This window comes from Streptomyces sp. BV286, assembly GCF_019090165.1.
GTDB lineage: Bacteria > Actinomycetota > Actinomycetes > Streptomycetales > Streptomycetaceae > Streptomyces.
Window position 1 is genome coordinate 113924 of record NZ_JAHRIB010000212.1, and the last position, 57057, is coordinate 170980.

52 protein-coding genes and 1 pseudogene (2 of these 53 only partly in view) are annotated in these 57057 nt (G+C 71.2%); 25 read left to right on the forward strand and 28 right to left on the reverse strand.

Translation table 11 applies throughout. The annotated features are described in order from the left end of the window. On the forward strand, positions 1-707 hold the 3' portion of the coding sequence (locus KUF83_RS41090) for a glycoside hydrolase family 6 protein (RefSeq protein WP_254645148.1). It extends 238 nt beyond the left edge of the window; only the last 707 of its 945 coding nucleotides appear in the window; the start codon falls outside the window, past its left edge; its stop codon occupies positions 705-707. 45 nt (positions 708-752) lie between these two features. On the opposite strand, the gene KUF83_RS41095 is transcribed toward KUF83_RS41090, so the two are convergent. Next, entirely contained in the window at positions 753-1619 is an 867-nt protein-coding gene (locus KUF83_RS41095) for a sugar phosphate isomerase/epimerase (RefSeq protein ID WP_217460228.1), read from the reverse strand. Continuing rightward, positions 1616-2641, reverse strand: a complete 1026-nt coding sequence (locus tag KUF83_RS41100) for a Gfo/Idh/MocA family protein (protein ID WP_217460229.1) — start codon at positions 2639-2641, stop codon at positions 1616-1618. Before KUF83_RS41100 ends, KUF83_RS41095 begins: the two co-directional genes overlap by 4 nt. A gap of 269 nt (positions 2642-2910) precedes the next feature. Here KUF83_RS41100 and KUF83_RS41105 point away from each other — a divergent pair, with 269 nt between their 5' ends. Further along, positions 2911-3912, forward strand: coding sequence for a LacI family DNA-binding transcriptional regulator (locus KUF83_RS41105; RefSeq protein ID WP_217460351.1), 1002 nt, complete (start codon positions 2911-2913; stop codon positions 3910-3912). 175 nt (positions 3913-4087) lie between these two features. Here KUF83_RS41105 and KUF83_RS41110 read toward each other — a convergent pair whose 3' ends face one another. From KUF83_RS41110 to KUF83_RS41120, 3 genes are all read right to left on the reverse strand, one after another. Further along, positions 4088-4765, reverse strand: a complete 678-nt coding sequence (locus KUF83_RS41110) for a gamma carbonic anhydrase family protein (RefSeq protein ID WP_217460230.1) — start codon at positions 4763-4765, stop codon at positions 4088-4090. Positions 4766-4774: 9 nt separating this feature from the next. Continuing rightward, a complete protein-coding gene (locus KUF83_RS41115; RefSeq protein WP_217460231.1) occupies positions 4775-5257 on the reverse strand; it encodes a RidA family protein in 483 nt (160 codons plus the stop codon). A gap of 101 nt (positions 5258-5358) precedes the next feature. Beyond that, a complete protein-coding gene (locus KUF83_RS41120) occupies positions 5359-5850 on the reverse strand; it encodes a MazG nucleotide pyrophosphohydrolase domain-containing protein (RefSeq protein WP_217460232.1) in 492 nt (163 codons plus the stop codon). Positions 5851-6003: 153 nt separating this feature from the next. Here KUF83_RS41120 and KUF83_RS41125 point away from each other — a divergent pair, with 153 nt between their 5' ends. The 4 genes from KUF83_RS41125 to KUF83_RS41140 all read left to right on the forward strand — a co-directional run bounded on the left by KUF83_RS41125 (position 6004) and on the right by KUF83_RS41140 (position 11278). Next, positions 6004-7164, forward strand: a complete 1161-nt coding sequence (locus tag KUF83_RS41125) for a peptidoglycan recognition family protein (protein ID WP_217460233.1) — start codon at positions 6004-6006, stop codon at positions 7162-7164. Positions 7165-7351: 187 nt separating this feature from the next. Then, on the forward strand, positions 7352-7804 hold the full coding sequence (locus KUF83_RS41130; protein ID WP_217460234.1) for a hypothetical protein: 453 nt from the start codon (positions 7352-7354) through the stop codon (positions 7802-7804). Between the two features lie 76 nt (positions 7805-7880). Then, on the forward strand, positions 7881-8612 hold the full coding sequence (locus KUF83_RS41135; RefSeq protein WP_217460235.1) for a hypothetical protein: 732 nt from the start codon (positions 7881-7883) through the stop codon (positions 8610-8612). Positions 8613-9220: 608 nt separating this feature from the next. After that, on the forward strand, positions 9221-11278 hold the full coding sequence (locus tag KUF83_RS41140) for an FUSC family protein (protein WP_217460236.1): 2058 nt from the start codon (positions 9221-9223) through the stop codon (positions 11276-11278). Positions 11279-11300: 22 nt separating this feature from the next. Here KUF83_RS41140 and KUF83_RS41145 read toward each other — a convergent pair whose 3' ends face one another. After that, a complete protein-coding gene (locus KUF83_RS41145; RefSeq protein ID WP_217460237.1) occupies positions 11301-12251 on the reverse strand; it encodes an endonuclease/exonuclease/phosphatase family protein in 951 nt (316 codons plus the stop codon). A 254-nt stretch (positions 12252-12505) separates the two neighbouring features. Between KUF83_RS41145 and KUF83_RS41150 the strand changes: the two genes are divergently transcribed. The 3 genes from KUF83_RS41150 (at position 12506) to KUF83_RS41160 (ending at position 15085) form a co-directional block, all read left to right on the forward strand. Then, on the forward strand, positions 12506-13864 hold the full coding sequence (locus KUF83_RS41150; RefSeq protein ID WP_217460238.1) for an amidohydrolase: 1359 nt from the start codon (positions 12506-12508) through the stop codon (positions 13862-13864). A gap of 182 nt (positions 13865-14046) precedes the next feature. Then, the gene (locus KUF83_RS41155) at positions 14047-14742 is read left to right on the forward strand and encodes a DUF899 domain-containing protein (RefSeq protein ID WP_217460239.1); all 696 of its coding nucleotides are present in this window, start codon (positions 14047-14049) and stop codon (positions 14740-14742) included. Positions 14743-14917: 175 nt separating this feature from the next. After that, a complete protein-coding gene (locus KUF83_RS41160) occupies positions 14918-15085 on the forward strand; it encodes a hypothetical protein (protein WP_217460360.1) in 168 nt (55 codons plus the stop codon). A 22-nt stretch (positions 15086-15107) separates the two neighbouring features. Here KUF83_RS41160 and KUF83_RS41165 read toward each other — a convergent pair whose 3' ends face one another. The 3 genes from KUF83_RS41165 to KUF83_RS41175 form a co-directional block, all read right to left on the reverse strand. Beyond that, a complete protein-coding gene (locus tag KUF83_RS41165; RefSeq protein WP_217460352.1) occupies positions 15108-16970 on the reverse strand; it encodes an ABC transporter ATP-binding protein in 1863 nt (620 codons plus the stop codon). A 469-nt stretch (positions 16971-17439) separates the two neighbouring features. Continuing rightward, positions 17440-17892, reverse strand: a complete 453-nt coding sequence (locus tag KUF83_RS41170; RefSeq protein ID WP_217460240.1) for a hypothetical protein — start codon at positions 17890-17892, stop codon at positions 17440-17442. A gap of 83 nt (positions 17893-17975) precedes the next feature. Then, complete coding sequence (locus tag KUF83_RS41175; protein WP_217460241.1) at positions 17976-18575, reverse strand: ATP-binding protein; 600 nt, start codon at positions 18573-18575, stop codon at positions 17976-17978. Positions 18576-18753: 178 nt separating this feature from the next. Here KUF83_RS41175 and KUF83_RS41180 point away from each other — a divergent pair, with 178 nt between their 5' ends. Further along, a complete protein-coding gene (locus KUF83_RS41180) occupies positions 18754-19614 on the forward strand; it encodes a helix-turn-helix transcriptional regulator (RefSeq protein ID WP_217460242.1) in 861 nt (286 codons plus the stop codon). Continuing rightward, on the forward strand, positions 19615-19878 hold the full coding sequence (locus KUF83_RS41185) for a DUF397 domain-containing protein (RefSeq protein WP_217460243.1): 264 nt from the start codon (positions 19615-19617) through the stop codon (positions 19876-19878). A 580-nt stretch (positions 19879-20458) separates the two neighbouring features. Here the strand turns inward: KUF83_RS41185 and KUF83_RS41190 are convergent. Further along, positions 20459-21868: a PLP-dependent aminotransferase family protein gene (locus tag KUF83_RS41190; protein ID WP_217460244.1), complete on the reverse strand. Its 1410-nt coding sequence runs from the start codon at positions 21866-21868 to the stop codon at positions 20459-20461. Positions 21869-21909: 41 nt separating this feature from the next. Between KUF83_RS41190 and KUF83_RS41195 the strand changes: the two genes are divergently transcribed. Then, the gene (locus KUF83_RS41195) at positions 21910-22524 is read left to right on the forward strand and encodes a carboxymuconolactone decarboxylase family protein (protein ID WP_374106254.1); all 615 of its coding nucleotides are present in this window, start codon (positions 21910-21912) and stop codon (positions 22522-22524) included. Between the two features lie 33 nt (positions 22525-22557). Here KUF83_RS41195 and KUF83_RS41200 read toward each other — a convergent pair whose 3' ends face one another. The 3 genes and pseudogenes from KUF83_RS41200 to KUF83_RS41210 all read right to left on the reverse strand — a co-directional run. After that, positions 22558-24045 carry a glutamate synthase subunit beta gene (locus tag KUF83_RS41200; protein WP_217460246.1) on the reverse strand — a complete coding sequence of 496 codons (1488 nt, stop codon included), beginning with the start codon at positions 24043-24045 and terminating at the stop codon, positions 22558-22560. A gap of 269 nt (positions 24046-24314) precedes the next feature. Then, positions 24315-24794, reverse strand: coding sequence for a DUF1772 domain-containing protein (locus KUF83_RS41205; protein WP_217460247.1), 480 nt, complete (start codon positions 24792-24794; stop codon positions 24315-24317). A gap of 262 nt (positions 24795-25056) precedes the next feature. Beyond that, positions 25057-25737: pseudogene (locus KUF83_RS41210) on the reverse strand (DUF2293 domain-containing protein); the annotation flags it as partial. Positions 25738-25913: 176 nt separating this feature from the next. On the opposite strand from KUF83_RS41210, the gene KUF83_RS41215 reads away from it, so the two are divergent. Together KUF83_RS41215 and KUF83_RS41220 are read left to right on the forward strand one after the other, a co-directional pair. Continuing rightward, complete coding sequence (locus KUF83_RS41215) at positions 25914-26555, forward strand: uridine kinase (protein ID WP_217460249.1); 642 nt, start codon at positions 25914-25916, stop codon at positions 26553-26555. Between the two features lie 262 nt (positions 26556-26817). Beyond that, the gene (locus KUF83_RS41220; RefSeq protein ID WP_217460250.1) at positions 26818-27249 is read left to right on the forward strand and encodes a CBS domain-containing protein; all 432 of its coding nucleotides are present in this window, start codon (positions 26818-26820) and stop codon (positions 27247-27249) included. A gap of 63 nt (positions 27250-27312) precedes the next feature. Here the strand turns inward: KUF83_RS41220 and KUF83_RS41225 are convergent, their stop codons facing one another. Continuing rightward, positions 27313-28440 carry a magnesium and cobalt transport protein CorA gene (locus KUF83_RS41225; protein WP_217460251.1) on the reverse strand — a complete coding sequence of 376 codons (1128 nt, stop codon included), beginning with the start codon at positions 28438-28440 and terminating at the stop codon, positions 27313-27315. A 233-nt stretch (positions 28441-28673) separates the two neighbouring features. Here KUF83_RS41225 and KUF83_RS41230 point away from each other — a divergent pair, with 233 nt between their 5' ends. Next, on the forward strand, positions 28674-29468 hold the full coding sequence (locus KUF83_RS41230; RefSeq protein ID WP_217460252.1) for a methyltransferase domain-containing protein: 795 nt from the start codon (positions 28674-28676) through the stop codon (positions 29466-29468). A gap of 12 nt (positions 29469-29480) precedes the next feature. Here the strand turns inward: KUF83_RS41230 and KUF83_RS41235 are convergent, their stop codons facing one another. Continuing rightward, positions 29481-30401, reverse strand: coding sequence for a sugar kinase (locus KUF83_RS41235; RefSeq protein WP_308403403.1), 921 nt, complete (start codon positions 30399-30401; stop codon positions 29481-29483). Continuing rightward, a complete protein-coding gene (locus KUF83_RS41240) occupies positions 30398-31303 on the reverse strand; it encodes a pseudouridine-5'-phosphate glycosidase (RefSeq protein WP_217460253.1) in 906 nt (301 codons plus the stop codon). Before KUF83_RS41240 ends, KUF83_RS41235 begins: the two co-directional genes overlap by 4 nt. A gap of 99 nt (positions 31304-31402) precedes the next feature. Between KUF83_RS41240 and KUF83_RS41245 the strand changes: the two genes are divergently transcribed. Beyond that, a complete protein-coding gene (locus KUF83_RS41245; RefSeq protein WP_217460254.1) occupies positions 31403-31831 on the forward strand; it encodes a VOC family protein in 429 nt (142 codons plus the stop codon). 121 nt (positions 31832-31952) lie between these two features. On the opposite strand, the gene fdhA is transcribed toward KUF83_RS41245, so the two are convergent. The 4 genes from fdhA to KUF83_RS41265 all read right to left on the reverse strand — a co-directional run bounded on the left by fdhA (position 31953) and on the right by KUF83_RS41265 (position 36287). Next, positions 31953-33179 (reverse strand): formaldehyde dehydrogenase, glutathione-independent, encoded by a 1227-nt coding sequence (fdhA, locus tag KUF83_RS41250; protein WP_217460255.1) that lies wholly within the window; start codon positions 33177-33179, stop codon positions 31953-31955. Positions 33180-33296: 117 nt separating this feature from the next. Beyond that, complete coding sequence (locus KUF83_RS41255; protein ID WP_217460256.1) at positions 33297-34568, reverse strand: MFS transporter; 1272 nt, start codon at positions 34566-34568, stop codon at positions 33297-33299. Positions 34569-34766: 198 nt separating this feature from the next. Beyond that, complete coding sequence (locus KUF83_RS41260) at positions 34767-35321, reverse strand: methylated-DNA--[protein]-cysteine S-methyltransferase (RefSeq protein WP_217460257.1); 555 nt, start codon at positions 35319-35321, stop codon at positions 34767-34769. Between the two features lie 90 nt (positions 35322-35411). Continuing rightward, positions 35412-36287, reverse strand: coding sequence for a glycerophosphodiester phosphodiesterase family protein (locus KUF83_RS41265; RefSeq protein ID WP_217460258.1), 876 nt, complete (start codon positions 36285-36287; stop codon positions 35412-35414). 277 nt (positions 36288-36564) lie between these two features. Here KUF83_RS41265 and KUF83_RS41270 point away from each other — a divergent pair, with 277 nt between their 5' ends. The 7 genes from KUF83_RS41270 to KUF83_RS41300 all read left to right on the forward strand — a co-directional run bounded on the left by KUF83_RS41270 (position 36565) and on the right by KUF83_RS41300 (position 45414). Beyond that, entirely contained in the window at positions 36565-37422 is an 858-nt protein-coding gene (locus tag KUF83_RS41270; protein ID WP_217460259.1) for an MHYT domain-containing protein, read from the forward strand. Between the two features lie 40 nt (positions 37423-37462). Continuing rightward, on the forward strand, positions 37463-39601 hold the full coding sequence (gene uvrB, locus KUF83_RS41275; RefSeq protein ID WP_217460260.1) for an excinuclease ABC subunit UvrB: 2139 nt from the start codon (positions 37463-37465) through the stop codon (positions 39599-39601). A 141-nt stretch (positions 39602-39742) separates the two neighbouring features. Then, positions 39743-40321 carry a TerD family protein gene (locus KUF83_RS41280; RefSeq protein WP_151478427.1) on the forward strand — a complete coding sequence of 193 codons (579 nt, stop codon included), beginning with the start codon at positions 39743-39745 and terminating at the stop codon, positions 40319-40321. A 47-nt stretch (positions 40322-40368) separates the two neighbouring features. Beyond that, positions 40369-42402, forward strand: coding sequence for a TerD family protein (locus KUF83_RS41285; RefSeq protein ID WP_217460261.1), 2034 nt, complete (start codon positions 40369-40371; stop codon positions 42400-42402). 286 nt (positions 42403-42688) lie between these two features. Then, the gene (locus KUF83_RS41290) at positions 42689-43702 is read left to right on the forward strand and encodes a TerC/Alx family metal homeostasis membrane protein (RefSeq protein WP_217460262.1); all 1014 of its coding nucleotides are present in this window, start codon (positions 42689-42691) and stop codon (positions 43700-43702) included. A gap of 126 nt (positions 43703-43828) precedes the next feature. Continuing rightward, on the forward strand, positions 43829-44119 hold the full coding sequence (locus tag KUF83_RS41295; RefSeq protein WP_217460263.1) for a hypothetical protein: 291 nt from the start codon (positions 43829-43831) through the stop codon (positions 44117-44119). A gap of 194 nt (positions 44120-44313) precedes the next feature. Further along, positions 44314-45414 carry a calcium:proton antiporter gene (locus KUF83_RS41300; protein ID WP_217460264.1) on the forward strand — a complete coding sequence of 367 codons (1101 nt, stop codon included), beginning with the start codon at positions 44314-44316 and terminating at the stop codon, positions 45412-45414. A 72-nt stretch (positions 45415-45486) separates the two neighbouring features. On the opposite strand, the gene KUF83_RS41305 is transcribed toward KUF83_RS41300, so the two are convergent. Both KUF83_RS41305 and KUF83_RS41310 read right to left on the reverse strand, forming a co-directional pair. Next, positions 45487-46791 carry an MFS transporter gene (locus KUF83_RS41305; RefSeq protein WP_254645124.1) on the reverse strand — a complete coding sequence of 435 codons (1305 nt, stop codon included), beginning with the start codon at positions 46789-46791 and terminating at the stop codon, positions 45487-45489. Between the two features lie 60 nt (positions 46792-46851). Beyond that, positions 46852-47898, reverse strand: coding sequence for a S66 peptidase family protein (locus KUF83_RS41310; RefSeq protein WP_217460265.1), 1047 nt, complete (start codon positions 47896-47898; stop codon positions 46852-46854). Between the two features lie 103 nt (positions 47899-48001). On the opposite strand from KUF83_RS41310, the gene aroQ reads away from it, so the two are divergent. Beyond that, positions 48002-48475, forward strand: a complete 474-nt coding sequence (gene aroQ, locus KUF83_RS41315; RefSeq protein ID WP_217460266.1) for a type II 3-dehydroquinate dehydratase — start codon at positions 48002-48004, stop codon at positions 48473-48475. A 389-nt stretch (positions 48476-48864) separates the two neighbouring features. Here aroQ and KUF83_RS41320 read toward each other — a convergent pair whose 3' ends face one another. Both KUF83_RS41320 and KUF83_RS41325 read right to left on the reverse strand, forming a co-directional pair. Further along, positions 48865-49521 (reverse strand): MBL fold metallo-hydrolase, encoded by a 657-nt coding sequence (locus KUF83_RS41320; protein WP_217460267.1) that lies wholly within the window; start codon positions 49519-49521, stop codon positions 48865-48867. Between the two features lie 10 nt (positions 49522-49531). Continuing rightward, entirely contained in the window at positions 49532-50221 is a 690-nt protein-coding gene (locus KUF83_RS41325) for a maleylpyruvate isomerase family mycothiol-dependent enzyme (protein ID WP_217460268.1), read from the reverse strand. 223 nt (positions 50222-50444) lie between these two features. Here KUF83_RS41325 and uvrA point away from each other — a divergent pair, with 223 nt between their 5' ends. Beyond that, on the forward strand, positions 50445-53558 hold the full coding sequence (uvrA, locus tag KUF83_RS41330) for an excinuclease ABC subunit UvrA (RefSeq protein WP_217460269.1): 3114 nt from the start codon (positions 50445-50447) through the stop codon (positions 53556-53558). Between the two features lie 166 nt (positions 53559-53724). Here the strand turns inward: uvrA and KUF83_RS41335 are convergent, their stop codons facing one another. From KUF83_RS41335 to KUF83_RS41350, 4 genes are all read right to left on the reverse strand, one after another. Beyond that, a complete protein-coding gene (locus KUF83_RS41335) occupies positions 53725-54636 on the reverse strand; it encodes a carbohydrate kinase (RefSeq protein WP_217460270.1) in 912 nt (303 codons plus the stop codon). Beyond that, entirely contained in the window at positions 54633-55664 is a 1032-nt protein-coding gene (locus KUF83_RS41340; protein WP_217460271.1) for a LacI family DNA-binding transcriptional regulator, read from the reverse strand. Before KUF83_RS41340 ends, KUF83_RS41335 begins: the two co-directional genes overlap by 4 nt. A gap of 211 nt (positions 55665-55875) precedes the next feature. Continuing rightward, positions 55876-56823 carry a hypothetical protein gene (locus KUF83_RS41345; protein ID WP_217460272.1) on the reverse strand — a complete coding sequence of 316 codons (948 nt, stop codon included), beginning with the start codon at positions 56821-56823 and terminating at the stop codon, positions 55876-55878. A 228-nt stretch (positions 56824-57051) separates the two neighbouring features. Next, positions 57052-57057, reverse strand: the 3' portion of a protein-coding gene (locus KUF83_RS41350; RefSeq protein ID WP_217460361.1) for a hypothetical protein. It continues 150 nt past the right edge of the window; only the last 6 of its 156 coding nucleotides appear in the window; its start codon lies beyond the right edge, outside the window — the gene reads right to left on this strand; it ends in the stop codon at positions 57052-57054.

Genomic DNA, 57057 nt, shown 5'->3' on the forward strand with positions numbered 1-57057 from the left:
GGACCACCGCCGCCGCACGGGAAGGGCGTACGGCCGTCCTCGTCGCCTACTACATCCCGCACCGCGACTGCGGCTCCTACTCGGGCGGCGGAGCCGTGAGCGCGTCGGGCTACCGGGAGTGGGTCGACGAGTTCGCGGCGGGGATCGGCGACCGGAGCGCGTACGTGATCGTCGAACCGGACGCCGTGGCGCAGACGGTGGCGGGCTGTGGGCGTGTGGTGCCGGAGGAGCGGTACGCGCTGCTGGCGTACGCGGTGGACCGGTTCAAGCGGCAGCCGAACACCCGCGTCTACCTCGACGCGGGCAACGCGACCTGGCACCCGGACGCGTCACGGCTGGTCGAGCCGCTGAAGGAGTCGGGTGTCGCGCGTGCCGACGGCTTCGCCCTGAACGTCTCCAACTTCCAGACGGACGCCGTCACTTCGGCGTACGGCGACCTGCTGTCCGCGGCCCTCGGCGGCAAGCACTTCGTGATCGACAGCAGCCGCAACGGCAACGGCCCGCACGACGGAACGGAGTCCTGGTGCAACCCGCCGGGCCGGGCCCTGGGCACGGCGCCGACCGCCGTCACGGGCGCGCCCCTGCTCGACGCCTACCTGTGGGTCAAGCGCCCCGGCGAGTCGGACGGCACCTGCCGGGGCGGACCGGCCGCCGGGCAGTGGTGGCCGTCGTACGCGCTGGAGCTGGCCCGCAACGCCCGTGGATGATCCCCGAGTTGGGGGCGGAGGGGGCCAGAGGGGCTTCGGCGGGTGTCAGCCGGAGAGCTCCTTGGTGATGCGGTCCAGCATGAAGGCCGAGGACTCGCGTGCCCGTTCCTCCCAGGCGAAGACGCAGGCCGTGGCGACGCCGTCGAAGTCCAGCTCGCGCAGCGTGGCGAAGAAGACGTCCCAGTCGACCTCGCCCTGCCCGATGTCCAGGTGCTGGTGGATGCGGGCGGCGGTGCCGGGCGGGTTGAGGATGTAGCGCAGCCCGGAGGAGCCCTTGTGGTTGAAGGAGTCGGCGATGTGCACGTGCTGGAGCTTGTCGCCGGCGTAGCGCATCATCGCCGCGATGTCCGCCGTCGGGTCGGCGCCGGAGAGGTGGAAGGTGTGCGGGGCGCAGTAAAGATAGTTCACCCAGGGCTTGTTGACGGCGCGGACCAGGTCCACGGCCGGGGTGTTCTCCTCGCAGAAGTCGTCCGGGTGGGCCTCCAGGTTGAGCGCGATGCCCTCGCGCTCGAACACCGGCAGCAGTTCCTCCATCGAGCGCCAGAACGCCGCCTCGCTCTCGGCGGCCCGTTCGGGGCGGCCGTTGAACTCCGAGTTCATCAGAGGGCAGTCGAGTTCGGCGGTGATCTCGATCATCCGCTTCCAGTACCGCACGGCGGTCTGCCGTTCGGTCTCGTCGGGTGACGCCCACTTGTACAGCGGCAGCACGGAGGAAAGCTTCACCCCGTGCGTGCGGAGGGACCGCTTGAGGTGCGCCACGCGCTCGTCGTCCGCCCGGGGGTGCAGGAAGAACGGCATGAAGTCGTCCCGCGGCGACAACTCGATGTGGCTGTAGCCGAGTTCGGCGACCGTGCGGACCATCTCGTCGAGCGGGAGGGCCCGGAGCATGTAGGGGTCGAGGGCGATCTTCACGCGGTGCCTCCGGTTGCGTAGAAGGCCGGGCGGGGCTTCATGTCCACGGGGACGACGGTGCCGTCGGATTCCAGTGAGCGGACTGCGGCGTCCGTGATGACGGTGGCGGCGTAGCCGTCCCAGGCGCTCGGACCGGTGGGCGTCGCGCCGGTTTCGACGGCCGCGATCCACTCGCGGAACTCGGTGTCGAAGGCGTCGGCGAAGCGGCCCTTCCAGTCCTGGAGCACGGGGGTGCTGTGCAGTCCGGCGGTACGGATCCCGACGGCGGCCGGGTCGGGCAGCCGGACCAGGCCGTCCTCGCCGACGGTCTCGCACTGGATGTCGTAGCCGTACTGGCAGTTGACGAAGACCTCAAGGTCGACGCGGACGCCGCCGGCGGTCTCGAAGAGCATGATCTGCGGGTCCTTGAGGTGCTCGAACCGCTTGCTCGTGGCGCGCGGGGTGAGAACCTGCGCGGAGACGATCTCGTCGTCGAGCAGCCAGCGCAGTACGTCGATCTCGTGGACGGCGGTGTCCTGCGCGGCCATCGCCGAGCGGTAGGCGTCCGGCACGGTCGGGTTGCGGTGCGCGCAGTGCACGATCAGCGGGGCGCCGATGGTTCCGGCCGCGATGACCTCCTTCATCCGCCGGTAGCCGGCGTCGAAGCGGCGCATGAAGCCGACCTGGACCAGTCGCCGGCCGTGGGCGCGCTCGGCCTCCACGATCCGCAGACAGTCGTCGGCGGTCGTGGCGAGGGGCTTCTCGCAGAACACCGGCTTCCCGGCGCCGATCGCGGACAGCACGTGCTCCGCGTGGGTGGGGCCCCAGGAGGTGACGAGCACGGCGTCCACCTCGGGAGACCCGACCAGGTCGGCGCCGGTCGGCAGCGCGACGGCGCCGACGCGGGCGGCGACCTCCTCCGCACGGGCCGCGTCGATGTCCGTCACCGCGGTGACCCGTGCCGCGGTGACGACGTCGGTGAGCCGCCGGATGTGGTCCTGGCCGATCATTCCGGCACCGATGACACCTACACGCACAGTCATGGTCGGATCCTTCGTTCCAGAGCTCCGGAGTCCCGGAACCCCGCGGGTGACGGACGGGTTCGGGTGTGAACTGTCGCGCTCTACTAGCGCGCTCTAGTGCGAGTACGATGACCCCTGTTCAAATGTCATGTCAATAGGTGGTCGCCGAAGGATTCCGTGTCACCCGCGTCATCCGTGGGGCGGGGAGGAGGCGCGGAAGGATGGAGTCACAGGTGGGCGTATCGGGCACGCGGCGGGACGACGGCGCGGCGGCGGGACGGCGCCCCACCATGACGGACGTCGCCGCGAAGGCGGGCGTCTCCCGGGCACTGGTCTCGATCGTCTTCCGCGGCCGCCCGGGGGCGAGCCAGGAGACCCGCGACCGCGTGCTGCGCGTGGCCGACGAGATCGGCTACCGGCCCGACAGTGCGGCCCGGCTGCTCGCCCGGGGCCGCAGCCGCACGCTCGGCGTGGTTCTCACCGTCCACCAGCCCTTCCAGGCGGACCTGGTCGAGGGCATCTACCCGGAGGCCGAGCGGCTCGGCTACGACGTGCTGCTGTCCGCGCACGCCCCGGGACGCGACGAGGGAAAAGTGGTCGAAGCGCTGCTCAGCCACCGCTGCGAGGCGCTGATCCTGCTCGGCCCGGCCTCCGACCCCGACCGCCTCGACGCGCTGGGGCACCGCACCGTCGCCGTCTCGGTCGGCCGGCATCTCCCCGGGGTGCACGTCGACAGTGTCCACACCGCCGAGACGAAGGGGGTGCGGCAGGCCATCGGTCACCTCGTCGAACTGGGGCACCGGCGCATCGCCCACGTGGACGGCGGCCGCGACCCCGGGTCAGCCGAACGCCGCCGCGCCTATCGCGCAGCGATGCGCCGAAACGGCCTGGCCGAGGAGATCCGGGTGATCCCCGGCGCCCACACGGAGCAGGCGGGCGTCGATGCCGGGCGTCTGCTGGTCGCCGAGGCCGAACGCTCCGGCCGGACAGCGCTGCCCACGGCGATCCTCGCGGGCAACGACCGTTGTGCGATGGGCCTGTTGATCACCTTCGCCCGGGCGGGTGTCGAGGTGCCGGACGAGGTGTCGGTCGTCGGCTACGACGACAGCCACCTGTCGCACCTGATGCCGATCGGCCTGACGACGGTCCGTCAGGACGCCGCGCTCATGGCGGAGCACGCGGTGCGGTTCGCCGTGGAGCGGTTGGAGAACCCCGACCTGGAACCGCGGGAGGCCGTCCTGGACCCGAAGCTGGTGGTACGGGGGAGCAGTGGGGTGCCCCGGGTCGGGTGACGGCCGTGGTGCGGGTGCGGGTGCGGGTGCGGGCGTGGGTGTGGGTGAGGGCAGGGGTTCGGGCGCGGGCGCCGGCGATGGGCCGAAGTCGATGGGGCGGGTCCGGAGAGCCGGGTCCGATCGGCCTGGTTCGATCGGCCTGGTCCGATGGGCCGGGTTCGCCGCCGGGCGCGTCTCAGGTGGCTGCCGACTGGCCGGCCGACGGCGGTTGGTCACCCGGTTCGCGGTCGGCCGCCTCCCGGTCGTTGAGTTCCTGGTCGTTCAGTTCGCGGTCGTCCAGGTGGGCGCTGTAGAAGTCGCTCTGGCGCGCCATGATGTCCCGCATGGAGGTGCCGCGGGGGACTCCGTAGACCGTTCCCGGGAAGTCCAGATCCCTTTGCACCGCCCACAGTTCGTCGTGCTGGTCGGGTGAGAAGAGCCGGGCCTGCGGGGCGCCGGCCGCGATCCACCCGATGGGTACGACCGTGCCGGGCGGCAGGACCGAGTTCACCTGCAGCACGCTGTTGATCCGCAGTTCCGAACCGGCGCCCACGACGGCTCCGGGGAAGACGGAGGCTCCGGTGGCCACGAAGACCTCGTCCTCGATCCGGGCGCCGTTCACGTGGGCGTGCGGGCCGATGAGGACGGCGTTCCCGATGATCGCGGGGTGGCGTCGGCGGCCCCGCACGAGGGCGTTCTCCATGACGACGACGTCCGCGCCGGTCCGTACCTCGCCGTCCTCCGCCGTGAGCACGGCACCGTGCAGCACACGGGCGCGCTCGCCGAGGACGACGGCGCCGCAGAGGACCGCCGACGGGGCGACGTAGGCCGAGGCCGGGACGACGGGGCGCTGCCCGCGGTGTTCGATCAGCATCCGACGACTTTAGGCCTGGTTCGAGGACTCTTGGCCGGTGCCGGTGCCGGTGCCGGTGCCGGTGACAGCGTCGGCGTCGGGCTCAGGGGCCGAGACCGGGACCACGGCTGTCGCCGTGATCTCTACCAGCTGGCCCGGGTATCCGAGGCAGGCGACACCGAGGAGGGTGGAGGAGTGCGGGCCGACGCTGAGGCGGGAGGCCTCCACGACGTTCCAGACCTCGGAGAGCACCGCGGTGTCGGCGCTCACGACATACACGTCGGTGTACGCGACATACTCGAAGTCACTGCCGATCGCCCGGAGTTGCTCACCCAGGTTGGCGATCACCTGCTCGGCCTGCCGTACGGGATCGCCCGGGCCGACCAGCTCGCCGTCGGCGTTGAGAGGCACGGATCCGGCGAGGAGCGCGAGACGCGTACCGGTCTCGACCACGGAGGCATGGGAGTAGGTGGGCGGTGCGAAGAGGGTGGGAACGGTGACGCGCTTCAGCATGGGTGGCCTCCCGCGGGCGGATCGGTGGGTGCTGTGGTGCAACCCCGCCGATGATGCGACCCCGGCTCGCGGAGCCGCATCCGAATATCCGCCGTTCGGTGTCAGCCGGCCGGTGGAGGCTCCCAGCCCTGCTTGCGCAGGACGTCCGACACGTCCGGCGCGCGGTAGTGCTCTCCCTTGAGGACCTTGCCGTCGGCCCGGCGGCCGACCCGTCCGTCGGGTCCGAGTTTCGTCATGTTGGCGCGGTGGATCTCGGCGATCACCGCGTCGAGGTCGATGCCGTGGACGAGCGCGGTGCCGTAGGCGATGTACACGACGTCCGCCAGCTCGTGCGCCAGCCTGTCGAGCGGCCCGGACACGGAGACCTCCGCCACCTCTGCGGCCTCCTCGGCGAGCAACTCCGCACGGTGAGCGGCAAGTTCCGGCGACACGTCGGTCGGCGTCGCCCGGATGCCGAGCCCGAACGCCCGATGGAACTCACGGACCAACCGCGCGGGCGAGTCGGGCGAGGAGGGACCTGGTGAGGCGGGGGAGGGGGAAGTGGAGGAAGGAGGGGGCGCGGGAGAGGGGGAGGGGGAGGCGGAAGACTGCATCACGGGACTCCATCGGGGGTCGCGGACCGTGCCGGCGGTTCGAACATCTATGATCCCTTGCGTCTTCAAGCATGGCTGGAGCGTGGCCTCGCGCACCCCACACGCCCCCGCGGCCGTCAGGCAGGAACGACCAGGAACACCTAAGGAACCCCCATGACTGTTCCCCCCACCACTCCCTCTGCTCCTTCCGACCCTCCCGCCTCGCACCGCGCCCCGTCACGTGTCACGCGACGCGGGCTGATCGGTGCCGCGGGCGCCGTCGCGGCGGGCGCCGCGCTCACGCCGGTCGTCATGGCCAACACCCCCTCGGAAGCGGCTGGTTCGGACGCCACCGCCGCCGAGCCCGGTACGACCACGGAGACCTTCCCCAAGACCCGCGCCAAGGCGGCCAAGGGTGAGGCCCCCGTCGAGGCGGCCTTCCCCATCGGCTACGTGGGCGTGCGCTGGAGCGGCACCAGCAAGGCCGCCGGCGGCGGCATCCGGCTGACCGACGCCGACGGCGCCAAGGGTGCCTGGAAGTCCCTGAGCGGCAACGGCTGTTCGGACAGCAACGGCGGCGCGCTGCTCATCCCCGCGGACCAGGCCTCGGGTTACGAGCTGAAGGCCCCGGACGGTGCCACGGGTCTGCGTTCGCTGGCCATCGACACCACGCAGGGCCCGGCGCGCAAGGTCGCCGTACCGGAGGACACCACGCGCGTACGCGGCGTCGCCTATCTGTCGCGTGCGGCCTGGGGCGCGGACGAGAAGCTCCGTTTCAAGCCGGACGGCACGGAGAACACGCCGACGGCGTACTACCCCTTCCAGACCCTCACGGTCCACCACACCGCCACGGCCAACAACGACCCGGACCCGGCCGCCACGGTGCGCGCGATCTACCAGCTGCACGCGATCACCAACGACTGGGGCGACATCGGCTACCACTTCCTCATCGACGAGGAGGGCAACATCTACGAGGGCCGTTACTCGGGCGACGACGGCATCCCGGCCCACGACCCGGACGGCAAACTCGTGACCGCCTTCCACGTGGGCGGCTTCAACTCGGGCAACCTCGGCATCGCCCTCCTCGGTAACCTGATGGAGCAGGGCCCGACCGACGCGGCCCGCAAGGCCCTCACGGGCCTGGTCCGCGCCCTGACCCGCTTCCACGGCGTCGACCCGCAGGCCAAGGTCACGTACACCAACCCGATCAACGGCACCACCAGGGACGTCGACGAGATCAGTGGCCACCGCGACTGGATGGCGACGGAGTGCCCGGGCGAAGTGATGTACACGGAGCTGGCGACGCTGCGGAAGGCTGTGGCGGGCGGGAGCTGAGCCGGCCGGAACCGATTCGGGCACCGGTCGTCCCGGCTGCCGGAGCCGAATTCGGCGGGGTGGCTGTGGCTTTGGGCCGGGCCACCCCGCCGAACTGGCAGGAGGCCGAAGGGTCTTGCGCAACGCGCGCGGGCGTCGGCCGCTCCCGCTAACGTTGGTTTCCCGGAAGGGCGACGAAGGGGACCTGATGGACGCGGAGTTGACGGCTTTGGCGACGGCGGGGGCCACGGCTCTCGTGCAGCAGATGGTCACCGACGGCTGGGGAAACGTACGGGACCGGGTCGTCGTCCTGTTCTCACGGGGGCGCGACGAAGAGGCCGTCGCGGGCGAGTTGGAGGCGTCCCGGGCCGATCTGGTCGCCGCTCGGAACGACGACGACGAGGACGCCGCGGCCGACGTACAGGCGTCCTGGCGCAGCCGCCTCCGCCGCACCCTGCGCGACGACCCGGAGGCGGCGGCGGAACTGCGCGCCCTGCTGGCCGAGTTGGGCCCGCTGCCCACGCCCCCCGCGACGAGCATCGTCCACAACACGATCAGCGGCAGTGTGACCAACGGCGCGGCGGTTCAGGCGCATACGGTGGAAGGCGGCGTGACGATCGGGGACACACGGTCGGCCGGAGAACCACGGCGTGGCGGGTGACGACGGGGCACGCTGAGAAAGCCTGCGCTCAAAAACCCTTCGATCAGGAGCCGTTGCCGCTGCTACCGTCACCGGCGTGGCGAAACTCAATCAGATCATCGCAGTCGAGAAGGGCATCAAGTCCAAGTCCCATCAGGACCTGACGGCTGCCCATCACGGGCTGCAGAAGCCGGCCCTGCTGGCCGGAATCTCGCGTACGTACCAGCCCAAGGACGAAGAGGGTGAGCAGCTGCCGCCCGAGTCGACGCGGGTGCAGGTGCAGGCGGAGGACGTGCTGCGGGACACCGCGGCGACGCTGACCCGGCTGTTCGACGTGACCGCCACCAAGGACTGGGCCAACTGCGAGGCGCGCGCGGACGTGAAGGTCGACGGGCGGGTGCTCGTCGCCGACGTCCCGGTGTCCTATCTGCTCTTTCTCGAGAAGCAGCTCACCGACCTCAACACCTTCGTGCGGAAGCTGCCCGTGCTCGACGCCTCCGAGTCGTGGGTGCAGGACCCGTCGACCGACGCGTGGAAGACCGAGCCGGTCAGGACGCTGCGGACGAAGAAGGTTCCCCGCAACCACGTGAAGGCGGAGGCCACCGAGAAGCACCCGGCGCAGGTCGAGGTGTACTACGAGGACATCCCGGTCGGGTACTGGACGACCGTCAAATTCTCCGGTGCCCTTCCTGCCCGGCGCGTCAACGAGCTGCTCGACCGCGTCGAGAAGATGCAGCAGGCCGTCAAGTTCGCCCGGGAAGAGGCGAATGGCGCCGACGTCACCGACCAGCGCGTCGGAGACGCCGTGTTCGGCTACCTGTTCGGGTAGCCTCGAAGACTCCCCGGTCCACTGCGACCGGGGTGCGCGAGGAGCGCAAGCTGAAACTGAAGCTTGTCGTGACTGCGCGGTTCCAGTGGAGGTTCGAGTCCTCCCCGCGGCACCAACCCGGCACCCGTACACGTCGTACAGGGTGTCTCGCGCCGCGGTAGCCCAATTGGCAGAGGCAGACCGCGATCAATCTCAGACTATTGCTCCAGACTCACCATTCGCCGCCGATCGCCGGATCGACCGGACCCAGGCTCCGGGCGTCGAAATGCCGGTTCAAGTCCGGCCCGCACAGCTCGATGTGCGGTGGTCCAAAGGCAGGACGCGGCGACATAACACTGACCTGGGTCCTCAAGCGTGCCGGCGTGCCACATGGGCGGCATCACAGGGCTCGGAGGCCGGCTACGCCTCCGAGCCCGCTCCCGTTCCGGCACCCGGCCCCCTCCTGATTGCGTACATAAAGAACGCGGTCCTCCCGGCGATCGTCACACCGCCGAAACGTATACGTCCCATACGCTCCAGAAGTCCCGCCTAGCGTGGGCACCACCGCCCAGGCCGACGTCGCCCGAAGGCAAACACCTCGCCCTCGAACCGACAGGAGCCCCTCACCCGTGGTCGTTCCTCGCCCGTTCTCCGCCGCTTCCCGTGTCCTGCCGCCCTGGCTCACCCACGCGCTGCGTACGCAGAGGGGCCCCGTGCCGTGGAACGCCGTCGTGCGTGGGGCGCTCGCCGCCGGGCCGCTGCTGCTCGCGGCGGTTCTCACGGGGCGGGAGTCCCTCGGTGTCATGGCCGCCCTCGGCGCCATGCTCGCCGGGATCAACGACCGGCCCGGGAGCCGACGGGTCGCCGTGCACCGGATCGGGGTGCCGGCGCTGGCCGGGGCCGCGGGGCTCGTCGTCGGTACGTACGCCGGGGAGGGCCTCGGGGCCGTTCCGCTGACCCTGATACTCACCGCCCTCGGGCTGCTCGCCGGCGCCGTGAGCGCTGTGGGACCCGTCGCCTCGGGGGCCGGGACGCAGTTGCTCGTCGCCGCGGCCATCGGGGCCGGGATGCCGTTGCCCGAGGCCGGATGGCAGCGGGCTCTGTTCTTTCTCGCCGGTGCCGGCTGGCTGATCGTGCTGCGGCTCGCGTTGCCCACGCCCGGGACGAAATCCGGGACTCTGGCCGTCGATTTTCGGTTCGACGGGGAGCGGGACGCCGTCGCGGACGTCTACGACGCCGTCGCCGAGCTGCTGACAGCTGTCGGCGGCGGGCAGGCCGGGGCCCGGCGGGCCGCGCTCACCGCCGCGCTCGATCACGCTCAGGACGCGCTCGCGGGTCCGCGGCTGCGACGGTACGCCAGCTCCTCGGCCGAGCGGCGGCTGCGGGCGCAGTACGCGGCCGCGCTGCCGCTCGCCGAGGCCGCGACCGCGCTGGCCTGGGCGGGGGACGCCCTGCCCACCCGTACCGCGGAGGGGCCGCGCCGGCTCGCCGCCGCCGTGCGGACCGGTGCACCCTGCGGGCCGCTGCCCGCGCCCGCCCGGACCGTACCCGGACTGCGGGCCCTCGACGACGCGCTGCTGCACGCCGCCGAAGCCTTCGACCGCGGCGGCAGGACGACCGGAAGCGCCGCGGGTACCGGGAACGCCGGGGACGCCGGGAGTGCCGAGGACGCCGAAGTCGCCCGGGGCACCGAAAGTGTCAGGAGTGCCGGGGACACCGGAGGCCGGGACGGCCAGGAGCCCGGGCCCCGCGGTGACGCCGGCAGCCATCCGCTCGGACGCGGCGCCGAGCAGACCGCACACAAGGGACTGCACCTGCGGCCCCTGCGCGTCAAAGCGCTCCTGCGCACCGTCACGGGCACGGCAGGGCGCGAGTACGGATTCCGGGTCGCCCTCTGCTACGGCGCCAGCGCCGCCGTCGCGCAGGCACTGCACCACGTCCACTGGTACTGGCTGCCCGCGACCGCCGTGTTCCTCGTGAAGCCGGACCTCGGGCCGCTCGTCTCACGCGTACTGAACCGGGCCGCAGGCACCGTCCTCGGCGCCCTCGTCTTCGCGGGGTTCGCCGCGGTGCTGCCCCGGCCCGAGGGACTCGTCGCGCTCGTGGCGGTCAGCGGCGCCCTCATCCCCGTCGCCACCCGGCACTTCGCCGCGCAGACGGCCGTGGTCACCGTCCTCGTGCTCGCCCTCGTCATCGTCGGCGGTGAGCCGGAAGCCTCCTGGAGCCGTATCGGCGAGACGCTGCTGGCCTGCGCGATCGTGCTGATCGTCGGACACCTGCCGGCTCCGGGGCAGCGCGGAGGGAACGTGAAGGCACGCCTGGCCTCCGCGACCGACGCCGCGCACGCGTACCTCACGCACGTGCTGAGCGCCACCGACGACCGGGCCGCCCGCTGGGCACTGCGCCGCGAGGCCTACCGGACGCTGGCCGAGGCCCGCGCCGCGATCGACCGGGCCTCCGCCGAACTGCCCACCCTGGCCCGGCACACGGAAGGCACCGACGAGGTCGCCGCCACGCTGGAGCGCCTGGTGGACACCACCACCGCCTGTGCCGTGCACCTCGACGACACGGGACGGCTCACCCCACGGCACACCGAACGCCTCGCCACGCTCCTCGACGAACTCGTCGACCAGCGAGAACGCGCCGGGCTCGCCGCGGAGTCCCCGCCCGGCCTGCGCAGCGCCTGACAGCCGCTGCCGGACTGCTCCCTCAGGGTTCTATGCGCGCCCACACCGGCGCGTGGTCCGACCCCGCGGCGTCCCGGCGCGCGGCCGGATCCTCGTCGACCGACGGCAGCGGCGCCTCCTGGACGGGGGCTCCCGTCCCGGCCCCGGTCACATGGTCGAGAAGCAGGCGGCTGACCAGTATGTGGTCGATCAGTTCGGGGCGCCCGGCGTGGACACGGGAGAAACGCTGCTCCTCCGGGATGAGGGGCGCGATGTTCCACAGCCGTGCTGCGTCTCCCTGGTCGGGCCGCTCGAAGCCGACCGTGCCGATCTCCGACCCGGCAGGACCTTGCAGGATCTGGGTCGTGGCGGCCGTGACCTCGTCGTTGAGGTCACCGAGCACCGCCACGTTCCGCGTCTTGCCCTTGCCGTCGAGGAGACCGTCGGCGACGGTCCGCAGCGTCGTGGCCTCGGCGGCACGCCGGAACAGGGCGTACGCGCCGTAGCGGGCCCGCTCGCCCTCGTCCCGTGGCTGGAAGCGCTTGCCCGGGTACGTCAGCAGCTTCGACTTCAGGTGGCAGACCGCCACGGACAGGGTCATGCCCTGGGCGGCTACCTCCACGGCCAGAATTCCGCGGCCCGTCCGGGGCACCGGTTCGCCGTCGTCGTCGCCCTGGACCGCCCGCAGCGGTGCGGGGAAGTCATTGGTGTCCGTGATCGTCCGCGGCGCCGTCCGGCTGAGGAAACCGACCCTGATGCCACGGCTGTCCGGATGCTCCGAGAGCACGATGTGCCAGTCCCCGTCCAGCATCCCGGCCAGGTCCTCCAGGGCCTCCGGATCGCCGACCTCCTGCACGCCGAGCAGCGTGGGATCGAGCTCCCTGACGACGGCCGCCAGGGAGGTGAGTTTCGCCTTGTACGCGGCCTCGGTCCGGGGGCCGAACGCGCCGCCCGGCCGGTACAGGTTCTCCAGGTTCCAGGTGCCGAGCAGCATGCCGGGCTCCTTCCCGGACGCGCCACGTCCAAGGGGCGCCGCCCGTCGAATGGTGAGGCCAGCGTGCGCGTGAAACCGCCGGGGCGACAGGGCGGGGGCAGGATGCGCGGTTCACGTCACCCGACGGCACGATCCCGCCGTACGGTGGCGTGATGACCTCGCCCGAGCCCACGCCCGACGCGAAGACCCACCCGAGTCCCTCGGACCCCGCACGGTCAGGCCCGAGTTCCCCGGCCCCCGCGAGGACCGGCCCGATGTCCCCGGCCCACGCGAAGAGCGCCGCTGATCTCATCATCAGCGCATGTACCGCCCTCGTGCACGACGATCATGAACAGATCGGCTTCGTCGAGGACGCCACCATCGTCGTACGCGACGGCCGCATCGAGGCGGTCACCTCCGGGCCGGCCGGTATCCCCGCCCGCGAACACATCGACGCCCGGGGCCAGGTCGCGATGCCCGGCCTCGTCAACTGCCATACCCACGCCCCGATGGTCACCCTCCGCGGTATCGCCGAGGACCTGCCCGTCGAGGAGTGGTTCAACGAGTTCGTCTGGCCCATCGAGTCCAACCTCCAGGAGAAGGACGTGGAGTTGGGCGCGCGGCTCGCCTGCGCCGAGATGATCCGCGGCGGTGTCACCTGCTTCGCGGACCACTACTTCTCGATGGACACCGTCGCCGCCGTGACCGCCGAGAGCGGCCTGCGCGCCAACCTCGGGCAGGCCTTCTTCTCCTCCCAGGGCGCGGCGGGCCGCGAGCGCTCCCTCGACTTCGCCCTCCGCAACCGCGACACCGCAGAGGGCCGCATCACCACCTCGCTTGCTCCGCACGCGCCCTACACCGTGGACGACTCCGACCTCGCCGCCACCGCCGAACTCGCCGCGCAGCACGGCCTGTTGGTGCACATCCACGCCTCCGAGAACCGCGACCAGGCGGAAGCCAGCCTCGCCCGCCACGGCCGCACTCCCGTCGAGATCCTGGCCGCCGCCGGCCTCTTCGACACGGACCTGCTCCTCGCGCACGGCACCGGCATCATGGAACGCGACCTGCCCGTCCTCGCCCGGGCGACCGGCCGGATCGCCGTGGCCAGCGCGCCGCGCGGCTACCTCAAGTTCGCCTGGCCCACGACCACTCCGGTACGCGCCCTGCGTGAACTCGGCATCTCCGTGGGACTCGCCACGGACGGGGCGGCCTCCAACAACTCCCTGGACGTATGGGAGTCCATGGCGCTCACCGCGCTCGTCCAGAAGTTCACCGAGGCCGACGCCCGTCGCCTGACGTCACGTCAGGCCCTGCACCACGCGACGCTGCAGAGCGCCCGGGCCGTCGGACTCGGACAGGAGATCGGGAGCCTCGCGCCGGGACGCAGGGCCGACATCATCCTGGTCGACCTGACCGGCCCGCACACCCAGCCCGTCCACGACCTCGCGGCCACCCTCGTGCACAGCGCCCGCGCCGGTGACGTACGCACGACGATCGTCGACGGCCGGATCCTCATGCGCGACCGCGAGCTCCTGACCCTCGACGTCCCGGCGGTCGTACGGGAGATGAACGAGCGCATGCCCGCACTCATCGACCGGAGCCACGGGAAGCGCATCCAGGACTACGACACCTGAGACGTCGCACCCGGGCCGGACCGAGAAGCCACCCGGCCCGATACAGAAGGCCGACCGGGCCGCGCGGACCTCGGAGGAAGCCGGCCCGGACACGTCCGGAAAAGAAAATCCCCGCCCCACCGATGAGTTCCGTCCGTCCCTTCGGTCCACCTGGGAGATGGCACCGCACCGAAGGAGCAGCGATGACGCTTCCGCCGATCGTGACGCGCGAGGAGTGGCGCGCCGCGCGCGAGGAACTGCTGGCCAAGGAGAAGGCCGCGACCCGCGCGCGGGACGCCCTCAACGCGGAGCGGCGACGCCTTCCCATGGTCGAGATCGGCGAGGAGTACGTCTTCGAGGGCGGCGACGGCAAGGCGACGCTGTTCGACCTCTTCGCGGGACGGCACCAACTCGTCGTCTATCACTTCATGTTCGCGCCTGAGTGGGACGCCGGCTGCCGCAGCTGCTCGGCGTTCGTCGACCAGATCGCGCACCTCGCGCACCTGCGCGCGCGGGGCACCGAACTGGCCGTGGTCTCCCGGGCGCCCTACCCGAGGATCCTGCCCTTCAAGGCGCGGATGGGATGGACCGTGCCCTGGTACTCGTCGTACGGGAACGACTTCAACCACGACTTCCTGGTGTCGGTCCAGGGCGCGGAGGGCGAGGAGCCCCATGAGCGGCCCGGGGTGAGCTGCTTCCTCCGCGACCGGGACCGGGTCTTCCACACCTACTCGGCCTACGAGCGCGGACTCGACGGACTGGGCTCCACCACGAGCTTCCTGGACCTCACCGCCCTCGGCCGGCAGGAGGAGTGGGAGCGGCCCGCGGGGCGCGCGTCGGCCCTGGGCGCTCCCGCGGGCAGTGAGCGGATCCGGTACCACGACGAATACGAGGACTGAGCGCGTGCCCCCGCGAGGGAGGCACGGGGCAGGCGGGGAGCGACCGCACGATCCACTGTGACCGTGTGTCGACTACGTCTCAGTGCCGTCACTTCGCGAGACCTTCACCCCATGATGGGCGTTTAACTCTTCAAGAGCTCGCAGAAGAGCGGCGCGAACATGGAGGTGCAGGGTGGTGAACGGGCGAACGGTACTGGAGCGCTTTCCCGCCGGCGGGCCGCGTGGATCATGGCCCGCGGAAGAGTTCGCGCATGCGCGCCGCCTCGAGGGACAGCACGTCGAGGTCGTGATGGACCTGTCCACGGACACCTTCCTGGTCGTCGTACGGGAGCTCGCCGAGTGAGCGGGGCCGGCCGTCGCGGATCTCAGCCCGCCTTCGGGGCCGGTACCTTCACCGAGAACTGCCCGGCCTGCAGTCCGTACAGCTCCGCGTAGACCCCTCCCGTGGAGAGCAGCTCGTCAGGGGTGCCGGACTCCACGAGACGGCCCTGGTCGAGGACGTGCACCAGATCGGCGTGGCGCACCGACGCCAGCCGGTGCGTGATCAGGATGACCGTCTGGCCGGTGCCCGCCAGAGCCCGGATCTTCTCGAAGACCTCCAGTTCGGCGCGTGCGTCGAGGGCCGCCGTCGGCTCGTCCACGACGAGGATCGCGCCCCGCCGGTACGCCGCCCGTGCGATACCGAGCCGCTGCCACTGGCCGCCCGACAGCTCGTGCCCGCCGCTGAACATCCGGGCCAGCAGTGTGTCGAGACCCCGCGGCAGGTCCGCCACCACATCCTCGGCGCCCGCCTCGGTGACGGCCTCGCCCAGCCGCTCGTCGGTGAGCGGCGCGGAGGCCCGGCCGATCGCCACGTTCACCCGGGCCGTGAACGGCCACCTCTTGAAGTCCTGCGCCACCATCGCGATCCGCTCGGCGATTTGCCGCCGGTCGGCGGACGCCGCGTCGACGTCGTCCCACAGGATCCGGCCGCGCTGTGGCTCGTACAGCCCTGACAGCAGCTTGACCAGGGTGGTCTTCCCGGAACCGTTCTCCCCGACGAGCGCCACGATCTTGCCGAGCGGCACGCTGAGCGACAGGTCCGACAGCGCGGGCCGGGCGGCGCTGCCCGGATAGGTGAACGTGACGTTCTCGAAGCGGATCTCGCGCGGCTTCTCGGGCAGCGGTTCACCGCCGACGGGGATCGTGCGCCCGGCCGCCTCCACGTGCAGGCGTTGCAGATCCCCGACGAACAGGGCCTCCTCGTGCAGGGTGTTGACCTCCAGGACGAGCGTGTCGAGATTCGCGGAGCCCGTGCGGATCGCGATGACCGCCGTGCCCGCCACGGACAGCGCCATCGCGCCGGCCAGCAGCAGCCAGCCGAGTGTCGCGTACGTCGCCACGGTCGCGAGCCCCGTCCAGGCGGCCGCGATCAGACCGGTCCGTGCCTCCAGGCGGGCGAGGCGGGCCTGTTCGGTCTCGGCGGCCTCCGACATGGAGCGGAAGTGCTTCAGCAGGAACGGGCCGACGCCGTGGACGCGGATCTCCGGCGCGGCGGCGGGCTCGGTGAGCAGACCGCTGATCAGGCGGCCGGCCCTGGCGTGCTGCACCCAGGCGTGCCACGACGCGTAGCGGCGCCGGGCGATGGTCAGCGCGCTCCACGCACTCGGCAGCGTCATCGTCACCAGCAGCGGCAGCAGCGCCGGGTGCAGCACCGTCAGGACGCCTGCCGCCGCGATCAGCGAGATCATCGCGTTCACCACGCGTGTGGCGATCCCGATCATGCGCCGGGCGGACGAGGCACCGTACTGCGCGGTGTCCAGCAGCTTGTGGAAGGCCTCGTCCTCGATCGCCGACAGTTCGACGACCGCGGCCCGTTCCAGATACTGCTCCGTCGCGACGCGCTCCACCTTCGGTTCGAGACGGCCGGTGGCGTACGTCGAGGCGGCCCGCAGCAGCGCGGCCAGCAGCATCACCACGGCGACCGTGATCAGCGCGGGCACCGCTTCCCGCAGCCGGTCCGCGACCGCGCCGCGCTCCATCAGGCGCCCCAGGACGCTGTTGACCGCCAGCAGGCTCACCGCCTGCGCCAGCCCGCGGCCCATCTCCGCACCGAGGACGATCCGCGCGGCCCGGCGGTCCGCCTGCCAGGCCAGCCGGAAACTGGACGCGAGCAGGGCGGGCAGCCGCGTCACCATGGCACGGAAGTTCAGCTCCATGAACGCGTTGGAATGCTGCGACCAGCCCATGTCGTAGCGCAACGGCCCGCCGAACAGCAGCCGTTCGGACTCGGAGGGCTCGGGGCCGTCGCCCGCCCCGCTCTTCTCGCCGACGGACCGGGAGGACGCCTCTTCCGGCTTCGCGGCTCCCGCCGTGTCGCTCGGTTTCGCGGCTCCCGCGGCCTTCCTCGGTTTCGCGGCTCCCGTCGCGCTGCTCGGTTTCCCGGGCCCCGTCGTCTTTCCCGGCCTCCTGGATCCCGCCGACGCAGTGCCCTCCGATGATTCCGCCGATTCAGCAGACCCCACCGATGACCTCCCCGATCGTGGACGAACGGCCACTATCGCGGCGCAGGACGCCGTCGGGCAGGGCGCGCGCACGCTCCGTCACGGCGTGACCGGAGCACGCCCGGGCGCTTGTGGCCGCGCGCTGTGCCATGACGGGGAAAGCGCGCCTCCACGCGCCCGGGCACCGGGGGAGTTCCTGCGCCGAAGCCGCGAATCAGGCGCTGATCTGCCGGGTCCAGGCCGGTGGCGTCCCGGTCAGCCGGCACAGGGCCAGGTAGAGGGGGATCGGCGGGGTGTACGGCAGTGTGCTGTCCGGCGTGTGGATCAGTCCGGGGAAACCGGGCGAGGCGGGGACGAGCGCACCCGTGGCGTAGTGCGCGGGCGCCGGCCAGTCGAGGGCGACATCGGAGTCGGAGGGCACGAGCCACCACCAGTGCGTGCTGTCGGCGTACACACAGCCGACACGCGGCAGCCGGGGCATGAGGAGCGGGCCGAGTCTCGCGGGCATCGCCACCGCGTCACAGCCCAGCGGGGCCCGCATGCCCTCCGGCACGGTCAGCGGTCGTGACGCGCCCGCGCCCGACGCCGTCCGGCCGCGCTCCACGCGGACCAACGTGTCCAGGCTCAGCACCCGTGACGCACCGACCGAGCCAGCCCTCACACCCATTCGGCCCCCGTCCGTTCTCGCAGTTTTCCGGTCTGGGTCTCGCGATGTCCGAACCGGCCGGAGACCGGCTGGAACGATTCAGGTCAAAACCATCCATGCCCGGCGGCGGGCGGGTGTATCCCCGTCGGCGAGGAGCCGGCTGGGGCCGGCCGGCTCCTCGCACTCCAGCCCAGGTCCGACCGCGGCTCGGCGCCGTTGTTCGCCGAGCGCGGCAGTTCGGCCCAGACCAGCAGTCCGGGACCGGTTTCCTGGGCGCCCCAGGCAGTGCACATCGCCGCGACGAGAAGCAGTCCCCTCCCGTGCTCCTCCTCGGGACGCTGTGGCGACGGGTGGGGCTCACCCGGCGCACATCCCTCGTCACGGACCGCTATCCGCACCAGGTCCTCGCCGTCGTGCAGCTCGCACACCACATGGCGGCTCGCCGTGTGCACTATGGCGTTGGTGACCAGTTCGGAGACGACGAGCTCTGCCGTGTCGCAGGTGTCCTCGCAGACCGCCCATCCCGAGAGCCGGGCGCGCGTCAGGTGCCGGGCCTGTGCAGGGGAGCCCGGATGTGCGGCCAGCTCGAAGCGGAACCGGCGCTCGGCGGCAGTGTCGGGGCATACCCCGGCAGTGGCACCAAGACGGAACCGGTCCTCGGCGGCGTCTGTTCCTAACGGCGCGGACGGAATCACGCTTGCCACTATCTCCCCGTCGTGAACACTTGGCAAGTGTCACTCTGAAAATTGCAGAGTGCAGTGTTCTGTGCGGTATGGCCATGGCACACTGCTCGCAACAGCACGTGGCGCGGCGTCAGTTGGGTACCCGTACGGGGCCCGAACAGGCGCCGCCAGGGCTGTCTGGACATATATGGAGGTGGACGTGAGCGAGCCGCGGTCCGCGCCGACGGTCGGGCAGGTCGTCCTCGGACGACGCCTGCTGGACCTGCGGGAACGCGCGGGGCTCAAGCGCGAGGAGGCGGCGCGCATCCTGCGTGTCACCGCCGCCACCGTCCGCCGTATGGAGATGGCCGAGGTAACTCTCAAGATCCCGTACCTCCAGCTCCTGCTGAAGTCGTACGGCGTCTCCGACGAGGAGGCCGAGGCCTTCGTCACGCTCGCCGAGGAGGCGAACCAGCCGGGCTGGTGGCAGAGGTTCCACGACATCCTGCCGGGCTGGTTCTCGATGTACGTGAGCCTGGAGGGGGCGGCCTCCCTCATCCGGTCCTACGAACCCCACTTCGTGCCCGGAGTGCTGCAGACCGAGGAGTACGCGCGTGGCGTCATGGAATCCGGCGCCATCGGCCAGACCAGACCCGAGGACATCGAGCGCCATGTGGCGCTGCGTATGCAACGGCAGGAACTGCTGACGCGCGAGGGCGCGCCCCGGTTCTGGGCCGTGATGGACGAGACCGCCCTGCGCCGCCCGGTGGGCGGCCCCGAGGTCATGCGCGGCCAGATCGACAGGCTGCTCGAGGCCACGAAGCTGCCCAACGTGACCCTGCAGATCGCCCCGTTCTCATCGGGGCCGCACGCGGGCACGTACGGGCCGTTCGTGCTGTTCCGCTTTGCCATGCCCGAACTGCCGGACATGGTCTACAGCGAGTACCTGACCGGCGCCGTCTACCTGGACGCGCGTACCGAGGTGGCAACCCACCTCGAGGTCATGGACCGCATGGCGGCGCAGGCCGCCACGGCACATCGCACGAAGGAGATCCTGCTGGATCTCCGCAAGGAGCTGTGAATGGATCGCATCAAGTCCCGGATACGCGTCGCGCGGATCTACAACGGCATGCCCGCCAGGGAACTGGGCAGCGAAGGCTGGCACAAGCCGTGGAGCGGGGGCAACGGCGGCAACTGCCTGGAGGCGATGAAGCTCGCCGACGGCCGGATCGCGGTCCGTCAGTCGGCCGACCCGGACGGTCCGGCCCTCATCTACACCCCCGGTGAGATGACCGCGTTCATCCAGGGAGCGAAGGCGGGGGAGGCGGACTTCCTGCTCTCCTGAGGCCCTGACCGGCCTCTTCTCGTTCCCCGTTTTTCCCTGCTCCCTCTGTCTCCGCTCATTCTGTCTCTCCGCCTCGGCTTGCGGCAGACCCGGTCGGCTCGACGCCGATCCGGTCGCTTCAGGGCCGTCCCGCCCGACGCGGAGCTGATCCGATCGACGCAAGGCCGCTTCGATCGACGCGGGCCATCGGCGAAGATCACCGACTCGGAACCGGAACCACCTGCGCCGCGGCGCGCCCACCAGCCGGCTCACCGCCCCACCGGGGGCCGGCGACTGTGGGCCCGGGCAGGCAGGCCCGAGGCCGACGCGCGGAGGACCCGCTCGGAGGGCGGCGGTCGACCGCGACATCACGTCGGGCCGGCCGCGTCCGACTGACCGCTACGGACCGACCGCGTCCGACGGGGACACCCGCGCTGTATCCCGGTATCCCGGCGTGACGAGGTACGCCGAGGCCGTCGTACCGCCGCAGGCGGCGGTACGACGGCCCGGCCCGCCCTGGGCTGCCTTCCCGCACGGTGCCCCGCGTACCGGAAAGGTCGTTTTCCGGCCACCTGCCCTGCCCTGCCCTGCGCTGCTGCCCTCACGGGGGCGGAAGCGCGGCGCACAACGCCTCCAGCGCGGCCCCGTACGCGTGGTCCGACGGCGTGGCGTAGCCCACGACGAGCCCGTCCGGCGAGGCCATGACCGCCTCCGGGTGCCGGAACTCCGCCAGCCCGTCCAGCGCGAGGCCCTGCCACGCGGCGGCCTTGACCGCGGACCGCTCGCTGCCCGGTGGCAGCCGCAGCACCGCGTGGAGCCCGGCCGCGATCCCGGTGACCTCGACGTGCGGGGCGTGTTCGGCGAGCGCCCCGACCAGCCGGTCCCGCCGGCTCCGGTACTGCTGCCGCATCCGCCGCACATGGCGGTCGTACGACCCGGACGCGACGAAGTCCGCGAGCGCCAACTGGTCCAGGACGCTCGCCCACGCCTCCCGCTCGCCCTTGGCCGCCAGTACGTCCTCGACGTACCGCTCGGGAAGGACCATCCAGCCGAGCCGCAACGCGGGCGACAGGCTCTTGCTGACCGAGCCGATGTGGACGACCCGCTCCGGATCCAGGCCCTGTACGGCCCCGACGGGCTTGCGGTCGTAGCGGAACTCGCCGTCGTAGTCGTCCTCCAGGACCACGCCTCCACGCGCGCGTGCCCAGTCGATGACGGCGGCACGCCGAGCGGGATGCAGAGGCCCGCCGGTCGGGAACTGGTGCGCGGGCGTGAGTAGCACGGCCCGTTCCCTGTCCAGGCCGTCGACCTGGGCGCCGTCCTCGTCGAGAGCCAGCGGGACGGTTCGCACCCCGGCCGCCGTCAGCAGCCCCCGGTGGAAGGCGAGCCCGTACGACTCGACGCCCAGGGGGCCGCGCAGAACCGCGGGGAAGAGCAGCCGCAGGGCGTGCGCGAAACCCGAACAGATCACGATCCGACCCGGCTCGGTGCGCACGCCACGCGCGCGTGCCAGGTACTCCGTGAGGGCTTCCCGCAGTTCGAGGCGCCCCGCGGGATCGCCGGGACCGAACACCTCGTTGGGAGCGGCCTGGAGAGCCCGCCGGTACGAGGCGAGCCAGGCGGCGCGGGGGAACGACGACGCGTCGGGGGTGCCCTGCCGCAGGTCGTGCCGCGGTCCACGCGCGCGTGGAGGTGCCTTTTTGGGTACGCGAGCCCGGGTCCCCAGCGGCTCGGCGCGCTCGGCGACGCGCGTGCCCGAGCCCTGTCGCGCGGTGAGCCAGCCCTCGGCGACGAGTTCGGCGTACGCGTCGGCCACCGTGTTGCGGGCCACCGCCAGATCCGCGGCGAGCGAGCGGTACGGGGGCAGGCGGGTGCCCGGAGCCAGACGCCCGCTGCGGATCGCCTCGCGCAGGGCGCGGATGAGGGCGGCACGGCGACCGCCCGGACCGGACAGTTCCAGATGCAGGTCGGCACCGATGTGCTCCGCCGGATTGACCCGTGAATCCACCATGGAAATGCACCCTACAGGGGGTCTTTGAGCCGCATAGATTCATGGTCATGACGACCAACGCGACCAACGCGATTACCGCGATCAACGTAACGAACGTGCCGACCACGACGACCGCGACCGCGAGCGGTACCGCGACCGCGACGCACGCGAGGGCCGCGGCTCCTTTGGGAGTGGGAGTGGGAGCGGGAGCGCGGGCACGGGTGGCCGAAAATGGTCGCCTCGACTTCGCGAAGTCCGCCCCCAAGGTCTTCCGCGCGCTCGTCGGCTTCGACGCCGCGGCCCGTGAAGGGCTCGACCCGGCCCTCGTCGAACTGATCCAGATACGCGCCTCGCACCTCAACCACTGCGCGTACTGCCTCCACATGCACACCAACGACGCGCGCAGGGCCGGCGAGTGCGAGGACCGGCTGCACCTGGTCGCGGTGTGGCGCGAGGCCCCGCACTTCTTCACCGAGAGGGAGCGGGCGGCCCTGGCTCTGACGGAGGCGGTGACCCTGGTCGCCGACCGGGGCGTCCCCGCCGACGTCTACGCCGAGGCCGCCGCGCACTTCGACGACACGGAACTGGCCCGGGTACTGGCCCTCATCTTCGCGATCAACACCTGGAACCGGGTCGCCCTGTCGACGGCGAAGGTGGCGGGGACGGACACACGCTGACCGGCACCGACGGGTGGGCGAGGTGCTCCCGCGTCACGCCGTCATGGGCCGGTCGTGGGGTCCGATCGGCGCCGGCAGCCGGGAGTCGCCCGTCAGATGGCGGTCCACCGCGGCCGCCACCGCCCGGCCCTCGGCGATCGCCCACACGATGAGGGACTGACCGCGAGCCGCGTCCCCGGCGGCGTACACACCCGGCACGTCGGTCGCGAACTCCGCGTCGCGGACGATCGTGCCGCGGGCGTCGAGGCCGATGCCGAGCTGGTCGACGAGCCCGTCGGAGCGGTCGGGCCCGGAGAACCCGAGGGCGAGCAGCACGAGGTCGGCGGGGAGCACGCGCCCGGTGCCGGAGCGAGGGCGCCGCTCGGCGTCGACCCCGACGAGGTGCAGCGCACGCACCCGACCGGCCGCGTCCCCCGTGAAGCGGAGCGTGGACGCCGCGAAGAGCCGGGCGTCCGCGTCGGCCGCGGGCGCGGTCTCCAGGTCCCGGGCCTCCTCGTGCGCGGCCGACAAGCGGTAGATCCTCGGGTACACCGGCCACGGCTCGAAGTCCTCGTCGCGCTCCGCCCCCGGCTGTGCGTAGATGTCCAGCTGGGTCACGGACTTCGCCCCCTCGCGTACCGCCGTACCCAGACAGTCCGCGCCCGTGTCGCCGCCGCCGACGATCACGACGTCCTTGCCCGCCGCGGACAGCGGAGACGTCTCCAGATCCCCCTCGCACACCCGGTTGGCCAGCGGCAGATACTCCATCGCCTGATGGATTCCGCTCAACTCCCGACCCTCTACCGGCAGTTCACGCCAGGCCGTGGCGCCGACGGCGAGGACGACGGCGTCGTACCGGGCCCGCAGCTCCGCCGCCCCGACGTCACGGCCGACGGCGGTCGACGTACGGAACTTGGTCCCTTCCCTCCGCATCTGCGCGATCCGCCGCTCCAGGTGCCGCTTCTCCATCTTGAACTCGGGGATGCCGTAGCGCATCAGCCCGCCGAGCCGGTCGTCCCGCTCGTAGACGGCGACGGTGTGTCCGGCGCGGGTCAGCTGCTGCGCCGCCGCGAGCCCCGTGGGGCCGGAGCCGATCACGGCGACGGTCCGCCCCGACAGCCGGTCCGGCGGTCGCGGCGGCACGAACCCGTCGGCCCAGGCCCGGTCTGCGATGGCGACCTCCACGTTCTTGATCGTGACCGCGGGCTGGTTGATCGCCAGCACACAGCCCGCCTCGCACGGGGCGGGGCACAACCTGCCGGTGAACTCGGGAAAGTTGTTCGTCGCGTGCAACCGGTCGCTCGCGGTACGCCAGTCGTCGCGCGCGACCAGGTCGTTCCACTCGGGGATCAGGTTGCCCAGCGGACACGCGTCGTGGCAGAAGGGGATGCCGCAGTCCATGCACCGGTCGGCCTGCGTGCGCACGATCGGCAGCAGTGCTCCGGGAACGTACACCTCGTCCCAGTCCCGCACCCGGTCCCCGACGGGCCGGCGCGGCCACTCCTCGCGGGAGGCGTTGAGGAAACCCTTGGGATCGGCCATGGCCGTCTCCCTCGCGTATGCGAACGGGGCCCGTACCGTCTCCGCCACCAGCTCCGACACCGTGGTCCGGGCGGCTCGCAGGGCCTATCGGCAGACTCTCCCCGCCACGATACGACGCCGCCGCCCAGCCCGCCCCAGGTGAGCGCCCCCTCCGGCGCACTCGAACGCCGCTCGGGTGCGCCCGAACCCCGCTCCGGCACCCCCCGTACGCCGCTCCGGCACCCCCCGTACGCCGCTCCGGCACCCCCCGTACGCCGCTCCGGCGGCACTCAGGTCAGCGCCAGCACATAGGAGATCGTTCCGGCGGACGCGGCGACCGTCCGGATGTGGTTCCACCTCGACCACTCGCTCACATACGTGGGCCAGTACGCGATGGCCTCCTGGGAACCGGGGTCCATCCCCGCGAGCTTGTTGTTGCGTGGGACGTTCGCGGCGATCGTGACTCCGAAACAGCCGAACAGGTACAGCGCGCTGCCCACCAGCAGCTCCACCGTGCCCTCGTCGGGCCACAGCACGAAGGTGACCACCGCGATAACGGCACACACCACGGTCGGCCCGAGGAACACGAGCATGAAGGCCGGCATCAGTGCGGTCACGTTGATCGCCTGCATCGCCGCGACGCCCTGCGCCGGCGGCAGCGCGGCCAGTCCCCTCATCACGAACGTGGAGAACGCGCAGAAGGCCCCGGCCACCAGCCCGGTGCCGAGCACGCCCACCACGGTGAGCACGAAGTACGGTCCCTCGATCATGGCCACTCCCGTGTAGGCAAAACCTCTGGCTGACAACCCGCTCACCGCTCCCGGAACCGTTGGGCCGGACGACTCCGAACCCGAAGATCCTGCACGGCACTCCCTGTCACCACAAGTGAAATGCCGTACGGGGAGGGTCACCATGGCCGAAGGGCTCGGACGCATGTCCGGGCATCTCAAGGGCCGGGGGAGGGGCTTCCCCCGAGGCCTCGGACCACCCGTCCCGGGACCCGCGCCGAGCCCGCCTGGCCGAGCCTGTCCGTCCGCTCTCGCCCCACTCGGCGAGCGTCGCCTCGACCGCGGGAGCGATCCGGCGGCGGGCCTCGTGGCGCGGGACCCCCCTCATCAGCAACTGGTCGTACGGAGTACACGTGTGCCGGACCGCCGCGCGCACGGCGGACAGCACCGCCGCTTCGGACAACGCGCGCCCGGCGGCGCTGCGCCCCACCCGCCCGCTGCCCCGCACCGACGCGTGCGCGGCGATGGCGCGCGCCCGGTCGGCCGGGCAGCCGGGGAACCGCCGCCGGATCTCCCACGCGAAGGCGTCGGTGAACCGCACGTCCTCCGCGGCCCGCCGCCGGGCGTCCCGCACACGGCGCCGCCGTCGCGCCTCCGCGTCCGCCAGACACCGCTCCTCGGCCCGCGCGAGCGCCGCCTCCTCGACTAGCACCCCCTGTCGCTCGTACCGGCTCCGTCGCCGGTTGAACCGCACCACGACCGCCGACAATCCGCTCCCCTCCCGCGACCTCCGGGTCAACGCCGTGTCACCCCGCGGCAGGAACACCAGGTGCCCGAGGTCCGCGCAGTCGAGACACCGCGGTGACCCCTCCTCCAGCACCAGCAGCGGGAGGGGACCGCACCGGCACTCGCCGCAGTGCCGCCGCTTCAACGGCTGGACGACGAGAGGCCCGAAGCGGGGCGCAGGAGTTGCCGTGGTCACCATGGGCGGTTCATTCCCGGCCGGGACCCCGATGCACGCCGACCCGCGAACCTCTCCCGCCCGGTCCCTCCTCTCGCCCTTCTTGTCCTTCTCGTCGCCGTGTCGCCGGTCGCGCCACCCGGCGCGGTGGAGCCGCTCATGAACATGCGGCCGTCGTACGTGTGCGCCCGCGCGGCATCATGGGCCGTGTGCGACTCGAAGCGATCACCTGGGACCGGCTCGGCGAACTCCTCGCCGAGCGCCTGCTCGACCTGGAGCCGGCCGACGGCAGCCCCTGGCCGCGCATCGCCTTCGACGGTGCCCCGGCCGCCCGCCCGGGTGACCTCGCCGAACGCGTCGCCGAAGCCCTTCGCCCGCGCGGCCGGTTCCCCCTGGTCATCAGCTCGGAGGGCTATCTGAGGCCCGCCTCGCTCCGGTTCGAGTACGGCCGCCAGGACGTGGAGTCCTACTACGACGGCCGGCTCGACACCGGTGCCCTGTGGCGCGAGGTCTTCGGCCCGCTGGAACCGGGCGGTGACGGACGCGTCCTGCCCGACCTCCTGGACCCGGCGACCGACCGTGCCACCCGCAGCCCGTACATCCAACTCCCTCCAGGCGCCGTGCTGTTGCTGCACGGACCACTGCTCCTGCGGCACTGGTTCCCGTTCGACCTCGCCGTCCACGTGCACCTCTCCCCGGCCGCCCTGCGCCGCCGCACCCCGGAAGACGAACACTGGACGCTCCCCGCGTACGAGCGCTACGAGAGCGAGACGGCTCCGGGGGATACGGCCGATGTCCTGGTGCGCGCGGACGACCCGCGCCACCCGGCGTGGAACGGCTGACCCGACAGCCATCAGCCATCAGCCGACAGCCATCAGCCGACAGCCATCAGCCGACAGCCGACAAAGGGCCCCGGCCGGTCCTTCGCTGACCGGGCGGATCGCCGGCTTCCCTGTGCGGGACAAGGAAGGTGGGGCGCGGATGTCAGCCGGTGACCGCGGACCTCCGGGTGCGTATCTCCTCGTACCCGGCGAGAATGTAGGGCGCCGGGACCAGCGGTGCGTGCCCGCGCCGCGCCGGCCGTCCGGCACCGGGAGGTACTACATGACCACCGCCGGAGACATCATGCACCGCGGCGCCCAGTGGATCCCCGCTCACGAGACCCTGGACCGGGCCGCACAGCTGATGCGTGAACTCAACGTGGGCGCGCTGCCCATCAGCGACGAGAACGAACGGCTCTGCGGCATCCTCACGGACCGCGACATCGTGATCGGGTGTGTGGCCATGGGCCACGACCCGGCCCGCGTCACCGCGGGCGAGATGGCCAAGGGCACTCCACGCTGGATCGAGGCGAGCGCCGACGTCGGCGACGTGCTCGGTGAAATGCAGGGTCATCAGATCCGTCGCCTCCCTGTGATCGACAACAAGCGTTTGGTCGGAATGATCAGCGAGGCCGATCTGGCCAGGCACCTGACGGACGAACAGCTCGCGGGCTGGGTCGAGAGCGTCTACGCGAAGGGCGCCGCGGCACGCTGACGGCGTGGCTCCCACGGCACCACGGGGAGGTCCCGCCCGGCAGTCCGTGCCGGGCGGGCGGCCTCACAGCCAGCCGTTTCGCTTGAAGCCCCGGAAGAGGGTGAAGCACGCGACGGCGATCACGCCGACCGCCAGGGGGTAGCCGAACTTCCAGTGCAGCTCCGGCATGTGGTCGAAGTTCATGCCGTAGACACCGCAGACCATCGTCGGCACGGCGATCAGCGCCGCCCATGCCGTGATCTTCCGCATGTCCTCGTTCTGCGCGACGCTGACCTGTGCGAGATGCGCCTGCAGGATCGAGTTGAGCAGTTCGTCGAACGCGGCTATCTGCTCGGCGGCTCGCAGCTGGTGGTCGGAGACATCCCGGAAATAGGCCTGTATCTCCGGGTCGATCACCCGTATCGGCCGCGTGGCGAGATCCATGATGGGCCGGCCCAGCGGGACCACTGCCCGCTTCAGCTCGAGGAGTTCACGCTTGAGCTGGTAGATGCGCCCGGGGTCGGCCCGCGCGCCGTTCTCAGCGAACACGTCCGTCTCGACCTCGTCGATGTCCTCCTGGACGGCGTCCGTGACGTTCAGATAGTCGTCCACCACATGGTCCGCGATGGCGTGCAGTACGGCGGCCGGCCCCTTGGCGAGCTGCTGCGGGTCGGCCTCCAGCTCCTCGCGCAGCGGGCCCAGGGAACCATGCCGGCCGTGCCGCACGGTGACCACGAAGTCCCGGCCCACGAACACCATGATCTCGCCGGTGTTCACCACTTCGCTGGTCGCCGTCAGTTCGGTGTGTTCGACGTAGCAGACCGTCTTGAAGACCGCGAACAGCGTCTCGCCGTACCGCTCCAGCTTCGGGCGCTGGTGGGCGTCCACCGCGTCCTCGACGGCCAGCGGGTGCAGATCGAAGAGCTCGGCGATGCCCGCGAACTCCACCTCGGTCGGCTCGTGCAGCCCGAGCCAGACGAAGCCGCCGTCGGCCTTGCGGATCCGCTCCACCGTCTCGACCAGATCGCGGCCGGCCGGGACCCTGGCCCCTTCCTCGTACGCCACGCAGTTCACGACCGCGGTACCCAGGGGCGACCGGGCGGGGTGGCTCAGGTCGACACGAGTGCGCCGCCGTGTCAGCCGCGCCACCCTGCGGAGGCCGCCGACCTTGCTCAGGCCTGTGACCTTCCGCAGATTCACTGCCATGGACATCTGGATCTCCTTGCGTGGATCTCCTCGCGCCGCCCTCTGCGCCTTGCCGCGGCCAGTCTGCCAGGATGTTTTGACGGCCGGTTAGGCCTGGGGGAACGGAACATTCCGCTCCGGAAGCGCTGCTCCGCCCGATGCTGACGGGGCGTCGGGGCCGCGGATGCGCCGAGTGCGACGCGCCCGTGCCGGGAGCGTCGACCACTCCGGACAAGATGGGCAAATGGGATGATCGGCGCATGATGCGAACCGACGCGCACCTCCTCGACAACCGCCAGCCCGATGCGGGGCAGCGTTTCGACGCCCTCGCCGCTCTCTTCGACCCCACGACGTTCCGGCACATCGAACGGTTCGGCATCGGCTCCGGCTGGCGCTGCTGGGAGGTGGGCGCCGGCGGCATGTCCGTGGTGTCCTGGCTCGCCAAGCGGGTCGGCCCCACCGGACGGGTCGTCGCGACCGACCTCGACACCTCGTGGGCGCCCGCGAGCGTTCGCCCGCCGATCCAGCTGCGCGTCCACGACGTGGGCGCAGACGAGCCGCCGGGGGAGGGCTTCGACCTCGTGCACGCCCGACTCGTCCTCGCTCATGTGCCGGACAGGGAACGGGCGTTGCACTCGATGATCAGGGCGCTGCGCCCCGGTGGACGGCTGCTGGTCGAGGATGCCGACCCCACGATGCAGCCGCTGGCCTGCCCGGACGAGCGCGGCCCCGAGCAGCAGCTCGCCAACCGGCTGCGCCATGCGGTGCGCGACGCGCTCGCGGAACGCGGCGTCGAACCGGCGTACGGGCGCAGGCTTCCCCGGCTGCTCCGCGAGGCAGGACTGCGGCAGGTCGAGGCCGAGGCGTACTTCCCCATCACCGCCTCCGCCTGCCGGGCGCTCGAGTCCGAGACGGTCGGCCAGGTCCGCGACCAGCTCGTCGCGGCGGGCCTCGCCACCGACCAGGACATCGACCGCCACCTGGCGAACGTCGCCGCGGGCGGGATGGACCTCACCACGGCTCCACTGATCTCGGCATGGGGACGCAAGGTGTAGGGCCCGGGCGGGCTACGCCGCTCGCTCCGGCCTCCCGCCCACCTGCTCCACCGCTCGTGCCCCGGCTCGGCACCCCTCGGCGACCGCCTCCTCCGGCCGGCCGCCGCCCAGCAGCGTGGCCAGAAAGGCGCCGGTGAAGGCGTCACCGGCGCCCGTGGTGTCGACCGGGGCCGCCGGTTCCGCCGGAACCCGGGCCCGGACCGCCCCCGACCGGGCGACGAGGGCACCGGCGTCGCCCTGCTTGACCACCACCATCGGAATGAGCCGGCTCAGCTTGGCCGCCGCGTCCCCCGCATCGGGCAGGCCTGTGAGCAGACAGGCCTCGTCCCGGCTCGGCAGCAGGACGTCGACCCCCTCGACGAGCGAGAGAAAACGGTCCGCCCCCAGCACGGCGAGGAACCCCGCCGAGGCGGGATCCACGCTCACCGGCACACCACGCGCGCGTGCCGACTCCAGCGCCGCCGCCACCAGGGCCCGGGACGGCTCGGAGAAGAACAGATAGCCCGACAGGTGCAGCCACGCGACCCCGTCGAGGAGCGCCGGCGACCAGTCGTCCGCGCCGAGCCGCAGGGACGCACCGCTGTCCGTGAGGAACGTGCGCTCCGCCGAGGCATCCGCGTCCACCAGACAGATCACCGTCCCCGTCGGCGCCCGCGGGTCGACGACCAGAAGGGGCCGCACTCCGCGATCCACCAGTTCCCGCTCGTGCCACGCGGCGGAGTCGGCACCGACCCGGCCGAGGAACCGCACCTCCGTACCGCCCCGACGGGCCGCCCAGCATGCGACGTTGGCGCCCGCGCCGCCCGGCACGGTCCGGACGGCGGCGGCCGTGTCGGTGCCCGGCGCAAGCGGCCCGCGATGCCGGGCGACGACGTCCGTGATGACGTCACCGACGACAAGAAGAGCCCCGCCGGAGCCTCCCGCGCCGGTCACGCCTGCGCCCAGGCCGCCGCGATCCGTCCCGCGAGCCGGACGTTGCCGCGCACCGCCGCGAGGTTGGCCTCCAGCGACGCCCCGTCGGTGTGGCGCACCAGGTGGTCGAGGAGGAAAGGAGTGACCGCCTGGCCGCTCACGCCCTCCGCCTCGCACGCGTGCAGCGCGTCGGCGAGCACGCGCGCGTGGAGCCCGGGATCGAGCTGTTGCGCCTCGGGCACCGGATTGGCGACGATCAGCGCCGACTCGGGTCCGTCCAGCGCGTCCTGCGCGCGCATGACGGCCGCGACCTCGCCGGGCGACTCCAGCGTCCAGTCCACCGGGTGTCCCGAGTCCGACAGATAGAAGCCGGGAAAGCGCGTCGTCCCGTATCCGGCGACCGCGACCCCCAGTGTCTCCAGGCGTTGCAGGGTCGCCGGCACGTCCAGGATCGACTTCACCCCCGCGCACACCACCGTGATCCGGGTACGGGCGAGGAGCCCGAGGTCGGCGGACTCGTCCTGCGTCGCCGTCCACTCCCTGTGCACACCCCCGAGGCCGCCCGTGGCGAACACCCGCACACCTGCCTGCGCGGCCAGCAGCGCCGTCGCCGACACCGTGGTGGCCCCGCTGGCTCCGGCGGCGACCGCGAGCGGCAGATCGCGATGCCCGAGCTTGCGGATGCCGTCCTCGTTGGCGACCCGCTCCACCTGCTCCTTGTCGAGGCCCACGTGGGGCCGCCCGTCGAGCACGGCGATCGTCGCCGGAACGGCGCCCTCCCGGCGTACGGCGTCCTCCAGTTCCACGGCCACCTGGAGATTGCGCGGACGCGGCAGTCCGTGCGCGATGATCGTGGACTCCAGCGCCACCACGGGCCGCCCCGCGGCCAGCGCCTCCCGCACCTCTTCGGACACCACCAGCACGCGCGTGCCTCCTGTCTGTCGGTTCTCCCCTCATCCCTGGCGGGCGACGCGCCCGGCCAAACCCTTGAGGCCGGCTCAAGAGGGCAGCAGTCTGAGGGCATGACGGACAACACGACACGTCTCGACCATGTGGTCCTCTGGGTACGCGACCCCGTTGCCTCGGCCGACTTCTACGAGAAGGCGGTGGGTCTCGAACCCCTCAGGGTCACCGAGTTCGCCGAGGGAAAGGCGTCCTTCCCCTCCGTACGCCTCAACGAGGAGACCATCTTCGACCTGGCACCCCTGACGATGGCCGAGCGCATGGACGTCGTGCCCGGCGCCGCCGACAGCGCGGGCCACCCGGTCAATCACGTGTGCCTGTCGCTCACGGGCCAAGCCTTCGACGCGCTCCACACCCGCCTGGAGGAACGCGCCGTACCGCTCTCGGACTTCACGTACGACGCTTTCGGCGCCCGCGGAAAGGCCAGGCGGAGCTTCTACTTCAGGGACCCGGACGGGAACATCTTCGAGGCCCGGCACTACGAGTAGTTCTCAGGCACTGCCACTGCCACCGCCACCGCCACCGAGGATCGTCGATCCTCGGCCGAGGGAAACGGGGTGCCCGCGAGCATGGGCACCCCGTTCGACGAGGCGTCGTCCGGCCGGTTCCTCAGACGGGCTGAACCCCGTCCAGCACCCCGTGCGGATCGAGCACGTACTTGCGGCCGGCGCCCTGGTCGAACTCGGCGTAGCCGCGCGGTGCGTCGTCCAGACCGATCACCGTCGCGTTGACGGCCCTGGCGATGTGCACCCGCTCGTGCAGGATCGCCTTCATCAGCCCTCGGTGGTACCGCATCACAGGGCACTGACCTGTCGTGAAGCGGTGGCTCTTCGCCCAGCCCAGGCCGAGGCGCACTTTGAGCGTCCCGGTCCGCGCGTCCTGGTCGACCCCGCCGGGATCGTCCGTGACGTACAGGCCCGGAATGCCCAGCGCACCGCCCGCGCGCGTGATGCCCATCAGCGAGTTGAGCACCGTGGCGGGCTCCTCCGGAGCGTCGGGGCCGTGGGCCCGCGCCTCGAAGCCGACCGCGTCGACGGCCGCGTCCACCTCCGGCTCACCCAGGATCTGCTCGATCTGCTCGCCGACGTCGCCCCGGCTGACGTCGACCGTCTCGCAGCCGAAACTCCGCGCCTGCGCGAGCCGTTCGGTGTTCAGGTCGCCGACGATGACGACGGCCGCACCGAGCAGCTGTGCCGACGCCGCGGCCGCGAGACCGACCGGGCCGGCGCCGGCGACGTACACCGTCGATCCCACTTCGGTTCCCGCGGTCACCGCGCCGTGGAAGCCGGTCGGGAAGATGTCGGACAGCATGGTCAGGTCGAGGAGCTTCTCGCGTGCCTGGTCCCGGTCCGGGAACCGCAGCAGGTTGAAGTCCGCGTACGGGACCATCGCGTACTCCGCCTGGCCTCCGACCCAGCCGCCCATGTCGACATAGCCGTAGGCGGCCCCGGGGCGGGCCGGGTTGACGTTGAGGCAGATGCCGCTCGCGCGCTCCTTGCAGTTGCGGCACCGTCCGCAGGCGATGTTGAAGGGCACCGAGACGATGTCCCCGACCTCGACGAACTCGACGTCCGGGCCGCGCTCGACGACCTCTCCGGTGATTTCGTGCCCGAGGACAAGGCCCTCGGGCGCTGTCGTACGGCCGCGGACCATGTGCTGGTCGCTGCCGCAGATGTTGCTGGCGAGTACTTTCAGGATGACTCCGTGCCGGCACGTGCGGCCGACGTTCGCGGCGGCCACCCCCGGCCCGTCCTGCAGTTCGAGCGTCGGGTAGTCGATGGTCCTGACTTCCACCGCGCCCGGTTTGAGGTACGCGACTGCCCTGTTCCCGCTCATACGTGATCGCCGTCCCTTCGGCCCCCGTGACTTCGGATGCCAGTGGCTGTACGCAGGGCGGAGTCTGCTACCGCCACGCCGTTCCGGCCAGGCTTCGCGCGGGCTCCCGTGGGTCCTTCACGGCTGGGAGGGCCGGCCCCTGGTGAACAGGGCCAGCGCGCCGAGCGGCAGCAGCAGACAGGCGGCTACGAGGTTCAGCCAGCCGTAGCTCGCCTGGGCGACGACGAGACCGGCGGCGGCCCCGCCGAGCCCCGCGGCCGTGTTCATGGTCAGGTCGGACAGTCCCTGCGCGGCAGCGCGCGCGGGCTGGGGCACGGAGTCGGTCAGGAGCGCGGAGCCGGAGACGAGCCCCGCGGACCAGCCGAGACCCAGCAGGAAGAGCCCGGCGGCGGTCTGCTCGTGGTCGGCACCCGCGGTACCAGCGAGGAGCGCGGCGCAGGCCAGCAGCGCCACGGCGAGAGCGATCACCGGCAGACGCCCGAACCGGTCGGACAGCCGGCCCATGACGGGCGAGAACGCGTACATCCCCGCGATGTGGATGCTGATGACGAGCCCGATCAGATCGATGCCCGCCCCGTGGTGGCCGAGGTCCAGGGGCGTCATCGACATGACCGACACCATCGCCGTGTGCGACACGGCCACCGTGACCAGCGCGAGCCGTGCACGCGGGGACGCCCGGACGGCGGCCGCCCCCGCCCTGATGGACCGCGCGGCGGGGGACTGTTCCTCGACCGGCGCCAGCGCGCGGGCGGTCAGGAGCGGATCGGGCCGCAGCAGGACCGCCACCAGCAGTGCCGATATGAGGAAGACCCCGGCTGCCCACAGGAAGGGGCCCGCCGCCTCCGGTATGCCGAGCCCGGAGACGCTGCGGCCGGCGGGCGCAGCGATGTTGGGGCCGAGGACCGCGCCGATCGTCGTGGCCCACACGACGTTCGAGATGGCGCGTGCCCGCCGCTCGGGCTCGGCCAGATCGGCGGCCGCGAACCGCGCCTGCAGATTCGCCGACGAGGCCGCGCCGAAGCCCGCCATGCCGGCCAGCAGCAGCGGAAAGCTGCCCACGGCCGCGCCGACCACGACGACCCCCGCTCCCAGCGCTCCGACGAGGTAGGCTAGGACGAGCCCCGGCCGGCGCCCGCGCGCGGTCATCAGCGCGGCCAGCGGCACCGAGAGGACCGCTGTCCCGGCGACGGTCGCGGTGGGCGCGAGCCCGGCGAGCGACTCGGTGCCGGCGACCTCCTGGGCCAGGATCACGGCGAGCGCGATCCCCGTGGCCACCCCGAGCCCGCCGAGGATCTGACTGGCTATGAGTACGGCGGAGGTCCGGCGCCGCAAGGCGGCCAGTCCGGCCGCGTCGAAAGGCGCGCCGACCGGGCGCTCGACGGCGGTCACCGCGACCCCGCCCGAGTGGGAAGACCGACGGCGGATACGCCACCCGGGCCGGTGAACTGCACCGGGTCGGACGCGTGCACACGAGTGAAACAGAACGTCGTCACCGGCGTGGTCTCCCCCCTCGTCCTGTCTCCAGGACCCCTCACGAACAGCGACTTCGGAGCCGATCCTGCAGCACGCCCCCTGAGAAGGCATCCCTCAGAACAAGGGCTCCGGCAGCACACCCTCCAGCGCCAGCAGCTTCCGCTTCGTCTCCACGCCGCCCCCGAACCCGCCGATGCCGCCGTCGCGCTCCACGACCCGGTGACAGGGCACGACGACCGGCAGCGGATTGGCTCCCATGGCCATCCCCACCGCCTGGGCCGCCCCCGGCTGGCCGACCCGGCGCGCCAGGTCGCCATAGCCCACCACCGCCCCGTAGGGAACGCCGGACGACAGCTCACGGAGCACCTGTCGGTTGAACCCGGAGATCAGGGACCAGTCCAGCGGCAGCTCGAAGTCGTGGCGCTCGCCCGCGAAGTACGCCGCGACCTGGCGTATCGCCTCGGCAAGCAACGGGGACTCCGGATCTTCGACGGGCTCGGTGCCGAACCGGGAGCCGAGCCGCTCGAGCGTCCTGTCGCGCACCGCGTCCGTGGCGTGGAAGGCAACGCTGACCAGGCCCTCGCCGGTCGCCGCCAGCAGCAGCGGGCCGATGTCGCTGTCGACGACGGCCCACACCACCCGCTGCTCGTTCTGCCCATGGCTGTTCATGCGCTCCACGGTACGGCGCACCACTGACAACGCCGGTGGCGTGGACGCCCACGGGCGTCCACGCCACCGGCGTGGCCGGTCAGCGCAGGCTCAGTCCTCGCGAAGAGCCTGCCGCACCACGTCCGGCTTGTTCGTGATGACGCCGTCGACACCGAAGCCCGCGACGCGCCGGGTGTCCTGCGCGGTGTCGACGGTCCAGGTGAAGATCTCCAGGGGCCTGCCGTGCGGCCCTTCGAGCGCGTGGATCGCGGCGACGTAACCGAGGGAGATCGTCGTGTGCGACGAGTTGATCTGGTCGGCGAACTCCGCGTACGCGGGCAGCTGCGCGACCTTCGGGGTGCCCAGGAAGCCCGTCTTGATGTCGGGCCGCAGCGCGTGCACGGTCCGCACACTGTCCGCGCTGAAGCTCTGGATCACCAGCTTGCTCCGCACGTGGGCCGGGCCCAGCCAGCCCTCGTTGCTGAGGACCTTGAGGGTCTGCCGTTCGATGCCCGGGTACAGCGCGGGGTTCTTGATCTCCAGGACGAGCTTCTGGTGGTTGCGCGAGACCCGGTTCATGTACTGCTTCAGCGTCGGCACGCGTGCGCCCGTGTAACGAGGGCTGAACCAGCTGCCGGCGTCCAGGCGGGCGATCTCCGCCGCGGTGAAGTCCTTCACCTTCCAGGGGGCCCGCCCGGGGAAGACCTCCTCCACATCGGTCGTACGGGCCAGGTTGTCGTCGTGGATGACGACGAGCTGGCCGTCCTTGGTGCGCTGGACGTCGTTCTCGACCCAGCGGAACCCGAGACGGTCCGCCCGGTCGATGGCGGCGAGCGTGTTCTCGGGAGCCTGGGCCGAGGCGCCGCGATGGGCGATGACCAGCGGATGGTCGGTGCTCACGGCCGCGTGAGCGGTGGGGATGGGGAGAACGAGGGCGGCGGCTCCCAGGAGCGCGGTGGTCGTGGCGGCGGCAGCGCGCGCGTGCATGCGTACTCCTTGCGTCTGCGATCACGGACGGTTCAAGAGTGACAGCAGAGGGTCAACAACAGGGGGGTGCAGGATGGCCATAGATTGAATGGAGTTGCCCAAGTCCGATCACGCGTGCTGCACAACTGCGGCAAGGCCGTGATTCTTTGCCGCAAAATCGTTCGAGCGTTCCGGCGCGAGTCATACTCTCTGCGTCAACCCTGGTCGCCGTGGCGCTGCCGGGACGGGGGCAATTCACGGGGTTCCGGGATGTAACAGGGCGGAAGGGCAACCGCGCATGCAGGGCACGATCGACGGATTCAGCTATGGACTCGTCACGCCGCTCGTGGCGTACCTGATGGCTTGCCTCGGTGGAGCGCTCGGCCTGCGCTGCACCACGAGATCGATGCTCGTCACCCGCTCCTGGCGCCCGGGCTGGCTCGCGCTCGGCTCCGCGGCGATCGGCTCCGGCATCTGGACCATGCACTTCATCGCGATGATGGGCTTCTCGGTCCGGGAGACCCCGATCCACTACGACAAGCCGATGACCTTCGCGAGCCTCGGCGTCGCGATCGTCATGGTCGGCATCGGGATCTTCATCGTCGGATACCGGGGGGCCTCCGGAACGGCCCTGTTCACCGGGGGCACCATCACCGGTCTGGGCGTCGCGTCGATGCACTACCTGGGCATGGCCGGAATGCGCCTCAACGGCAAGCTCGAGTACAACACCTTCACCGTCGGCGCCTCGGTCCTCATCGCCGTCGCCGCCGCGATCGCGGCCCTGTGGGCGGCGGGCCAGGTCCGGGGATTCCTTTGGAGCGTGGGCGCGAGCCTCGTGATGGGTCTCGCCGTCAGCGGCATGCACTACACGGGGATGGCCGCCCTGAGCGTCCACCTGCACAGCGCCGCCAGTGCTCCGTCCGGGGACTCACCCGCATCCCTGCTGGCGCCCCTGATGATCGGCCCCCTGGCCTTCCTGCTGCTGGCCGGCGTCGTCGTGATGTTCGACCCGCTGATGGTCATGGGCAAGCCCGACTGGAGCCCCGTCGAACAGAAGCCGGGCATCCCGGCCCACACGGTCCGCCCCGCCGGCCGCCGGCACGTGCCCGGCCCGCGCTCCCGGCACCAGGGCTCCCGCACCCCGCAGAACTGGTGACGGGACCCCGTTGTCAGTGCGGGGTCGTACGGTTGAACCCATGCGGCCCGTATCCAAGATCGAACGCACGGTGGCGCCTTTCGAGGTCGTCAGTCCCTACCAGCCCAGCGGCGACCAGCCCGCTGCCATCGCCGACCTTGAGCGGCGCATCCTCGCAGGTGAGAAGGATGTCGTCCTCCTCGGTGCGACCGGCACGGGCAAGTCCGCGACCACCGCGTGGATGATCGAGAAGCTTCAGCGTCCCACCCTCGTGATGGCGCCGAACAAGACGCTGGCCGCCCAGCTGGCCAACGAGTTCCGCGAGCTGCTGCCGAACAACGCGGTCGAGTACTTCGTCTCGTACTACGACTACTACCAGCCCGAGGCCTACGTCCCGCAGTCGGACACCTACATCGAGAAGGACTCCTCGATCAACGAGGAGGTGGAGCGCCTGCGCCACTCCGCCACCAACTCGCTGCTCACCCGCCGGGACGTCGTCGTGGTCGCCTCGGTCTCCTGCATCTACGGCCTGGGCACGCCCCAGGAGTACGTGGACCGCATGGTCAACCTCAAGGTCGGCGACGAGATCGACCGCGACGACCTGCTCCGCCGTTTCGTCGACATCCAGTACACGCGCAACGACCTGGCCTTCACCCGCGGCACCTTCCGTGTCCGCGGCGACACCATCGAGATCTTCCCGGTCTACGAGGAGCTGGCCGTCCGCATCGAGATGTTCGGCGACGAGATCGAGGCGCTCTCCACCCTGCACCCGCTCACCGGCGAGATCATCAGCGACGACCAGCAGCAGTACGTCTTCCCGGCCACCCACTACGTCGCCGGGCCCGAGCGTCTGGAGCGCGCCGCCCACGCCATCGAGAAGGAGCTCGGCGAGCGCCTGACGGAGCTGGAGAAGCAGGGCAAGCTCCTGGAGGCCCAGCGCCTTCGCATGCGCACGACGTACGACCTGGAGATGCTCCGCCAGATCGGCTCCTGCTCCGGCGTCGAGAACTACTCGATGCACTTCGACGACCGTGAGCCCGGCTCCCCGCCGAACACGCTGCTCGACTACTTCCCGGACGACTTCCTGCTCGTCATCGACGAGTCGCACGTCACCGTGCCCCAGATCGGCGCGATGTACGAGGGCGACGCCTCCCGCAAGCGCACCCTCGTCGACCACGGCTTCCGGCTGCCGTCTGCCCTGGACAACCGCCCACTGAAGTGGGAGGAGTTCCAGCAGCGCGTCGGCCAGGCCGTCTACCTGTCCGCGACACCGGGCAAGTACGAGCTCTCGCGCGGGGACGGCTTCGTCGAGCAGATCATCCGCCCCACCGGCCTCATCGACCCCGAGGTCATCGTCAAGCCCACCGAGGGCCAGATCGACGACCTGGTGCACGAGATCCGCGAGCGCACCGCGAAGGACGAGCGGGTCCTGGTCACCACGCTCACCAAGAAGATGGCCGAGGACCTCACCGACTACTTCCTCGAAATGGGCATCCAGGTCCGTTACCTGCACAGCGACGTCGACACCCTGCGCCGGGTCGAACTGCTGCGTGAGCTGCGCGCCGGAGAGTTCGACGTCCTCGTCGGCATCAACCTCCTCCGGGAGGGCCTCGACCTCCCGGAGGTGTCCCTGGTGTCGATCCTCGACGCCGACAAGGAGGGCTTCCTGCGCTCCGGCACCTCGCTGATCCAGACCATCGGCCGCGCGGCCCGCAACGTCTCCGGTCAGGTCCACATGTACGCCGACAAGATCACCCCGGCGATGGAGAAGGCCATCGAGGAGACCAACCGCCGCCGGGAGAAGCAGGTCGCGTACAACACGGAGCGGGGCATCGACCCGCAGCCCCTCCGCAAGAAGATCAACGACATCGTGGCGCAGATCGCCCGTGAGGACGTCGACACGGAGCAGCTGCTCGGCTCGGGCTACCGCAAGTCGAAGGACGGCAAGAGCGCCAAGGCCCCCGTGCCCGCACTGGGGTCGAAGGCCGACAAGGGAGCCGGTTCCGCCAAGGGCAGGAGCAAGGAGACCGTGCCGACCGACCGCCCCGCGGCGGAACTCGCGGAGCAGATCGAGGAGATGACGCAGCGGATGCGTACGGCCGCCGCCGACCTGCACTTCGAGATCGCCGCGCGGCTGCGTGACGAGGTCTCGGAGATGAAGAAGGAGCTGCGGCAGATGAAGGAAGCCGGTATCGCCTGACGCCCGTGCTGCCGCGCTGTGTTGCAAGACCGACACAAAGTGTGCACCAGGCTTCGGCACTGTCAGTGGCCCTGCGTAGGGTTGCTGGTCAACCGCAGGTTTCTGCGGCAACAGGGGACAGGTCCGAGAAGGGAACAGCGCGTGACGGTCAACATGACCAAGGGTCAGGCCATCAGTCTGCAGAAGAACGACGGAGGCACGCTGACCGCGGTGCGCATGGGGCTCGGCTGGCAGGCAGCCCCGCGTCGTGGCCTGTTCGGCTCTCGCACCCGCGAGATCGACCTCGACGCGTCCGCCGTGCTCTTCGCGGACAAGCAGCCGGTCGACGTGGTGTTCTTCCGTCACCTCGTCAGCGACGACGGCTCCGTGCGGCACACCGGTGACAACCTCGTCGGCGGCGTGGGCCAGGGCGGGGACGACGAGGCGATCCTCGTCGACCTCGCGCGCATCCCGGTCCACATCGACCAGATCGTCTTCACCGTGAACTCGTTCACCGGCCAGACGTTCCAGGAGGTGCAGGACGCGTTCTGCCGTCTGGTCGACGAGACCAACGGCCAGGAGCTGGCCCGGTACACCCTGGCCGGCGGCGGCCAGTACACGGCACAGATCATGGCGAAGGTCCACCGCGCGGGCACGGGCTGGCAGATGACCGCTCTCGGTACGCCTGCCAACGGCCGCACCTTCCAGGACCTGATGCCGGCGATCCTGCCGCACCTGTAGACAGCCCGGCGCACGAAGTACAGAAGTACATAGGGGGAACGAAGGCGATGACGGCTGAGCTGGTCCGGGGGCAGAACCACCCGCTCTCCCAGGCACGACTTGAGATCCGGGTGTCGGCCGGCAAGCCGATCGTGGCCGGCGCCACGCTCAGCGACGAGCAGGGCAGGGTGCACGGTGTCGAGTGGGTGGCCCACCCGGGCTCACCCACTCTGCCCGGCATCGAGGTGTCCAAGCAGGCCGCGGCCGACCACCGGCTCGCGTGCGATCTGGACGCCCTGCCGGAGAGCGTGCACCGGGTCAGCGTGCTGCTCGCACTGCCGTCCGGAGTGGGCGGCCCGGTGCGGTTCGGCGTGGTCGCCGCCCCCTTCGTCGCAGTCACCGGGCTCGACGGCTCCGAGGTCGCCAGCTACACGGTCACGGGGCTCGACGTCGAATCGGCGGTCGTCGCACTCGAGCTCTACCGCAGGCAGGGCGCCTGGAAGGTGCGCGCCGTGGGACAGGGCTACGCGGGCGGCCTCGCCGAGCTCCTCGCCGACCAGGGCCTGCCCCAGGCCCACCAGCTCGCGGGCAGCATCAACGAGGCGGTGGCCCAGGGCCTGGCGCGCTCGGTGGCCGCACCCCCGCCGCGTACGGCCGAGGGCGACCGCTCGCGGCACGCCGCCGCCCTGGGGCAGGACCAGGGCGGATCGACGTCCCAGGCGGGTCCCGGCCAGGTGCCGCCGCAGCACGGACATCCGGGCGGGCCGGGATCCACGGCGTCCGGAGCCGGGCACGGCGGGCCGCAGTCCGGCTACCCCGCGGCGACCCCGCCGACGGACCCGTCCGCCGTCACCCAGCCCGCCGGACCCGGAGCCGGCGGCCCCGTGAACTACAGCCACCCGGGCAGGCAGGCCGCCGCGCCGCCCCCGCCCCCGCCGACCGCGCCCCCGGCCCAGCCGGGGCAGCCCGCACAGCCCGTGGCGGGCGACGCGACCGGCTGGTCCATGGAGGAGCGCCTGTACAACCAGGTGTGGGGCATGTTCGAGGACCTGGCCCGTGCCACCGCCGCATATCGCAGCGCGGTCGACTTCGCCGAGTCCCGCATGGAGCAGGAGCTCGACAAGGTCCTCTCAGACCCCCGCAGCCGCATAGGCGGGCAGGGCGACGCCGCCCGCGAGACGGCCCGCGCGAAGCACGCCGAGCTGGTCGACCGGGCCAGGCAGGCACTCGACCGCGACCTCGCCCAGCTCACCGCCGAGGCCGAGGTCGTCGAGCCCGCACTGCCGCCCGCGTTCGCGCGCTGGGACAATCCCGCCTGGCACGGCTACCGGGTGCCGATGGAGATCCCCATGGCTCTGCGCCTGGGAGATCTGCACCTGCCCGAGAGCGCGGGTATGAGCATCCCGATGCTGGTGAGGCTGCCGCTGGAGCGCGGTCTGTGGATCGACAGCGGCCGTACCGGGTCCTTCGACGGCTCGATCGCGGACTCCGACGACCTGCGCCGCCTCGCCATGGACACGGCCGTGGCGCATGCGGCCCGGCTCCTCGCCGTCTACCCGGCGGGCGAGTACACCGTGCACGTCATCGACGCGGCGGGCTCGGCGGCCTCGTCCCTCGCACCGCTCGTGAGCACCGGTGTGCTGGCCGGACCGCCCGCCGTCGGCGCCGCGGGAGTGACCGACGTGCTGGCCCGGCTCACCCAGCGGGTCGACCTGGTCCAGATGGCCATCCGGGGCGGTGCGGCGGACTCCCTGCCGCCCGACCTCGACACGGCCGAGCAACTGCTGATCGTCAACGACTTCCCGCACGGTTTCGACGACCGGGCCGTGACCCAGCTCCGCTATCTCGCGGACGAAGGCCCGGCTGTCGGTGTGCACCTCATGCTGGTCGCCGACCGGGAGGACGCCGCCGCGTACGGTCCGCTGCTCGACCCGCTGTGGCGGTCGCTGCTCCGGCTCACGCCGGTGCCCGACGACCACCTCGCGGACCCGTGGGTCGGGCACACGTGGACCTACGACCCCTCACACGTCCCGCCGGGCAGCCAGGTGCTCCAGCACGTCCTCACCCAGGTCGCGGCCGCCCGTCGCTCCTGGAACCGCTGAGCTCCGTCCGGCCTTTCCCAAGACTTCGTCAACTCGTCTGACCAGGGCATTTGGCCTTTCTTTTACCAATCCCTTTACCTTTCCTTGGTGATTGGGGTACTGTCGTCCGTACGGAGGGGAGTACTCCCTACCTACTGCGACGTACTCGTCAATACGGATCTGGCCAGATCCCGGGGCGTCGGCCCGAAGCGCACCGGACGCATCACGCGCCCCGGACACATCGGGTGGAAGAGACCTCCGGCAGCGACGACGCTGACATTTGCCGTTACGTACTGCCGGAGGCGCAGTGGATGTTTCCGTGACCCTTTGGGTCCTCACGATTGTGGGCCTCGCGGCCCTCATCGCGGTCGATTTCTTCATCGGCCGCAAGCCGCACGACGTGTCAATCAAGGAAGCCGGGATCTGGACGGTCGTCTGGATCGTCCTGGCCGCACTGTTCGGACTCGGACTGCTCGTCTTCTCCGGAGGCCAGCCCGCCGGAGAGTTCTTCGCCGGCTTCATCACCGAGAAGTCGCTGAGCGTCGACAACCTCTTCGTCTTCGTCCTCATCATGGCGAAGTTCGCGGTGCCCACGCAGTACCAGCAGCGTGTGCTCCTGGTCGGTGTGCTCATCGCCCTGGTCCTGCGTGCGATCTTCATCGCCGCGGGTGCGGCGATCCTCGCGAGCTTCGCGTGGGTCTTCTACATCTTCGGCGCGTTCCTCATCTACACCGCCTGGAAGCTGATCCAGGAGGCCCGGGCGAACGACGAGGACGAGGAGTTCGAGGAGAACCGGCTGCTCAAGGCCGCCGAGCGCCGCTTCGGTGTCGCCGACCGCTACCACGGCACCAAGCTGTGGATCCAGCAGAACGGCAAGCGGGTCATGACCCCGATGCTGGTCGTCATGCTGGCGATCGGCACCACCGACGTGCTCTTCGCGCTCGACTCGATCCCCGCGATCTTCGGCCTGACCCAGGACCCGTACATCGTCTTCACGGCCAACGCGTTCGCGCTGATGGGCCTGCGACAGCTGTACTTCCTGATCGGTGGACTCCTCAAGAAGCTGGTCCACCTCAGCTACGGCCTGTCGGTCATCCTCGGATTCATCGGCGTCAAGCTGGTGCTGCACGCGCTGCACGAGTCCGGCGTCCATGTTCCGGAGATCTCCATCCCGGTCTCCCTCGGCGTGATCTGTGCCGTCCTCGTGGTCACCACGATCACCAGCCTGATGGCCTCCAAGAAGCAGGCGGCCGAAGAAGCCCGCAAGGCTGAAGAGACCCAGAAGGCCGAAGGGCCCGAGAAGGACAGCATCGACGTCTGACCGTCGGACATAGCACCGATCAGCACCGGGAGTGGCGCTCGGCGAATTGCCGACCGTCGCTCCCGGTGCTTGCTTGTGTGCTGAGTGGTCCCCGGCCCGGGGACGCCTGGCCGGATGGAGGCACCGATGAAGTTCGTGCAGATCATCGACTTCGAGACCGAGCGCATCGACGAGATGGGGGAGCTGGTCCAGGAGGCCGAGAAGCGCTCCGCGGGCCGCGACGGCGGCCCCACACACCGCATGCTCCTGCAGGACCGGAACACACCCAACCGCTACCTCGTCGCCATCGAGTTCGAGTCGTACGAGGAGGCGATGCGCAACAGCAACGATCCCGAGACGACCAGGATGGCGGCACTGTGTACCAGGCCTCCGCAGTTCACCGACTGCGACGTACACGAGATGACCGAGATCAAGTAGCGCACGGGCGCCCGTAGCGGCCAGGGCCACGGCCGTGGCCCTGGCCGCAGGGGCAGCGGCGACAGCCAGGGACGCGGCTGTGGTTGTGGCGCCAGGAGGGCAGCAGCCGGTGGCTCGTTCGCCGCGCTCCCGACCGTGGTCCCGCATCGCCCAATCGGGGTGCGGGGCCGTCGTATGGCTGGGACGATCGCTGCATGCTTGTTCGGCTCCGGTCACTCGTGACGCAGTGGACGGCCGTCGTGCCGGTGATCGCGATCGTCCTGCTGGTCTTCACATGGGGCCGTGATCTCCCCGGTGCGGTCGTCGCCCTGGTGACGCTGGTGCTGGCCGGTGCCGTGCTGGCCGCCGTCCACCATGCCGAGGTGGTCGCCCACCGGGTGGGTGAGCCCTTCGGTTCGCTGGTCCTCGCCGTCGCCGTCACGATCATCGAGGTGGCGCTGATCGTCACCCTCATGGCGGACGGCGGGGACAAGAGCTCCACGCTGGCCCGCGACACCGTCTTCGCGGCAGTGATGATCACCTGCAACGGAATCGTCGGCCTGAGTCTGCTGGTCGCCTCCCTGCGGCACGGCTTGGCGGTGTTCAACGCGGAGGGGACCGGCGCTGCTCTCGCGACCGTGGCGACACTGGCGACGCTCAGCCTGGTCCTGCCGACGTTCACCACCAGCAAGCCGGGCCCGGAGTTCTCCACCACCCAGCTCACCTTCGCCGCGCTCTCCTCGCTCGTCCTGTACGGCATGTTCGTCGCCACGCAGACCGTGCGGCACCGCGACTACTTCCTGCCGATCACACGACAGGGCGAGGTGATCGACGCGGACGACCACGCCGACACCCCCTCCTCCAGGACAGCGAGGACCAGCCTGGGACTTCTCGCCCTGGCCCTGGTCGGCGTGGTCGGACTCGCCAAGGGCGTCTCGCCCACCATCGAGTCCGGGGTGGAGGCGGCCGGGATGCCGCACGCCGTGGTCGGCGTGATCATCGCTCTGCTCGTCCTGCTTCCGGAGACGATCGCCGCGCTGCGCTCCGCCCGCCGTGACCGTGTGCAGACCAGTCTGAACCTGGCCCTCGGTTCGGCGATGGCGAGCATCGGCCTGACCATCCCGGCTGTGGCCGTCGCGTCCATCTGGCTCTCCGGCCCGCTCGTCCTCGGCCTGGGTGCCACCCACATGGTGCTGCTCGCGCTGACCGTCGTGGTCAGCTCCCTCACGGTGGTCCCCGGCCGGGCGACCCCGCTTCAGGGTGGTGTGCATCTGGTCCTGTTCGCGGCCTATCTGGAACTCGCGATCAACCCGTAGGGTCCGGGGCCCTGAAGCGGCGCGCGGACTCCGACCAGCCACCGGTCGCCGGCCCTCGGACGCCGGCATCCCTCACCCCGTGGCCGGCTCGGCAGCCACCACGGTCACCGGCCGGGTCTCCGGGAGCAACGCGAAACACCCCAGGCTGAGCAGTGCCACGCCTGTCAGATAGGCGGCCACGCCCCACGGCACCCGACCGCTCTGTTCGACGATCGCGGTCGCCACGATCGGGGTGAGCGCGCCACCGAGCACACCGCCCAGGTTGTAGCCGACCGCGGCGCCCGTGCAGCGCACCCGCGGCTCGTACAGCTCCGGCAGATACGCGGCGATCACGGCGAACATCGTCACGAACGCGATCAGCGCCACCAGGAACCCGAAGAACATCAGCAGCGGTTCACCCGTCGACAGCAGCGCGATCATGGGGAACATCCACAGTGCGGCACCCGCGCAGCCCGCCAGACACAGTGGCCGCCGTCCGTAGCGGTCGCCCAGGACGGCCGCCACCGGAGTGAGCGCTCCCTTCACCACGACGGCCGCCATGATGCAGGCCAGCATGACGGTACGGCTCACCCCGAGCCGCTCGGTCGCGTAGGCGAGGGACCAGGTGGTCACGGCGTAGAACAGCGCGTACCCGACCGCGAGCGCCCCTGCGGTCAGCAGCACCAGCCTCCAGTGGCCGCGGACCACTTCGGCGAGCGGCACGCGCGCGTGCTCCCGCATCTCGAGGAACTGCGGGCTCTCGGCGAGGGAGGACCGCAACCACAGCCCGGCGGCGGCGAGCACGCCCGCCGCCCAGAACGGCACCCGCCAGCCCCAGGACGCGAACTGCGCCTCGGAGAGCGTCGCCGACAGCGCCAGCATCACACCGTTGGCGAGGACGAAACCCAGCGCCGGCCCGATCTGGGGGAAGCTCGACCACAGTCCACGACGGTGGGCGGGCGCGTGCTCCGCGGTCAGCAGCACCGCCCCGCCCCATTCCCCGCCGAGCCCCAGCCCCTGCAGGAAACGCAGCACAAGGAGCAGCACAGGAGCGGCCGTACCGATGGAGTCGTACGTCGGTACGCAGCCCACCGCGACGGTCGCGGCGCCGGTCAGCAGCAAGGAGGCGACGAGCACGGGCCGCCGTCCGTGCCGATCCCCGATGTGTCCGAACAGGACCGAACCCAGTGGTCGCGCCACGAACCCGACCGCGAACGTCCCGAAGGCCGCCAGCGTGCCCGCCACCGGCGAGAAGGTGGGGAAGAACAGCGGGCCCAGGACGAGGGCGGCCGCCGTCCCGTAGACGAAGAAGTCGTAGAACTCGATGGCCGTCCCGGCGAGCGCGGCGACGGCGAGCCGCAGCATGGAAGGGGGCTTTACGGTGCGTGCACGGTCCATGCCGCGTCAACCACCCACGGTGACGATGGGTTACGGGGGCGCGCGGAGGCCCGGCCGGTGTCAGTACGTCACCGTGATGCGCCGGGCAGGACCGTCGACCCGGATCACCCCGCCGTAGGGGATGACGATCTGCGGATCCGTGTGGCCGAGGTCCACATCGAAGACGACCATGGCGTCGGGGGCGTACGCCCGCATCGCGCGCTGTACGGCCGCACGCTGGTCGGCGGCGTAACGGGCGCCCCGCTCAGGGCTGTTGGGATGTTCGAACGACCAGGTCTTCGCGCGGCCCATCAGCAGCGCGGAGAAACGCTGGAGCAGACCGCGCTCTCCCATGCCCCGCAGGACGCGGAACACCCCCTCGTCGCTCGGCAGTTCTTCCGAGGTCTCCAGGAAGAGCACGCCTCCGTCGTGGACGGCGGGGTCGCCCGGGATCTCCCGGTCGGCCATCAGCAGACAGCCGACGGTCTCCAGACAGCCGCCCCAGCTGCGGCCCTCCACCACACGGTCGGGGTTGACCCAGGTCCACCCGGTGCCGGGCCGGGTCACCGGTTCGGACTCGAAGGTCGCGGGGTCGGCCCAGTCGCGGTCGACGTCACGCCAGTTCGCCGCGGGCCGCAACTCGTACGAGCCCGAGGTGAAGAGTGCGGCCCGGGCGGACTCGGCGGTCAGGGGATGCATGGCGACGGGGCGGCCGAACTCGGTCATCACACTCGCGCCGTGGTAGCCGACGATCCCGCAGTTCGCCAGGAAGGCGAGCAGGTTGGTGTTGTCGCTGAAGCCGAAGAACGGCTTGGGATTGGCACGGACGAGCTCCCGGTCCAGCAGTGGCAGCACGGTGATCTGATCGTCGCCGCCGATCGAAGCCAGGACCGCCTTGATGTCCGGGTCGGCGAACGCGGCATGGATGTCGGCGGCGCGCTCCCGCGGTGTCGAGTCCATCTTCCGGGTCGCCGGATACTCGACCGGTTCGAGGCCGAACTCCGTGCGCAGCCGCGAGAGGCCCAACTCGAAGGGAAGCGGCAGGATCGCCGGCAGGGCGGCCGCCGGGGAGATCACGGCCACCCGGTCGCCGGGCACGGGCTTGGGCGGGTACGCGGGTGTCGTCATGCCCGGCACCATAGGGACCGACCCGGTGTCGGCGCACCGTGATAAACCGGGTCGGAGCAGCGGTCCTGAACGGGCCGCATCACCCGAGCGGACCGGAGGAACCGTGCCCCGCACCCTCGCCAACGCCCCGATCATGATTCTCAACGGCCCCAATCTGAACCTCCTGGGGCAGCGGCAGCCGGAGATCTACGGCTCCGACACCCTCGCCGACGTCGAGGCGATGTGCGCCAAGGCGGCGGCCGCGCACGGCGGCACGGTGGACTTCAGGCAGTCCAACCACGAGGGCGAACTGGTCGACTGGATCCACGAGGCACGCCTCGGCCACTGCGGGATCGTGATCAACCCGGGCGCGTACTCGCACACCTCCGTCGCGATCCTGGACGCGCTCAACACCTGTGACGGCCTGCCCGTGCTGGAGGTCCACATCTCCAACATCCACCAGCGCGAGGCGTTCCGGCACCACTCGTACGTCTCCGTCCGCGCCGACGGTGTCATCGCCGGCTGCGGTGTGCAGGGGTACGTGTTCGGTGTGGAGCGGGTCGCGGCGATGGCGGGGACGGGGCGGACGGCGACCTGAGCGCCGCGGCAGGCGGGGCGGTCGGCCACGGACGGAACCGACGGGCCGGGCGGGCGCGGGAAGGACCGGACACGGCGCCCGGGGCGGTGGCCGCCGGACGTCGGCCACCGCTGCCAGGGCGGGGCCGCCGGCCGAAGGGCGGGGATCGTAAGGCCGGCGGCCCGTCCGCGCAGGAGCCGTCATCCTGTGCGGGACTGCCCTCAGTGGACCGCGCGCCCGCACGCGCGGGGAGCGCGCGCAGGGCACCAGCGCGTGTGCTCGGTTCACACGGGGCGCGCGACGGCGCGCGTGATGACCGACCCCGCATCCGGCATCATGCGCTTCACCGACTCCCGCGCGGCATCAGGATGTTCAGCTCCTCGCGGGCGGCACGGACGGCACGTGCGGACTCACCAGCCCCGGGCGTGCCACTCCGGCAGGTGAGGCCGCTCCGCGCCCAGCGTCGTGTCGCCGCCGTGTCCCGGGTAGACCCAGGTCTCGTCCGGGAGCGTGCCGAAGATCTTCGTCTCGACATCGCGCATCAGACTGGCGAACGCCTCCGGATCCTTACGTGTGTTGCCCACACCGCCCGGGAACAGACAGTCACCCGTGAACACATGAGGATGACCGTGCGGGTCGTCGTAGACCAGCGCGATCGACCCGGGGGTGTGGCCCACCAGATGACGTGCCGTCAGCTCCACGTGCCCCACGCGGATCGTGTCGCCGTCCTGGAGCGGGACGTCCGTCGGTACGGGGATGCCCTCGGTGTCGTCCCGTCCCGCGTACGTGCGCGCGCCCGTGGCCGCCACGACCTCCGCGAGCGCCTGCCAGTGGTCGCCGTGCTGATGCGTGGTCACCACGGACGCGATGCCGTCGTCGCCGATCAGTGTGAGCAGCGTCCTGGCGTCGTTGGCCGCGTCGATCAGCAGCTGTTCGTCCGTGGCCCGGCAGCGCAGCACATAGGCGTTGTTGTCCATCGGGCCGACCGCGACCTTGGAGATCATCAGGTCCCGCAGCTCGTGCACATCCGCAGGGCCGCCGACCTTCACCGCTCCGCTGTACGTCATACCGCTCAGCCTATAGCGGAGGCAGAACCGGCAACGGTCCGCCGTCGACGAGCAGAGCGGCCCCGTCGCGGCGTCCCGCGAGCCAGCCGAGCAGGGCGGGTGCGGGACCGGTCACGGTGATTTCGGTGCCGCCTCCGGAGTCACGTCCCGTGCTCCACGCGCGCGTGCCGTCCGTGACGCGCGTGGAGGGCACCCCGGGATGCCCGGCGAAACGGTCCGTGAGGAAGGCCACCTCCCGCTGGACGAAGTCCTCCGGCAGGTCCTCCAGCTCGTACCCGATTCCCAGGTCCACCCGGTGCAGCTCGATCTCGATCCACCGGCGGAACGGCACCCGGGCCGCCGAGTCGGTGACCCCGTTGCGCAGTTCCACGGTGCGTGACCAGTCGGCGGGCACGGAACCGGCCTCCTGGAAGCGGGCGGCGCTGTCGCGCAGGTCGGCGAGCTGTGTCTCCAGGGGGCGCGGGGCGTCCCGCTCGATGTCGGCGTCCCGGGCCTCACCGGAGGCGTACATCGGCCGCCCCTCCAGGACGTTCAGGAGCGCGTCCGCGTTGCGGGCGAGGTGGGCCAGGACGTGGCCGCGGCTCCAGCCGGGGAGCCGTGACGGTTGCGTCACGGCGGCGTTGTCCAACGTGGCGACTGCGGTGAGCAGCCGATCGGTCGCGTCACGTACAGACGCCAGGTCGCGCACATGATCGTTCATGCGCCCGACGATAGCTCCGCCACACGATCGGGTGAAGGTGGTGGACGACCTCCGTGAATCGAATGCACGTGCTATAAGGTCGGGGGCAGCGCCGGGCATTCCTGGAGGCCCGGAATTGTTGGGCAAGAGGCGAACCAGACCGGCGCTGTCAGTGGCTCCCCCTAGTCTGAGAAGGACGGGGGCCTCGCCCCTGTCACTTCTCTCTAGAAAGGTGCGGACCGGCGTGGCCGACCGTCTCATCGTCCGTGGAGCGCGCGAGCACAATCTGAAGAATGTCTCGCTCGACCTCCCGCGCGACTCGCTCATCGTCTTCACGGGCCTGTCGGGGTCGGGCAAGTCCTCGCTGGCCTTCGACACGATCTTCGCCGAGGGGCAGCGGCGCTACGTGGAGTCACTGTCCTCGTACGCCCGGCAGTTCCTCGGCCAGATGGACAAGCCGGACGTCGACTTCATCGAAGGTCTCTCCCCGGCGGTCTCCATCGACCAGAAGTCGACCTCGCGCAATCCGCGCTCGACGGTCGGCACCATCACCGAGGTCTACGACTACCTGCGGCTGCTCTTCGCGCGCATCGGCAAGCCGCACTGCCCCGAGTGCGGCCGCCCCATCTCGCGCCAGTCGCCGCAGGCCATCGTCGACAAGGTCCTGGAGCTCCCGGAGGGCAGCCGCTTCCAGGTCCTCTCCCCGCTGGTGCGCGAGCGCAAGGGGGAGTTCGTCGACCTCTTCTCCGATCTCCAGACCAAGGGGTACAGCCGCGCCCGGGTCGACGGCGAGACGATCCAGCTCACCGACCCGCCCACGCTGAAGAAGCAGGAGAAGCACACCATCGAGGTGGTCATCGACCGCCTCACGGTCAAGGAGGGCGCCAAGCGCCGCCTGACCGACTCCGTGGAGACCGCGCTCGGCCTCTCCGGCGGCATGGTGGTGCTCGACTTCGTCGACCTCCCCTCGGACGACCCCGAGCGCGAGCGCATGTACTCGGAGCACCTGTACTGCGCGTACGACGACCTGTCCTTCGAGGAGATGGAGCCCCGCTCCTTCTCCTTCAACTCGCCCTTCGGCGCCTGCCCCGACTGCTCGGGCATCGGCACACGCATGGAGGTCGACGCGGAGCTGATCGTCCCGGACGAGGACAAGTCCCTCGACGAGGGCGCCATCCACCCCTGGTCGCACGGCCACACCAAGGACTACTTCGGGCGCCTCATCGGGGCCCTGGCGGACGCGCTGGGATTCCGGACCGACATCCCCTTCGCCGGTCTCCCGCAGCGCGCCAAGAAGGCCCTGATCCACGGCCACAAGACACAGATCGAGGTCCGCTACCGGAACAGGTACGGCCGGGAGCGCGTCTACACCACGCCCTTCGAGGGCGCTGTCCCCTTCGTGAAGCGGCGGCACAGCGAGGCCGAGAGCGACACGAGCCGCGAGCGCTTCGAGGGCTACATGCGCGAGGTGCCCTGCCCCACCTGTCAGGGCACGCGCCTCAAGCCGATCGTCCTCGCGGTCACGGTCATGGAGAAGTCCATCGCCGAGGTCTCCGCCATGTCCATCAGCGACTGCGCGGACTTCCTGGGCAAGCTGAAGCTCGACGCGCGTGACAAGAAGATCGCCGAGCGCGTCCTGAAGGAGGTCAACGAAAGGCTGCGGTTCCTGGTCGACGTCGGCCTGGACTACCTCTCGCTGAACCGCGCCGCGGGCACCCTCTCCGGAGGGGAGGCCCAGCGCATCCGTCTCGCGACCCAGATCGGCTCCGGCCTCGTCGGCGTCCTGTACGTCCTCGACGAGCCCTCCATCGGCCTGCACCAGCGGGACAACCACCGCCTCATCGAGACCCTGGTCCGGCTGCGCGACATGGGCAACACGCTCATCGTCGTCGAGCACGACGAGGACACCATCAAGGTCGCCGACTGGATCGTCGACATCGGCCCCGGCGCCGGTGAGCACGGCGGCCACGTCGTGCACAGCGGCTCCCTGAAGGAGCTGCTCGCCAACGAGGAGTCGCAGACCGGTCAGTACCTGTCCGGCAAGAAGGCCATCCCGCTGCCCGACATCCGGCGCCCGCGCGACCCTTCCCGGCAGCTCACCGTGCACGGAGCCCGCGAGAACAACCTCCGGGACATCGACGTGTCGTTCCCGCTGGGTGTCCTCACGGCCGTCACGGGTGTCTCGGGCTCGGGCAAGTCGACGCTGGTCAACGACATCCTGTACACGCACCTGGCCCGCGAGCTGAACGGCGCCAGGAGCGTCCCCGGCCGCCACACGCGCGTGGACGGCGACGACCTCGTCGACAAGGTCGTGCACGTCGACCAGTCGCCCATCGGCCGCACACCCCGGTCGAACCCGGCGACGTACACCGGCGTCTTCGACCACGTCCGCAAGCTGTTCGCCGAGACGACCGAGGCGAAGGTCCGCGGCTACCTGCCGGGCCGCTTCTCCTTCAACGTCAAGGGCGGCCGCTGCGAGAACTGCGCGGGCGACGGCACGATCAAGATCGAGATGAACTTCCTCCCGGACGTGTACGTCCCGTGCGAGGTCTGCCACGGGGCCCGATACAACCGGGAGACCCTGGACGTCCACTACAAGGGCAAGTCCATCGCCGACGTCCTGAACATGCCGATCGAAGAGGCCATGCACTTCTTCGAGGCCGTCCCGGGGATCTCCCGCCACCTCAGGACGCTCAACGACGTCGGTCTCGGTTACGTCCGGCTCGGCCAGTCCGCGACGACCCTGTCCGGCGGCGAGGCCCAGCGGGTCAAGCTCGCCAGCGAACTGCAGAAGAGGTCCACCGGACGCACGGTGTACGTCCTCGACGAGCCGACCACCGGCCTGCACTTCGAGGACATCAGCAAGCTCCTCGTCGTGCTGTCCGGTCTGGTCGACAAGGGCAACACGGTCATCGTGATCGAGCACAACCTCGACGTCATCAAGACCGCGGACTGGGTCGTCGACATGGGCCCCGAGGGCGGCGCCGGCGGTGGCATCGTCATCGCCGAGGGCACACCCGAGGAGGTCGCCGCGGTACCGGCCAGCCACACGGGCAAGTTCCTGCAGGAGGTCCTCGGCGCGGATCGCGTCAGTGACGCCTCGCAGGTCGAGGCCCCGCGCAAGGCCGCCGCCAAGAAGGCCGTGGCGGCCAGGTCGACGACGAGGAAGACGGCCACGGCCAAGACCACGGCGTCCAAGGCCACGGCGTCCAAGACCACGACGGCCAAGACCACGACGGCGAAGTCCGCCGCGGCCAGGACCACCGCCGCCAACGGCACGGCCGCCAATAAGGCCGCCGGGGCCACGAAGAAGGCGACCCCGGCGAAGAAGACGACGGCCCGAGCCCGTAAGGCCTGAGACAGGCCCGAACGCCTCGGGAGAGTGTCACCGCAACGCGCCGTGCCCCACGGGAACTCCCCGTGGGGCACGGCGCGTCGCGCGTTGTTCGGCGGGCAGGCCCCCCTCGTTCGCTTGCCTGCCCGCGGTCCTGCCGCATGGCTGCGAGCGAACCGCACTCCAGTCCTCAGAACGCGTCCACCTCATGGGCGTACGGCGGTTCCGCGCCCGCCCGGGAGCAGGTGACCGCCGCGGCTCGCGCGGCGAACCGCAGCAACTCGCCCCAGCCGTCGGCCCCCAGGCCGGTCGGACCCGCCCCGGACAGTGCGTCGCGGGCGGCGAGACCGTGCAGCAGCGCCGCGTTCACCGTGTCGCCCGCGCCGATGGTGTCCACCACGTCGACCCGCTCACCCGGCACGGAGTACTCCCCGCCGTCAGGGGTGAAGGCGGTCAGTCCGTCGCCGCCCCGCGTGACCACCACGGCCGAGGGCCCCGCGGCCAGCCACTCGCGCGGAGTACCGCCCAGCCACCGGGCGTCCTCCTCGGACAGCTTGAGCAGCGACACCGACGGCAGCCAGCTCTTGAACCGGGCCCGGTAGGCGTCCGGGTCGGGAATGAGCCCCGCGCGGATGTTCGGATCGAGCGCGGTGAACACTCCCTGCGCGGACGCGCTCCGCATCAGCTTCTCGTACGCGCTCGCGCCCGGCTCCAGGACGAGCGAGCAGGTACCGAAGGACACCGCCCGCGTCCCGCCCGGGAGCTGCGAGGGCGTTGAGAACAACCGGTCCGCGGTCCCTTCGACGTAGAAGGAGTAGCCGGCCGAGCCGTCCGCGGCGATGGAAGCGACGGCGAGGGTCGTCGGCTCGGCGCCCCGCTGCACCGATGACACGTCGACACCCGCCTCGCGCAGCCCGCCGACCAGAGCCTCGCCGAAGGCGTCGTCCGAGACCCGGGAGCAGAAGGCCGTGGGGGAGCCGAGCCGGCCCAGCGCCACCGCCGTGTTGTACGGACCGCCGCCGCGGCGCGGGGCGAGCCCGGCGAGCGCGCCCCTCTCCATGGGCACCAGGTCGATCAGGGCCTCACCGGCGACGACGATCACGAGTCGGATCCTTTCTCGGGGCAGCCGCACGAGGTGCGGTGGACGAAGGCGGAGGGCAGCCGGACCGTACGGGCCGCACGACCGGGCGAGCCCAGCCGCTCCAGCAGCAGCCGCACGGCCCGGGCCCCGATCTCCTTGCTCGGCTGGGAGATCGCGGTGAGCCGGGGCGAGAAGAGGTCCGCCCAGGAGAAGTCGTCGAAGCAGCACAGGGCCAGGTCGCCGGGCACGGACAGGCCCCGCTCGCGCACGGCACGCAGGGCACCGATGGTCATCGCGTTGTTGGCGGTGACGAGTGCCGTCGGCGGCGCCGGAAGGGACAGCAGCGCCTCGGTCGCCCGCTCCGCCCCCGCCGCCTCGGAGCTGCCGGGGACCACGAGCCGCTCGTCGTACGCGAGTCCCGCGTAGGCCAGGCCGCGCCGGTAGCCGGTGATCCGCTCGGTCGTCGTACTGAGCCCCGGGAGTCCCGCGACCAGACCGATCCTCCTGTGGCCCAGCTCGGCGAGGTGGGTGACCAGGAGGGAGACGGGCTCGGCGTTCTCCGCGCACACCTGGTCGAACGCGAAGCCGGGCGCCCTGGTCTCGTCGACCAGTCTGTCCAGGAACACCGTCGGTACGTCGTGCCGCGCGAGGTAGTCGACCAGTCCCTGCGGATCCGCCGAGGGCGCGACGATCATCCCGTCCACGCGTCGTTCGTGCAGCAGCTGGACCACCTTGCGCTCATGGGCCGGATCATCGTGCGGATCCGCGATCAGCAGGCCGTAGCCGTGCTCCAGCGCGCCGGCCTCCACGCCTTGGAGGATCTCCGTGAAGTAGGGGTTGCTGATCGCCGACACCGCGAGCCCGATGGACCGCGTCCGTGCGGTGACCAGGGATCTGGCCAGGCTGTTCGGGGTGTAGCCGAGAGCGTCGATGGCGTCGAGAACGGCTTGGCGGGTGTGCGGAAGCACCGGGCGCGTGGCGTTGAGCACGTGGGAGACCGTCGCGACGGAAACGCCCGCGTGCCGGGCCACGTCGGCCATCGTCGCCAAGGGTGCCTCCTGGGATGCGGCTGCTCGCCCCGCGAAAGTACCCCATGCGAAAGGTGACGTAAACGCTTACGTAAGCGTTTACGTCAGCTGATGGTTGATGGATGGATGGCTGGGGGTCGGTCGGCCGTCGGCAGTCCGCCGCCCTACGGGCGGTGGCGCACCCCCTCACGTCATGTCCCTGCGGATCGGCCCTGCGGATCGGCCCTGCGACTCACTCCCAGTCCCACGCGATCCCCACGATCCCCGACCGCACCCGCTGCTCCACCATGTGGACCGACCGGTGGTGGCCGCTCAGCGGCAGCTCCTGGCGGCCGCTGCGTGGCGCCGCCGCCGAATGCTGGGCGAACCGGTGGCAGCGCACGGGCAGCGTCTCCTCGGCGAACCGCACTTCGAGGGCGTACTGCCCGCCGGAGAAGCCGAACCCCCGGACGTACTCGCCGGACGCGCCCGCCGTGCCGTCCTCCACGCCGTAGCGGAACAGGAAGGTGTCGCCCGCCCGCAGGCGCGTGTCGAAGAGCAGCTCGGCCACGAGGACGCCGGTCTCGTGGTGCCGGAGCACGCGGCCGGTGCGGCAGTTCTCCAGGGCGTGCACACTCATGTGCTCCGGGACGCAGCCGGGGTCGCCGTGGTGGACGGCCACATAGCGGTCGACGCCGTCACTGTGGGCCCGCACGATGTGCTGGGAGTCGCGCCCCAGCAGCTCGCGGCGGGTGCCGATCCGTACCCGCTCGTGGTGGCCGAGGCCGAGGAGTCCGCCGTCGAACGGTGAGTCGAGTTCGGCCAGCAGCTTCTCCAGGACTCCGGAGGCCTCGACCAGCGAGCGGTACGAGCGGGCCGCCGGCCGTTGTACGCCGGAGTGGTCGTCCGCCTTCGAGAGCAGCCGGATCAGCGACTCGTCGGGCAGCTGGAGTATCTCCTCCAGGGCGCGCACGGCGCGCAGTGACTCGGCGCGCTGCGGGCGCCGGGCGCCCTGCTGCCAGTAACTGAGACTCGTCACGCCGACCTTGACCCCGTACCGCGTCAGATGGTGCTGCACGCGCTGCAGCGGCAGTCCACGGGCGGTGATCGCGGCGCGCAGCGCGACATGGAAGGGGCCGCCCCGCAGGGCCGTCTCCAGTTCCGCCGCGGCGACGTCCGCGTGCTGTGTGCCGTGCCGCATGCAGGGGCCTCTCTGTGCGAGCTCGCGAGGGCTGGTGGGGCCGTTCGCGCTGTTCGGAGGGGCCGCCCGGTCTGCGTACGGGGGATGGTCACATGCGTACGCCGTGGTTCCCGGCCCAAGTCATCCCGCATTGAAGCCTGTTGACCAGGCCCGGACAACACCTGATGCGCAACTTCACTGTCCGGGCGCGCGGCGCGGTCCCCCGGAGTGGCGCGTCGAGGTGTCCGTTCACCG

Coding starts and splice junctions, on each gene's coding strand:
- KUF83_RS41225 (WP_217460251.1), bottom strand. CDS start 28,440: ATGTCCATGGCAGTGAATCTGCGGAAGGTCACAGGCCTGAGCAAGGTC.
- KUF83_RS41265 (WP_217460258.1), bottom strand. CDS start 36,287: ATGCACGCGCGCGCTGCCGCCGCCACGACCACCGCGCTCCTGGGAGCC.
- KUF83_RS41130 (WP_217460234.1), top strand. CDS start 7,352: ATGGACGCGGAGTTGACGGCTTTGGCGACGGCGGGGGCCACGGCTCTC.
- KUF83_RS41270 (WP_217460259.1), top strand. CDS start 36,565: ATGCAGGGCACGATCGACGGATTCAGCTATGGACTCGTCACGCCGCTC.
- KUF83_RS41285 (WP_217460261.1), top strand. CDS start 40,369: ATGACGGCTGAGCTGGTCCGGGGGCAGAACCACCCGCTCTCCCAGGCA.
- KUF83_RS41295 (WP_217460263.1), top strand. CDS start 43,829: ATGAAGTTCGTGCAGATCATCGACTTCGAGACCGAGCGCATCGACGAG.
- KUF83_RS41310 (WP_217460265.1), bottom strand. CDS start 47,898: ATGACGACACCCGCGTACCCGCCCAAGCCCGTGCCCGGCGACCGGGTG.
- KUF83_RS41220 (WP_217460250.1), top strand. CDS start 26,818: ATGACCACCGCCGGAGACATCATGCACCGCGGCGCCCAGTGGATCCCC.
- KUF83_RS41145 (WP_217460237.1), bottom strand. CDS start 12,251: ATGCTGCTCGGCACCTGGAACCTGGAGAACCTGTACCGGCCGGGCGGC.
- KUF83_RS41245 (WP_217460254.1), top strand. CDS start 31,403: ATGACGGACAACACGACACGTCTCGACCATGTGGTCCTCTGGGTACGC.
- KUF83_RS41215 (WP_217460249.1), top strand. CDS start 25,914: ATGGGCCGTGTGCGACTCGAAGCGATCACCTGGGACCGGCTCGGCGAA.
- fdhA (WP_217460255.1), bottom strand. CDS start 33,179: ATGAGCGGGAACAGGGCAGTCGCGTACCTCAAACCGGGCGCGGTGGAA.
- KUF83_RS41155 (WP_217460239.1), top strand. CDS start 14,047: ATGACGCTTCCGCCGATCGTGACGCGCGAGGAGTGGCGCGCCGCGCGC.
- KUF83_RS41260 (WP_217460257.1), bottom strand. CDS start 35,321: ATGAACAGCCATGGGCAGAACGAGCAGCGGGTGGTGTGGGCCGTCGTC.
- KUF83_RS41230 (WP_217460252.1), top strand. CDS start 28,674: ATGATGCGAACCGACGCGCACCTCCTCGACAACCGCCAGCCCGATGCG.
- KUF83_RS41300 (WP_217460264.1), top strand. CDS start 44,314: ATGCTTGTTCGGCTCCGGTCACTCGTGACGCAGTGGACGGCCGTCGTG.
- KUF83_RS41345 (WP_217460272.1), bottom strand. CDS start 56,823: ATGCGGCACGGCACACAGCACGCGGACGTCGCCGCGGCGGAACTGGAG.
- uvrB (WP_217460260.1), top strand. CDS start 37,463: ATGCGGCCCGTATCCAAGATCGAACGCACGGTGGCGCCTTTCGAGGTC.
- KUF83_RS41165 (WP_217460352.1), bottom strand. CDS start 16,970: ATGGGCTGGTCGCAGCATTCCAACGCGTTCATGGAGCTGAACTTCCGT.
- KUF83_RS41110 (WP_217460230.1), bottom strand. CDS start 4,765: ATGCTGATCGAACACCGCGGGCAGCGCCCCGTCGTCCCGGCCTCGGCC.
- KUF83_RS41190 (WP_217460244.1), bottom strand. CDS start 21,868: ATGGTGGATTCACGGGTCAATCCGGCGGAGCACATCGGTGCCGACCTG.
- KUF83_RS41325 (WP_217460268.1), bottom strand. CDS start 50,221: ATGAACGATCATGTGCGCGACCTGGCGTCTGTACGTGACGCGACCGAT.
- KUF83_RS41200 (WP_217460246.1), bottom strand. CDS start 24,045: ATGGCCGATCCCAAGGGTTTCCTCAACGCCTCCCGCGAGGAGTGGCCG.
- KUF83_RS41195 (WP_374106254.1), top strand. CDS start 21,910: ATGGTCATGACGACCAACGCGACCAACGCGATTACCGCGATCAACGTA.
- KUF83_RS41320 (WP_217460267.1), bottom strand. CDS start 49,521: ATGACGTACAGCGGAGCGGTGAAGGTCGGCGGCCCTGCGGATGTGCAC.
- KUF83_RS41185 (WP_217460243.1), top strand. CDS start 19,615: ATGGATCGCATCAAGTCCCGGATACGCGTCGCGCGGATCTACAACGGC.
- KUF83_RS41115 (WP_217460231.1), bottom strand. CDS start 5,257: ATGCTGAAGCGCGTCACCGTTCCCACCCTCTTCGCACCGCCCACCTAC.
- KUF83_RS41205 (WP_217460247.1), bottom strand. CDS start 24,794: ATGATCGAGGGACCGTACTTCGTGCTCACCGTGGTGGGCGTGCTCGGC.
- KUF83_RS41120 (WP_217460232.1), bottom strand. CDS start 5,850: ATGCAGTCTTCCGCCTCCCCCTCCCCCTCTCCCGCGCCCCCTCCTTCC.
- KUF83_RS41105 (WP_217460351.1), top strand. CDS start 2,911: ATGACGGACGTCGCCGCGAAGGCGGGCGTCTCCCGGGCACTGGTCTCG.
- KUF83_RS41305 (WP_254645124.1), bottom strand. CDS start 46,791: ATGGACCGTGCACGCACCGTAAAGCCCCCTTCCATGCTGCGGCTCGCC.
- KUF83_RS41150 (WP_217460238.1), top strand. CDS start 12,506: ATGTCCCCGGCCCACGCGAAGAGCGCCGCTGATCTCATCATCAGCGCA.
- KUF83_RS41125 (WP_217460233.1), top strand. CDS start 6,004: ATGACTGTTCCCCCCACCACTCCCTCTGCTCCTTCCGACCCTCCCGCC.
- KUF83_RS41170 (WP_217460240.1), bottom strand. CDS start 17,892: ATGGGTGTGAGGGCTGGCTCGGTCGGTGCGTCACGGGTGCTGAGCCTG.
- KUF83_RS41100 (WP_217460229.1), bottom strand. CDS start 2,641: ATGACTGTGCGTGTAGGTGTCATCGGTGCCGGAATGATCGGCCAGGAC.